The 45636-nt window shown below is 39.9% G+C and carries 37 protein-coding genes, 9 tRNA genes, 3 rRNA genes and 1 pseudogene (1 of these 50 running past the window's edge); 4 read left to right on the forward strand and 46 right to left on the reverse strand.

Annotation, left to right across the window (positions count from 1 at the left end):
- From AC6I2O_RS09275 to AC6I2O_RS09315, 9 genes are all read right to left on the reverse strand, one after another.
- Positions 1-141, reverse strand: partial view of a hypothetical protein gene (locus tag AC6I2O_RS09275; protein WP_497742448.1) — the 5' portion only. 273 nt of this gene lie to the left of the window's left edge; the window shows 141 of its 414 coding nt (coding positions 1-141); it begins with the start codon at positions 139-141; its stop codon lies off the left edge, out of view.
- A 190-nt stretch (positions 142-331) separates the two neighbouring features.
- A complete protein-coding gene (locus AC6I2O_RS09280) occupies positions 332-496 on the reverse strand; it encodes a hypothetical protein (protein WP_497742449.1) in 165 nt (54 codons plus the stop codon).
- Between the two features lie 374 nt (positions 497-870).
- A complete protein-coding gene (locus AC6I2O_RS09285) occupies positions 871-1122 on the reverse strand; it encodes a hypothetical protein (protein ID WP_497742450.1) in 252 nt (83 codons plus the stop codon).
- A gap of 61 nt (positions 1123-1183) precedes the next feature.
- Entirely contained in the window at positions 1184-1396 is a 213-nt protein-coding gene (locus AC6I2O_RS09290) for a hypothetical protein (RefSeq protein WP_497742451.1), read from the reverse strand.
- The gene (locus AC6I2O_RS09295; RefSeq protein ID WP_497742453.1) at positions 1393-1539 is read right to left on the reverse strand and encodes a hypothetical protein; all 147 of its coding nucleotides are present in this window, start codon (positions 1537-1539) and stop codon (positions 1393-1395) included. Before AC6I2O_RS09295 ends, AC6I2O_RS09290 begins: the two co-directional genes overlap by 4 nt.
- A gap of 226 nt (positions 1540-1765) precedes the next feature.
- Positions 1766-2959 carry an AAA family ATPase gene (locus AC6I2O_RS09300; RefSeq protein WP_497742454.1) on the reverse strand — a complete coding sequence of 398 codons (1194 nt, stop codon included), beginning with the start codon at positions 2957-2959 and terminating at the stop codon, positions 1766-1768.
- The gene (locus AC6I2O_RS09305; RefSeq protein ID WP_497742456.1) at positions 2890-3195 is read right to left on the reverse strand and encodes a hypothetical protein; all 306 of its coding nucleotides are present in this window, start codon (positions 3193-3195) and stop codon (positions 2890-2892) included. The genes AC6I2O_RS09300 and AC6I2O_RS09305 overlap by 70 nt, the downstream gene beginning before the upstream one ends.
- A complete protein-coding gene (locus AC6I2O_RS09310) occupies positions 3192-3410 on the reverse strand; it encodes a helix-turn-helix domain-containing protein (RefSeq protein ID WP_497742457.1) in 219 nt (72 codons plus the stop codon). Before AC6I2O_RS09310 ends, AC6I2O_RS09305 begins: the two co-directional genes overlap by 4 nt.
- Before the next feature lie 21 nt (positions 3411-3431).
- Positions 3432-3623 carry a helix-turn-helix transcriptional regulator gene (locus AC6I2O_RS09315; protein ID WP_497742458.1) on the reverse strand — a complete coding sequence of 64 codons (192 nt, stop codon included), beginning with the start codon at positions 3621-3623 and terminating at the stop codon, positions 3432-3434.
- 152 nt (positions 3624-3775) lie between these two features.
- On the opposite strand from AC6I2O_RS09315, the gene AC6I2O_RS09320 reads away from it, so the two are divergent.
- Together AC6I2O_RS09320 and AC6I2O_RS09325 are read left to right on the forward strand one after the other, a co-directional pair.
- Positions 3776-4156 (forward strand): helix-turn-helix transcriptional regulator, encoded by a 381-nt coding sequence (locus tag AC6I2O_RS09320; RefSeq protein WP_497742459.1) that lies wholly within the window; start codon positions 3776-3778, stop codon positions 4154-4156.
- 890 nt (positions 4157-5046) lie between these two features.
- Complete coding sequence (locus AC6I2O_RS09325; protein WP_497742460.1) at positions 5047-6267, forward strand: tyrosine-type recombinase/integrase; 1221 nt, start codon at positions 5047-5049, stop codon at positions 6265-6267.
- A 100-nt stretch (positions 6268-6367) separates the two neighbouring features.
- Here the strand turns inward: AC6I2O_RS09325 and AC6I2O_RS09330 are convergent.
- The 16 genes from AC6I2O_RS09330 to AC6I2O_RS09405 form a co-directional block, all read right to left on the reverse strand.
- A tRNA-Lys gene (locus tag AC6I2O_RS09330) sits at positions 6368-6440 on the reverse strand.
- Positions 6441-6461: 21 nt separating this feature from the next.
- Positions 6462-6534 (reverse strand) — tRNA-Phe (locus AC6I2O_RS09335).
- Positions 6535-6562: 28 nt separating this feature from the next.
- Positions 6563-6636: transfer RNA gene (locus tag AC6I2O_RS09340), tRNA-Met, on the reverse strand.
- Between the two features lie 35 nt (positions 6637-6671).
- Positions 6672-6753 (reverse strand) — tRNA-Tyr (locus tag AC6I2O_RS09345).
- Between the two features lie 12 nt (positions 6754-6765).
- A tRNA-Thr gene (locus tag AC6I2O_RS09350) sits at positions 6766-6838 on the reverse strand.
- Positions 6839-6875: 37 nt separating this feature from the next.
- Positions 6876-6948: transfer RNA gene (locus tag AC6I2O_RS09355), tRNA-Val, on the reverse strand.
- 15 nt (positions 6949-6963) lie between these two features.
- Positions 6964-7037 (reverse strand) — tRNA-Asp (locus AC6I2O_RS09360).
- A gap of 140 nt (positions 7038-7177) precedes the next feature.
- Positions 7178-10051: ribosomal RNA gene (locus AC6I2O_RS09365) — 23S ribosomal RNA — on the reverse strand.
- A 491-nt stretch (positions 10052-10542) separates the two neighbouring features.
- Positions 10543-10660, reverse strand: a 5S ribosomal RNA gene (gene rrf, locus AC6I2O_RS09370).
- A gap of 165 nt (positions 10661-10825) precedes the next feature.
- A 16S ribosomal RNA gene (locus AC6I2O_RS09375) occupies positions 10826-12356 on the reverse strand.
- Together the 16S, 23S and 5S rRNA genes with 8 tRNA genes alongside form the textbook arrangement of a ribosomal RNA operon.
- 304 nt (positions 12357-12660) lie before the next feature.
- Positions 12661-12748, reverse strand: a tRNA-Ser gene (locus AC6I2O_RS09380).
- Between the two features lie 285 nt (positions 12749-13033).
- Positions 13034-14374: a sensor histidine kinase gene (locus AC6I2O_RS09385; RefSeq protein WP_120393708.1), complete on the reverse strand. Its 1341-nt coding sequence runs from the start codon at positions 14372-14374 to the stop codon at positions 13034-13036.
- Positions 14375-14383: 9 nt separating this feature from the next.
- Entirely contained in the window at positions 14384-15106 is a 723-nt protein-coding gene (locus tag AC6I2O_RS09390; RefSeq protein WP_497742461.1) for a LytR/AlgR family response regulator transcription factor, read from the reverse strand.
- Between the two features lie 99 nt (positions 15107-15205).
- Positions 15206-15985, reverse strand: a complete 780-nt coding sequence (locus tag AC6I2O_RS09395) for a sugar-binding protein (RefSeq protein ID WP_497742462.1) — start codon at positions 15983-15985, stop codon at positions 15206-15208.
- A 119-nt stretch (positions 15986-16104) separates the two neighbouring features.
- Positions 16105-18606 carry a glycoside hydrolase family 3 N-terminal domain-containing protein gene (locus AC6I2O_RS09400; protein WP_497742464.1) on the reverse strand — a complete coding sequence of 834 codons (2502 nt, stop codon included), beginning with the start codon at positions 18604-18606 and terminating at the stop codon, positions 16105-16107.
- A gap of 296 nt (positions 18607-18902) precedes the next feature.
- The gene (locus AC6I2O_RS09405) at positions 18903-20015 is read right to left on the reverse strand and encodes an ABC transporter ATP-binding protein (RefSeq protein ID WP_120393713.1); all 1113 of its coding nucleotides are present in this window, start codon (positions 20013-20015) and stop codon (positions 18903-18905) included.
- A gap of 370 nt (positions 20016-20385) precedes the next feature.
- Here AC6I2O_RS09405 and AC6I2O_RS09410 point away from each other — a divergent pair, with 370 nt between their 5' ends.
- Positions 20386-21333, forward strand: a complete 948-nt coding sequence (locus tag AC6I2O_RS09410) for a 3'-5' exonuclease (protein ID WP_120393714.1) — start codon at positions 20386-20388, stop codon at positions 21331-21333.
- A 100-nt stretch (positions 21334-21433) separates the two neighbouring features.
- Here the strand turns inward: AC6I2O_RS09410 and AC6I2O_RS09415 are convergent, their stop codons facing one another.
- The 13 genes from AC6I2O_RS09415 to AC6I2O_RS09475 all read right to left on the reverse strand — a co-directional run bounded on the left by AC6I2O_RS09415 (position 21434) and on the right by AC6I2O_RS09475 (position 36243).
- Positions 21434-22171 (reverse strand): tyrosine-type recombinase/integrase, encoded by a 738-nt coding sequence (locus tag AC6I2O_RS09415; RefSeq protein ID WP_497742465.1) that lies wholly within the window; start codon positions 22169-22171, stop codon positions 21434-21436.
- 31 nt (positions 22172-22202) lie between these two features.
- Entirely contained in the window at positions 22203-23945 is a 1743-nt protein-coding gene (locus tag AC6I2O_RS09420; protein WP_497742466.1) for a D-alanyl-D-alanine carboxypeptidase family protein, read from the reverse strand.
- A 337-nt stretch (positions 23946-24282) separates the two neighbouring features.
- On the reverse strand, positions 24283-25395 hold the full coding sequence (locus tag AC6I2O_RS09425; protein WP_497742468.1) for a nucleoside hydrolase: 1113 nt from the start codon (positions 25393-25395) through the stop codon (positions 24283-24285).
- Between the two features lie 380 nt (positions 25396-25775).
- Positions 25776-27038: a trigger factor gene (locus tag AC6I2O_RS09430; protein ID WP_497742469.1), complete on the reverse strand. Its 1263-nt coding sequence runs from the start codon at positions 27036-27038 to the stop codon at positions 25776-25778.
- A 542-nt stretch (positions 27039-27580) separates the two neighbouring features.
- Positions 27581-29221: a hypothetical protein gene (locus AC6I2O_RS09435; protein ID WP_497742470.1), complete on the reverse strand. Its 1641-nt coding sequence runs from the start codon at positions 29219-29221 to the stop codon at positions 27581-27583.
- A gap of 373 nt (positions 29222-29594) precedes the next feature.
- Entirely contained in the window at positions 29595-30449 is an 855-nt protein-coding gene (locus AC6I2O_RS09440; protein ID WP_497742471.1) for a tyrosine-type recombinase/integrase, read from the reverse strand.
- A gap of 156 nt (positions 30450-30605) precedes the next feature.
- Positions 30606-30677: transfer RNA gene (locus AC6I2O_RS09445), tRNA-Arg, on the reverse strand.
- Between the two features lie 126 nt (positions 30678-30803).
- Positions 30804-31676 carry a DUF3881 family protein gene (locus tag AC6I2O_RS09450; protein ID WP_120393664.1) on the reverse strand — a complete coding sequence of 291 codons (873 nt, stop codon included), beginning with the start codon at positions 31674-31676 and terminating at the stop codon, positions 30804-30806.
- Positions 31677-31693: 17 nt separating this feature from the next.
- Complete coding sequence (serS, locus tag AC6I2O_RS09455) at positions 31694-32980, reverse strand: serine--tRNA ligase (protein WP_120393663.1); 1287 nt, start codon at positions 32978-32980, stop codon at positions 31694-31696.
- Positions 32981-33140: 160 nt separating this feature from the next.
- The gene (locus tag AC6I2O_RS09460; RefSeq protein WP_120393662.1) at positions 33141-33659 is read right to left on the reverse strand and encodes a DUF4446 family protein; all 519 of its coding nucleotides are present in this window, start codon (positions 33657-33659) and stop codon (positions 33141-33143) included.
- Between the two features lie 74 nt (positions 33660-33733).
- Positions 33734-34654 carry a ParB/RepB/Spo0J family partition protein gene (locus AC6I2O_RS09465; protein WP_497742472.1) on the reverse strand — a complete coding sequence of 307 codons (921 nt, stop codon included), beginning with the start codon at positions 34652-34654 and terminating at the stop codon, positions 33734-33736.
- A complete protein-coding gene (locus AC6I2O_RS09470) occupies positions 34645-35421 on the reverse strand; it encodes a ParA family protein (RefSeq protein WP_497742473.1) in 777 nt (258 codons plus the stop codon). Before AC6I2O_RS09470 ends, AC6I2O_RS09465 begins: the two co-directional genes overlap by 10 nt.
- Before the next feature lie 180 nt (positions 35422-35601).
- Positions 35602-36243, reverse strand: a complete 642-nt coding sequence (locus AC6I2O_RS09475) for a hypothetical protein (RefSeq protein ID WP_497742474.1) — start codon at positions 36241-36243, stop codon at positions 35602-35604.
- A gap of 645 nt (positions 36244-36888) precedes the next feature.
- On the opposite strand from AC6I2O_RS09475, the gene AC6I2O_RS09480 reads away from it, so the two are divergent.
- On the forward strand, positions 36889-37827 hold the full coding sequence (locus AC6I2O_RS09480; protein WP_497742475.1) for an alpha/beta fold hydrolase: 939 nt from the start codon (positions 36889-36891) through the stop codon (positions 37825-37827).
- Positions 37828-37936: 109 nt separating this feature from the next.
- Here the strand turns inward: AC6I2O_RS09480 and rsmG are convergent, their stop codons facing one another.
- From rsmG to rpmH, 8 genes and pseudogenes are all read right to left on the reverse strand, one after another.
- Positions 37937-38668 (reverse strand): 16S rRNA (guanine(527)-N(7))-methyltransferase RsmG, encoded by a 732-nt coding sequence (gene rsmG, locus AC6I2O_RS09485; RefSeq protein ID WP_120393675.1) that lies wholly within the window; start codon positions 38666-38668, stop codon positions 37937-37939.
- 96 nt (positions 38669-38764) lie between these two features.
- Positions 38765-40683: pseudogene (mnmG, locus tag AC6I2O_RS09490) on the reverse strand (tRNA uridine-5-carboxymethylaminomethyl(34) synthesis enzyme MnmG).
- Positions 40649-42031, reverse strand: coding sequence for a tRNA uridine-5-carboxymethylaminomethyl(34) synthesis GTPase MnmE (gene mnmE / locus AC6I2O_RS09495; RefSeq protein WP_497742504.1), 1383 nt, complete (start codon positions 42029-42031; stop codon positions 40649-40651). Before mnmE ends, mnmG begins: the two are co-directional and overlap by 35 nt.
- Positions 42032-42274: 243 nt before the next feature.
- Entirely contained in the window at positions 42275-43237 is a 963-nt protein-coding gene (gene jag, locus AC6I2O_RS09500) for an RNA-binding cell elongation regulator Jag/EloR (protein WP_497742476.1), read from the reverse strand.
- Between the two features lie 14 nt (positions 43238-43251).
- Positions 43252-44514 carry a YidC/Oxa1 family membrane protein insertase gene (locus tag AC6I2O_RS09505; protein WP_497742477.1) on the reverse strand — a complete coding sequence of 421 codons (1263 nt, stop codon included), beginning with the start codon at positions 44512-44514 and terminating at the stop codon, positions 43252-43254.
- A 15-nt stretch (positions 44515-44529) separates the two neighbouring features.
- A complete protein-coding gene (gene yidD / locus AC6I2O_RS09510) occupies positions 44530-44739 on the reverse strand; it encodes a membrane protein insertion efficiency factor YidD (RefSeq protein WP_120393653.1) in 210 nt (69 codons plus the stop codon).
- A 13-nt stretch (positions 44740-44752) separates the two neighbouring features.
- Entirely contained in the window at positions 44753-45121 is a 369-nt protein-coding gene (gene rnpA / locus AC6I2O_RS09515; RefSeq protein WP_120393674.1) for a ribonuclease P protein component, read from the reverse strand.
- Positions 45122-45174: 53 nt separating this feature from the next.
- Positions 45175-45309, reverse strand: coding sequence for a 50S ribosomal protein L34 (gene rpmH, locus AC6I2O_RS09520; protein ID WP_120393652.1), 135 nt, complete (start codon positions 45307-45309; stop codon positions 45175-45177).
- Between the last annotated feature and the right edge of the window lie 327 nt (positions 45310-45636).

The following is a 45636-nucleotide window of genomic DNA, read 5'->3' on the forward strand; positions in this document are numbered from 1 at the left end:
TACCCGTGCAAGGCGCTCCTGCACAATGCGGTTCACTTCTTCCTGCGTAAATGTTTTTTCCTGCTGCTGGTTCCCGTTTCCGGTATCTGCTGCTGTATTGTTTCCCTGATTCTGGTTTCCCACAGTATTTGTATTTTCCATATTCGTTTCCCTTTCTCCCGCTTTACGCCCGGTCGGCTACTTATATAGACGGAACAAAACAAAAAGCGCAGGAATAGCTAAAGTCGCGTTTTACGACCTTTACTATTCCCACGCTTTACAGCTTCCGACTGATGCCGGGGTACTCTGTTTGTTCTGCTCTTATTATAGCAAAGAAGCTGATATACTGCAATTACTTTTTCGGTGGCGAAACCATAGAAACAATCATTTTCGCGATCTCCCTGATCTGTTTCTTTTTCCGTCTGGCCTTCCCGCTCTTTATACCGCCCCTCCGGCCTATTTCCCGTCTTTCTTCATGGCTTCTTTGTGACATTGGTATCAAATTATGATCGTTCATTCTCTTGCTTCCTCCCGTTGTTCGCTCACGCTTCACTTACTGTTCATCTGCTTTTTCTCTTACATCACTCTTTCACATTGATATACGCCCGCTTAAAACGCCCGTCCTGCCGCTTTGCCACCTTATACGTAATCCCCAGCGGCATCAGCTGCTTCAATATGCGCTGAAGCTCATGGTTCTGTTCATATGATACTTTGATCTTTACCGCGATATCATCACCTCCTTTTGTGCTGCCGTCCGGTTTCGGTGTTGGCGCACCTACCGGAAGGGCAGCTATTTATGTGTTTCCATTTTGGCAACACCTTTAAATGGGAACAGTTTGCCCCTGTATCGCCGGGGCCTGCGGCTCAGACTTTCATCTATGTAAGGCCGTTTTATCCTGCTGCCTCTCTGTTCTTTGCTCTGCACGAATCAATAACCAGCAGAACCTTCTCTATAAAACATGTATCCTTTAATACCTGCCTGGATTCCTCCATCGTCTCAGTTCTCCACTCCGCATACTCTGTATCATCAAAATCAGATACGATTATAACGATTTTTGCTATATCCGGAATACAGGAAACAAATAAATCTTTTTCCGTCATTTTTTCCTTCCCTTCTGCCGGGAACCATGATAAAATTTTCATGTGCATACATGGCTCCGGCTATGCTTGGCCCTATAGGTATTGGCGTACCTATGGGGCGTTTTTAGTAGTCAGATGATATAATATCCCCGGCAATGCAAAAGCTTCCTGTAGGGGATATGCAGCCAGAAAGGCACGCCGCGTCCTGCTGGATGTGTTCCAATGCTTCAGCAATCCGGTCAAACCGTGCAACCTGCATCAGACCAAGTGCTGCACGATCATTCACATGTACTGACTGTGTTTCAAAAAACTCTTTTAAAAGATCATCACGTGTCATTTTCTCTTTCCGCCTTTCTTCGTCTTCATAAACTGGAACATTTTCGCCTGTATCTTTGCCCGCTCCTGCGGCAGCTCAATGCACCCAAGTTCTGTAATTGTCCTGAATCCCTTATTGCTCCCTTTTTTTGTTTTATTGCTCATGCTGTCCTCCTCTCCGTAGAACCCTCTATACCTCATGACCCAACTGGCACAACCCGCATAAATAAAGGCTTTGTACAGTGCGGTCAAAGTGACCGGACTTATACAACCACATGACTAAACTGCACAAAAAACTATCAGTGCGATCACAGTTAGGTCAGTTTGACCGGACTGTAGAAGTGCCTTAAAATAAGTATTTTTTACAGTTGGGTCAGTTAGTGCGGGGTGGTTACGGTGCTTCTTCTTTTTCTTCAATTTCATTGTCATCATTTTCATGACCTGGTAGATACCACATTGACTGTGCTGGATATCCATACCGTTTGATTATAATTCCAAGCTCTTCCCTTGCTCTCCTCAATGTTTTATCAGGAATTTTCACAGCTTCCGCCAGTTTGTATATCTCTTTCGCTGGCCGTTTCCCTTCCGGCATCTGCTGAATAATGAAATCCTTTGCAGTTTCCAGCGCCGGTGCTGATCTGCTGCGCCCTTTATTCCTGATCGCTGTATAATCGTCCATCGTGAGCGCATTCTCTCCGCAGTAGACTATTCCGCCTTTCGCCGGGTCGATCTGAAACAAAACTGTTTTGCCGCGCTTTGCAAGGCTCGACTTCTCATGTGACATAAATTTTATCTCTTCATCGCCTTCATTGTTCGGAACATTCCCGATCGCCATATAGCTGCGGCTGATACCAACAATATCCGTTGACCCGAGGATCCTTGTAATTGCATCGCCTTTCTGATTCTTATTGAAATGACAGATCAGGACAACAGCCACATCATATTTTTCGGCCAACTCTGCTATATAGTTCAACTTTTCGCGTGTCTGGTTCGGTGCATTCATGTCAACTTTTCCAATGTACGACTGGAACGGGTCGAAAATCATGAGGGCCGGCCGTTTCTCCTGCATAAATTTCTCAATCTCCGGGCTGTCATACGTAAGGGATGCCTTGCCAGTTTCAACAGAAAATACTTTTTTCATATCCGCGCCACATATCCGCATACGTGCTTTTATCGTATCTCCAAGGCCGTCCTCCGTTGTCAGGTAGATTACGTTTTCCGGTGGCACTGGCTCAAAAGGTATGTTATTCATTGAAATACCAAAAAACGGGCGCCCAGTAGACACACACGCAGCGATAAAACAAAGCATGTACGTTTTGCCGGAACCGGGATATGCAGCGCACAAAGTAATCTTCCCGCGTGGGATGTATGGCTGATATAACCAGTTTGTGCTTGTCTCTTCCACGTCCTCCAAGCATACAAGGTCTATCTTATGGACTGGCGTTATTGTTCCATCTGGTTTTGCAGTTACGCGTTTGCCTGGCCTGTCCTCTTCCAGTTCTGCAAGCTGACGGTCTATTTCAGCAATTTCTGCTTCAATAACTGCCTTTTCTTCTGAAGAAAGTCCTTTTTCTTCTCTTTCCACTCTTCCTTTTCACCTTCTTTCCGTATGTATTTTGCTAGTTCCTTTTGCCCTGGGCGGAAATATTCGCAGTATTCCAGGTCAAACTGTTCGTATTCTGCTGCCACTAGGTTTGCTCTCAAGAAGCGGAAAACGTTCGTGTAATTCAGTGCATCATTGACGCGCTGGAACAGTTCCGGCGTCCATCTGTACGCCCTGATCTCCTGCAATATGCCCGCCAGCTCATCCTGTAATGTCATGATGCGCCTGCTGCCTGTTCGCCTTCATTCAAGAACGCGACCAACTTTTCCATGTTGATAAGAACCTTGCGCCCTGCATGAATGTGCACAATCTTACCTTGTAGGCACAGCTTGCGGATATATTCATAGCTTAAGCCTGTCTGACTGCTGGCCTCTTTAATTGTTATCATTGTTGGAATTGTCATTTGCTCCCCCTTTCTCTTTTCTTCACTCATGCCATTGCCCCGGCAATATTGTTATTCTACGAGTTTCTTTAAGTCTACGTTGAGCGCAGCAGCAATCTTCTGCCCGATTTCATCAGAACAGGACTTTCCGCTACGTATGTAGTTGATCGTTGCCCTTGATACACCAGACAGCTCTGCAAGCCGTTTCTGTGTCATATCCTGCCGGGTAAGCTCTGCGACAAACTTTATTCTGTCGATTCTCATTGTTTCGCCTCCTCCTAAATTCAATTAAATTGTATTTCTTCTTTATTTTACATCAATTATTTTGAATTGTCAATTGTAAATTAAATTATATTGAATTTTTTATTTACATTTGTTCAATAATATTGTATTCTAAATTTGAAGGAGGGTTTAATATGCCAGAAAAAAATGTAAATGAAATATTTATTGATAATTTGAAAAAATTATTAGAAGAGAAACATGTAACCGCTCAAGAATTTGCAAAGGCTATTAATGTTAGTCCTTCCACGGTTTCTATGTGGCTTACAAGCAAAAGTCTTCCACGTATGGACTTATTAGATAAGATCGCAGATTATTTTAATATAGATGTTGCCGATCTGTATCTTGCTCCGTCCGAACGAAATGATCTTATTAAAAAAGTGCGTGCTGCAATGGGACTTCCTCCCACTACCTACGCTGTTCATTTTGATGGAGATGAATATACTGAAGCAGAGTTGGAGGAAATAAGGAAATTTGCAGAATTTGTGAAGAGTAAAAGAAAAGAAGAAACAGACTAATCCAAACTAATGCAACACTTTTCAACTCCGAACAGAAGTCATAGAGGACGTGGGTAATATGTACTTTCGCTCATTTTTGAGCAAAAGGGGGTAACAAAATGCGACACCCTTTGCTCATTTCAAATGATGAAAGTCTAACTTGACGCTGATCCGGCAATATCGCCGAGTCGCACCATGACAATATAATATGCTTACCCGGGGAGTCGAAGGGGTGATTATGTCAGCTGCCGGATGCTATAGAAGGGAGCTGGTGCCAATGGTTACATATTCGGATCTGATCCAGTTTGTGATTATGCTTTGCGCTGTAATAACTCTTGTTATTTATTGCACACGTAAAAAATAGCGCCCTCGGTCTGGTAAACTAAGGCGCTATTTTTTAGAACTTTAATTTTACCGGCAGCTAGGTGTACTCTAGCTTTCGGCTCTCTTGTTAAGCATATTATATGACGAAACTGCAAAAAAGTCAACGATATACGAAGATAGAGGAAATTACAAAACAATATAATATGCTTACCCGGGCAGCCGGGAGGGCGTGCATGCCATCCGACCTGAGTCTTGACAGGAGGATGATGCTTGTGAGTACATACGAAGAATTTATGGTTATCTTGACCGTTGGTCTGTTGATCGTTTCAATTCTGAATTTAAAAAACAAGTAAGCCGCCCTGATCTTTGGCGAGTCCAGGCGGCTTACTTATTGTAACTGTTAATTGATTTCGCCGGGTCGGATAGGCTTCATCTATCTTCCGGCTGTCTTGTTAAGCATATTATAAGACAATTCAAGAAGAAAGTCAACGATATACGAAAATACACGAATATAATGAATTAAGCTATGACATAGTTATTTTCTTCATTCATGCCATTGCCCCGGCAAGATAGGAGGAAAAAACAATATGGCAAGTATAAGAAAAAGAGGAAATACATATCAGATCACTGTCAGTAATGGCCGTGATCCGCTTGGAAGAAAGCTTGTAGAGACTGCAACGTTTGTTCCTGATCAGAACAGAACTGAAAAACAGAACCAGAAGGCCCTTGAGAAATTCATCTTTGAATTTGAGGAAAAAGTGCGATCTGGAAAATATCTTGACGGGGAAAAGGTTTCATTCCAGCAATTTGCTGACACATGGATCGCAGACTACGCCATGCAGCAGCTGGAGCTCACCACCGTCGATATTTACAAGCTGCTTCTGAAAGTACACATACTGCCAGAGATTGGAAATATCAAGCTGGCACGTATCCAGCCGGTACATCTGAATAAGCTGTATAACGCCATGCTGCAAAGCAGGAAGGACGGGAAGCCGGGAGGATATTCACCAACCACAATCAAACGCGTCCATGCCCTGATCAGCAGCATATTAAGCACAGCAGTAAAATGGAATATACTTCTTGAGAACCCCTGTGACCGCGTCAGGCCGCCAAAACAGGAACGCAATATGTCAGACGTGAAGTTCTTTACCCTTGAGCAGTGCAACGCGTTCCTTGAGGCAATAGACACACAGCTCGCCGATGGAAAGATATTACTGCAACATAAAGTATTTTTTCACCTGGCATTGTTCTGCGGACTCAGACGCGGCGAACTGATCGCGCTGGAATGGTCTGACTTCGATTTCAATAACAATACTGTCAGCATCACCAAAAGTACGGGAATCGTAGACGGGAACCCGATCACAAAGCCCCCAAAGAACAAAACCTCTGTCCGAACCGTTACCATGCCCCAGAGCGTGACTGTTCTCCTGCGGCAATACAAGGCAGAGCAGCAGCGCATCCGGTTAAGTCTTGGCACCTACTGGAAAGGGTCAAATTACGTATTCGTACAGACAGACGGTAAACAAATGTACCCTTCAACGCCTTACCACGTATTTAAGGATGTACTGCACAGATACAACCAGAATCTACCGGATGGATCAGAAGCACTCCCGGACATTCCATTGCATGGACTCCGCCACACATCGGCCACGCTGCTGATCAGCCAGAATATTGACGTCCGTACTGTGTCCGGTAGGCTAGGGCACGCACAGACAAGCACCACTATGAACATATATGCGCACAGCCTCCAGAAGATGGATGAAAAAGCAGCAGATACACTTGACAATATACTTACAAAGAAAGCATAAGTCTTTGGTAGTCAAATGGTAGTCAACCACGAAAAAAGCACCCCGTTATGAGGTGCTTTACTTTTGCGAAAACCCTTTATTTATACGGCTTTGCGAGTCATGAGACATCGGGGATTCGAACCCCGGACAACTTGATTAAAAGTCAAGTGCTCTACCGACTGAGCTAATATCCCATCTGTTTATTATAAACAGAATGCCCAGAACCGGAATCGAACCAGTGACACGAGGATTTTCAGTCCTCTGCTCTACCAACTGAGCTATCTGGGCATATTATCTTACAGTAAAAAATACTGAGTTGCGGGAGTAGGATTTGAACCTACGACCTTCGGGTTATGAGCCCGACGAGCTTCCAGACTGCTCCATCCCGCGATATTTAATTGTTTTCACTATAGGAATCTAGTGAGTGGATGGGGAAGGATTCGAACCTTCGAAGTCGTCGACAACAGATTTACAGTCTGCCCCCTTTGGCCGCTCGGGAACCCATCCATATAATTTATAAGCCGATGATCGGACTCGAACCGATAACCTGCTGATTACAAATCAGCTGCTCTGCCAATTGAGCCACATCGGCATTTTGTTTTGCCAACCATTCGGCAAATGATTGAAACTGGGGCCTATAGGGCTCGAACCTATGACCCTCTGCTTGTAAGGCAGATGCTCTCCCAGCTGAGCTAAGACCCCATATTCTTCAATCAACGACCCAGAAGAGACTCGAACTCTCGACCTCCGCCGTGACAGGGCGGCGCTCTAACCAACTGAGCCACTGGGCCACAAAAGTATATCTTTCAACATACCTTCAAAACCACATACAGGATACTATATCTTTCCGTTTTTTGCAAGTCCTTTTTTCTCTTTTCTTTCTAACCCTTCCGTTTTCGCTTCGAAAGTCTTCTTCTTCCTTTCTCCACGCTTGGATAAGCTTGCGACCTATTAGTAGCAGTCAGCTCCATGCATTACTGCACTTCCACCTCTGCCCTATCTACCTCGTGTTCTTCAAGGGGTCTTGGGATATCTCATCTTGAGGGGGGCTTCACGCTTAGATGCCTTCAGCGTTTATCCCTTCCCGACTTGGCTACCCGGCCATGCCTTTGGTAAAACAACCGGTACACCAGAGGTCAGTCCACCCCGGTCCTCTCGTACTAAGGGCAGCTCCTCTCAAATATCCTACGCCCGCGCCGGATAGGGACCGAACTGTCTCACGACGTTCTGAACCCAGCTCGCGTACCGCTTTAATGGGCGAACAGCCCAACCCTTGGGACCTACTACAGCCCCAGGATGCGATGAGCCGACATCGAGGTGCCAAACCACTCCGTCGATGTGAACTCTTGGGAGTGATAAGCCTGTTATCCCCAGGGTAGCTTTTATCCGTTGAGCGATGGCATTCCCACTTAATACCACCGGATCACTAAGCCCTACTTTCGTACCTGCTCCACCCGTCGGTGTCGCAGTCAAGCTCCCTTCTGCCTTTGCACTCTTCGAATGGTTTCCAACCATTCTGAGGGAACCTTTGGGCGCCTCCGATACCCTTTCGGAGGCGACCGCCCCAGTCAAACTCCCCGCCAGACATTGTCCCCCAACCGGTTCACGGTTGCAGGTTAGAAACCCAATAACGCAAGGGTGGTATCCCAACAGCGGCTCCATGGAAACTGGCGTTCCCACTTCTTCGCCTCCCACCTATCCTGTACATGCATTACCGGATCCCAGTGTCAAGCTGGAGTAAAGCTCCATGGGGTCTTTCCGTCCTGGCGCAGGTAACCAGCATCTTCACTGGTACTTCAATTTCACCGGATGCATTGTCGAGACAGCGCCCAAATCATTACGCCTTTCGTGCGGGTCGGAACTTACCCGACAAGGAATTTCGCTACCTTAGGACCGTTATAGTTACGGCCGCCGTTTACTGGGGCTTAAATTCAAACCTTCGCGTTGCCGCTAAGCTCTCCTCTTAACCTTCCAGCACCGGGCAGGCGTCAGCCCATATACTTCACCTTTCGGTTTTGCATAGACCTGTGTTTTTGCTAAACAGTTGCTTGGGCCAATTCTCTGCGGCCTGGTCTCCCAGGCACCCCTTCTCCCGAAGTTACGGGGTCATTTTGCCGAGTTCCTTAACAATGCTTCTTCCGTCGGCCTTAGGATTCTCTCCTCATCCACCTGTGTCGGTTTATGGTACGGGTACGATATAAGCAATAGCGGCTTTTCTTGGCACATGGCTCACATGCTTCCCTACTTGTATTCGGTCCGCCTCACGTCTTTGCCTTATGCGGGGGTTTTTCCTCCCGCACAGCTCCTTCGCTTGCACGCAGCTTTCCATTCTGCGCCCATGCTCTCCACATGCGTCCCCACAGTTCTGTTATACCGTAGTACAGGAATCTCAACCTGTTGTCCATCGACTACGCCTTTCGGCCTCGCCTTAGGTCCCGACTTACCCAGAGCAGATCAGCTTTACTCTGGAAACCTTGGATATTCGGCCGGAAGGATTCTCACCTTCCTCTCGCTACTCATTCCGGCATTCTCTCTTCCATACGCTCCACAGCTCCTTTCGGTACTGCTTCTTCGTGTATGCAATGCTCCTCTACCAATCCTTGCGGATTCCTCAGCTTCGGTGTCGTGTTTTAGCCCCGGACATTTTCGGCGCAGGACCTCTCGACCAGTGAGCTATTACGCACTCTTTGAATGTATGGCTGCTTCTGAGCCAACATCCTGGTTGTCTTCGAAATCCCACATCCTTTTCCACTTAACACGCACTTTGGGACCTTAGCTGGAGGTCTGGGCTCTTTCCCTTTTGACTACCCAACTTATCTCGTGTAGTCTGACTCCCGTACATCATCTATATGGCATTCGGAGTTTGATATTCTTCGGTAAGCTTTGACGCCCCCTAGGAAATTCAGTGCTCTACCTCCACTAGACTAATACGAGGCTAGCCCTAAAGCTATTTCGAGGAGAACCAGCTATCTCCGGGTTCGATTGGAATTTCTCCCCTACCCACACCTCATCGCCACCCTTTTCAACGGATGTGCGTTCGGTCCTCCACTACCTCTTACGGCAGCTTCAACCTGGACATGGGTAGATCACCCGGTTTCGGGTCTGCATCCACTGACTTTACGCCCTATTAAGACTTGGTTTCCCTCCGGCTCCTCACTTTCCGTGATTAACCTCGCCAGTGATCGCAACTCGCCGGACCGTTCTACAAAAAGTACGCGGTCCTACCTTAACGTAGTTCCACAGCTTGTAAACACAGGGTTTCAGGTTCTCTTTCACTCCCCTCCCGGGGTTCTTTTCACCTTTCCTTCACAGTACTATGCGCTATCGGTCACTAAGTAGTATTTAGCCTTACGGGGTGGTCCCCGCTTGTTCCCACAAGGTTCCACGTGTCTCGTGGTACTCTGGATCCCGCCATGCTTCCTTTCGTTTCGGGTACGGGTCTTTCACCCTCTTTGGATGGCTTTCCCAAAACCATTCCCCTACAATCAGAAGATCAATTATGCGGTCCGAACCCCAGGGTGCACGCACCCTGGTTTGGGCTCTTCCGGTTTCGCTCGCCGCTACTCCCGGAATCGATGTTTCTTTCTCTTCCTCCGGCTACTTAGATGTTTCAGTTCACCGGGTTCCCCTCCATACGTTATGGATTGGCGTATGGATACTGGAGCTTTCCTCCAGTGGGTTTCCCCATTCAGATATCTCCGGATCTATGGATATTTGCTCCTCCCCGAAGCTTTTCGCAGCTTATCACGTCTTTCATCGGCTCTTAGTGCCAAGGCATCCACCCTGCGCTCTTATTCGCTTAACCTGTAAATCGCGGAGAAAACACAGTTCTCGAGGTGTTTTCGTCGCTTTCTACTTTCTCACATATATAGCGTTATATGTGTGGTTGGGTTGTTTTTCTGAGTTTTCTCTCCGCAGCCTTCCCCTTTCGGTTCCTGCTGCTTTACTTGCTTGTTTCTAAGCTCAGGTTTCCCTGAACTTATCCTCGGATGTCTTGTGATGAATTCTTTCTTGTTCCATCCATTTATGATCTATAAATGTTTGTTCAATCAGATTCATCGGATATTTTTTCTGTATGCGGTTTTCAAGGTACGTTTCTGACTGAATGTTTTATCAGCCATTTAAAACCAAAACTATTTTTGATTTTAAATCACTGGTAAAACCAGTTATCGAAACAGCACTTCCCTGCTGATTGGGTTAGCATATCGCTTTTCACAGACGTGGTATTCATCCCACTGTCATTGGATACGCCGGTATATATATCAAACAGGATTCCTCCCGTTTTTTCTTTTTTTAATCTGGCAGCCACCTACTCTCCCACACCGTCTCCAGTGCAGTACCATCGGCCGCTTAGGTCTTAACCATCGTGTTCGGGATGGGTACGGGTGTTTCCCCTAAGCGCATCGCCACCAGAAGCATTGAGCACTTATTGAGTGCAAGTTTTGCGCCGCACGAATTTAGTGCGAAAGCTGTTCGTTGCAACTTGGCGAGGTCTTTTCGAGCCTAGTACAATCGAACTCCCTTGTCTCCCTTAATAACTCAACAGTGATACAACCTTTACTTCTCGATTCTTCCTTAGAAAGGAGGTGATCCAGCCGCACCTTCCGATACGGCTACCTTGTTACGACTTCACCCCAGTTACCAGTCCCGCCTTCGGCAGCTCCCTCCTTGCGGTTGGGTCACTGACTTCGGGCGTTACCGACTCCCATGGTGTGACGGGCGGTGTGTACAAGACCCGGGAACGTATTCACCGCGACATTCTGATTCGCGATTACTAGCGATTCCAGCTTCGTGCAGTCGAGTTGCAGACTGCAGTCCGAACTGGGACGTTATTTTTGGGATTTGCTCCCCCTCGCAGGCTCGCTTCCCTTTGTTTACGCCATTGTAGCACGTGTGTAGCCCAAATCATAAGGGGCATGATGATTTGACGTCATCCCCACCTTCCTCCAGGTTATCCCTGGCAGTCTCTCCAGAGTGCCCACCTTAAATGCTGGCTACTGAAGATAAGGGTTGCGCTCGTTGCGGGACTTAACCCAACATCTCACGACACGAGCTGACGACAACCATGCACCACCTGTCTCCTCTGTCCCGAAGGAAGGACGACGTTACTCGTCTGTCAGAGGGATGTCAAGACTTGGTAAGGTTCTTCGCGTTGCTTCGAATTAAACCACATGCTCCACCGCTTGTGCGGGTCCCCGTCAATTCCTTTGAGTTTCATTCTTGCGAACGTACTCCCCAGGTGGAATACTTATTGCGTTTGCTGCGGCACCGAAGAGCTTTGCTCCCCAACACCTAGTATTCATCGTTTACCGCGTGGACTACCAGGGTATCTAATCCTGTTTGCTCCCCACGCTTTCGAGCCTCAACGTCAGTTACCGTCCAGTAAGCCGCCTTCGCCACTGGTGTTCCTCCTAATATCTACGCATTTCACCGCTACACTAGGAATTCCGCTTACCTCTCCGGCACTCAAGATTTACAGTTTCCAATGCAGTCCAGGGGTTGAGCCCCCGCCTTTCACATCAGACTTGCACATCCGTCTACGCTCCCTTTACACCCAGTAATTCCGGATAACGCTTGCTCCATACGTATTACCGCGGCTGCTGGCACGTATTTAGCCGGAGCTTCTTAGTCAGGTACCGTCATTTTCTTCCCTGCTGATAGAGCTTTACATACCGAAATACTTCTTCGCTCACGCGGCGTCGCTGCATCAGGCTTGCGCCCATTGTGCAATATTCCCCACTGCTGCCTCCCGTAGGAGTTTGGGCCGTGTCTCAGTCCCAATGTGGCCGGTCACCCTCTCAGGTCGGCTATGGATCGTCGGCTTGGTGAGCCGTTACCTCACCAACTACCTAATCCAACGCGGGCCCATCTTACACCACCGGAGTTTTTCACACAGAAACATGCGTTCCCGTGCGCTTATGCGGTATTAGCAGTCATTTCTAACTGTTGTCCCCCTGTGTAAGGCAGGTTGCCCACGCGTTACTCACCCGTCCGCCACTCAGTCATTTTAAAATCCACCCGAAAGTCTCATTTAAAATACTTCGTTCGACTTGCATGTGTTAAGCACGCCGCCAGCGTTCATCCTGAGCCAGGATCAAACTCTCTAATAAAGTGTTGTTCAATCCGGTCAGATAACGTCTTGGCTATCTTTCCTTTTACTGTTTTTAAAGGTCAGTTCCTTAGAAAAAAATCTCTTAGAATCTTTTCAAGGTTGTCTCACTGTTCAGTTATCAAGGTGCTTCTTGATCGTTTTTCCTGATGATTTATCAGTTTTTCAATCTGTGACTTTTCGTCTTTTCTGTTGTCTCTCTACCGGAGCAACTCTGATATCATATCATGTCTTTTTCGGTTTGTCAACAACTTTTTTTAACTTTTTTTGACCTTTTTTAACTTTTTATTCTCTTCAGAATAAAACGGAGAAAGAGGGATTTGAACCCTCGCGCCGCGTTAACGACCTACACCCTTAGCAGGGGCGCCTCTTCAGCCTCTTGAGTATTTCTCCATAATTAATTTAAGTCAGCACTCATAGCGCATTTATTATTATATCTATGAAGTATTGTTTTGTCAATAATTATTTATATATTTCTTGTTTTATTTTCCTGTTTTTTCATGTACTCTATATATTGTGCAAGCTCAATTCAAACGATACTAAACCTATTCCCTCTTCGTCTATATCAACTTTTAATTTTACGTTCTAAGCCCTTATAAGACAAAATTATCTCTTTGATTTCTATTCTATTTCCGTCTCAGAATAAAGGGATCTAAGATTATTTAATTTAAAATAGCTTTAAATATTAACAGATTTATCTGCTTCATTTCCATCATTTAAAAGCAATATTCTGCTCTCAAACCAATTTTCTCCTCCATTTAGTTTCATCACTCCCTGATACTGTTCTACAATATTTTGAATAATCTTCATTCCATATCCATGGAAATCTCCATCTTCTTTATCGGTCAGCAAATCTGGATTGTTTTGCAGAATATTTGCATATGTACTGTTACGGATAATAATTTTTATATAACCTCTCCGATTTTCAAGTTCCAGTTTTACCCATTTTTCCTGCGCTTTTTCAGCTGCTTCAATTGCATTGTCACACAGATTCATTAAAATTACGCCCAGATCATACGATGAAATTTCTTTTAAACTGCATGTGCCTATCCAAATATCAAATGCAATATTACTTTTTATTGCTTTTGTTCTTTTTATATTCAGTATTACATTTAAAATATGGTCTTCCATATATGTTTTGCCATAATCCAACTTTTGCTGGATCTTATGGAGCTCGCTCAAATAGTTTTGTAAAGAAGTGTAATCCTTCTCCTGTATAAGCGCATCAATACAAAAAAGATGCGCTTTATAATCATGTTTAAATTCTTTTAAAGAGTGATCCACGTCAAGAATCTGACCGACATACTCTTTTTGCATATCAATAAAATTTCTTTGCAGCACGGCAATGTTGGTCTTTTCAATATTATCTTCCATCAAATTTAACGCATAGTAAAGAAGCAGCGGAACAGCAACACAAAAGGCATCCAGCGCAATTTCTATATTAAATGCCTGATGTTTTCTGTCAAAACAAAAAATCATCCATATTTCCAGTACAGAAATAATACCAAGAAAATACCAGGATTTTCCCTGCAGATATTCACTCGCTTTCACCCTGTGCTGAAGCAACATTTTCAGAGCTATTAAAAGACATATCTTCATAAAAAGTCTTCGAAAAATATAAACGAGCAACAGTTCCGTATAACACGCTTCTCTTATCCCGATATACGCATGGCAAAGTGTTACAGATAAATTTTCAAGAGCAAATAAAACCGCAGAAAATAAAATAATCAGGACAAATTTTATTTTCAAATCTCCTTTGCAAAATACAATAGTATAAATAAAAGGCACAAGGACGACACTTCCCATCCAAGCATATATATTATTATCTGTCACCGCATCACAAACAATAGCTGATAATAACATCACTGCCGTACCCGGAAGCCAAAGTCTTTCAAAATCATACCTTTTAGGGCTGAACATAGAGTGAATAAAATACATGAATAAAAAACTTTCCAGAAACTGCCCCAGTATATTTATAAGAATAAAACCGATATCCTGATGTCTTAATAATTCACTCATAAATACCTCTCATTCCAGAAGATATCTTGAAAGTTCCCGTTTCAGCTCAGTCGCTTTTCCTCTGCCGAGCGGAAGTTCTTTTCTGTTCACCAAAATTACCCTATCGCATCGTACCGCATATACTTTCCTCATATTAACCAGAAAAGACTTATGACATCGCCGAAAATTAATCTGTTCTAATTTCTTTTGCTGTTCTTTCAAAGAACTCCTGATTAATCTTTCTCCATTTTCCGTAAACACCTGAACATATTTATCTTTTGCTTCCAGATATAGTACTTTATTTACGTCTGTTACAAATTCATATCCCGTCTCATCCGTTATAATAATCCGCCTGTACTTTTCTCTTTCTCTGATCACTTCTTTTATTTCACGCACCACTTTGCAAAGATCACTTTCTAAAAACATTTTCCTTACAAATGAAAAAGGATGAACGCGAAAACTTTCAAATACGAACTCCTCTCTGCCGGAAACAAAAATCAATAATGCTTCCGGACTTTTTTTCTTTATTTCCTCCGCTAAGTCAATCCCGTTTCTTTCCGGCATATCAATATCCAAAAAAAACACGGTAATTTCCTGCTTGTCCATGATTTCAAATATCTGAAAAGCAGATGTACAGGAAAAAAAAACTGTTTCTATATTTGCATTATGGAAAAAATGCTTTAATTCTTTTACTACTCTCTGTACCGCAGTTATCTCATCGTCACAGACAATAATCCGTACTGTTGTTTCCATAATATTACCCTCGTAACATTTGCCATACTATTTACAGTATTTAATTATATCACAAACAGTGCAACAAATAAAACCTGCTGCACTGTTTCAGAATATGTTTTACTCAAAACGCAAGCGTCCCCACAGACTCGGATTCTTATCAATTTCTCTTGTCCCACACCAACTCATCTGTACGCTGCCCTGTGTATTCGGGAATGGATAATCATTATCTGTGATACAAATATCAAAATTTACTGTGTCACCAGCAATAGGCAAGTATGTTTCCATATACTCATTAGAAAAGTTTGACCATGGAATTGCCAGTTCCAGAAGAAATCCATCTCCTGTCATAGTATAGCCTTTTTCATATCCCTCTAAAACCTGGAGACTGTCTTCCATTCCCTGAGAGGTAAATCGCCCCAGCTTTGACCGGTCAATCATTGAACGATCAAATGCTGTATACCAATTTTGATTGTCCATCATCAGGTAAACTAAAAAATCATTTGTATCATATTCTGTCCGGTTCGGATCTGCATCCGGATTTGTTGAAATATAAACTTTAAAGTTATCCTCCATATTATGCTCAAGCAGACCTACAGCGCCAAAGGGAGATGCCTCTTTTACCTCTGCTGCCAGATATAGTTTTTCTTCATCCCACATGACATAAATGCTGCAACTGACATCATTCTCTCCCATCCAGAAATCCTCACCACGAATGATCTGGGACGCATCTTCAATTTTAATTGGTGAAGACAGATTCCAGTCATCCAATGTTCCATCTATACTGACCGGATTCTCTGCCCGGTATGCTGTTGCCATTTTCTCTTCTGCAAATGCACTGACAGAAACTATGCCCAAACATGTTATCAAAAGTCCTGCCCCTATAATTGCTTTTTTCATAATTCTCATTCCTTTTCTATTTTTTATTTATATAAGAAATTAAAAAGTATCGTTTGTACAATTTCATGATATAAAAACAGACGCTGCTGTTCCAGCAGCGCCCATAAAACAAGAAAGAATTATTCAACAATAATTGTTTCGCTCATATCGCCGACTGTAATCGTATGCTCGCCTGCTTCTAACGTTAGTGCAACCGTAATCACACGGAATTGATCCTGATCAAGAGCTACAAACTTCTCAGCCGCAATCTTATCGCCGTCCATCACCTGAACAGTCACATGACCGTCTCCTCCATTGTTCTGTGCCACAAAACAGATTTCAAATGGAACACCGGCTTTCTGATTTGCAATAGCTGCCGCTTTTCCTAAATTGATTCCCCTTTTCGACGTAGCCTCAACATCTATTACTGTCTGCGGTACTGTCAGTAAACTGAGTTCGATTGCTGCAGGATTATGGTAGCTCATTCCATAATTCGTTGTCCAAAGAACGTCTCCAAGATTATTCGGCATGTCTATTGTCGGATTTTTCTTTGCCATCATTGCCATATACAGACGTGTTTGAGCATCTACTCCAATATCATTCTGCAGTTCTCCCCAGGACAACGTATAAGCATCTGCATCATATGCTGTCTCATATACAGTGCTTCCCATAGGTTCCTTTTCTCCAAACAACATGGATGCTGTCACTTCCGGCGCTGCATAACGGTAAAAACTTCCTACAGATGAACCATGGTCCGGTGTATTACTGTAAGTCTGCATCAGAATTGCATCAGAATTTTCTACCTCTTCCAGCCCTGGCTCCGTATCAACAGTACCCTCAAATACAAGAACAATCGGTTTGCCTGCTGCCTGTGCGTCCTCTACCATATAGTAATAATTATCATCAATGATTGTTACATGGAATACACATACATCTGCTTCTTCCATTGTTGCAACAACGGTACCATAAAGACCGAGCGCCTGCATATCACTTTCTTTTATCTCTTCTGTTGTTCCATCCACATATACTTTTGTATCATTTGCGAGCGGAAGAATATTATTTTCATTTTTCAGCAAAATAGTGGATTCTACCATCAGCTGTTCTTCCATTTCCGTAATTTCACTGCGGCGTGCAAGATTAATATCATTATTATTCAATACTGCAAACGGCTCTTTCTGATATTCCTCAGAACCGATCAGAGCAACTGCCTCTTCCCAGTCGGAATATGGATCTTCAAAAATTCCAAGTTCGAATTTATTTCTCAGTACACGTGCGACATGCTCATTCAAATCTTCTTGCGTAACAAGGCCTTCCTTTACAGCTTCAGTAATTACATCTGGGAAAGCACGCCACTTAATATCTTCTGAATATTTGCTGAGATCATCTCCGAGAACCGGTCCAACGCAGCTGAACATATCAACTCCTGCATTCAGAATCATTGCGTAACGCTCTTCTACTGATAAGGTAGAAATATCCACACCGTCAGATGTAACACCTGTCATTTCCATAAGCTTGTTAATATCCAGCGGCCAGTCCAGGCAGACAACTCCGTTGTATCCGAGATCCTTACGGAGGATATCATATGTATCTTTGTCCATATACCCCTGTACGCCCGGTGTGATGCCTTCATTGTTGTTTGTCATAATATAATGTGTACCAGCATCTACGACTGCCTTCCATCCTACCATCCAGCTGTCAAGCAGATTGGCCGGAGATTTCGCATTTACATAAGCGTTGCGGCCTCCACGGGCGATAAAATGCTTGGAATGCGCACTCCATCCGTTATCCTGATAAGCTTTTGTTTCGATTGCAGACATTTTTGCAATATAATTTGGATTATCACCATAAAAACTTCCGATTTCATTTCCATATCCATGGAAAACCTGATGATAGCCAAGTGCCGCTGATTCCTTTGAATACTCGGAAACCAGATTGTAAAGAAGCTCCTCATTATGCGCAATGCCAAACGCATAATGCGGCATATCAATCATGCCGCCCCATGTATTGTAAGAACGGTCACCAGAAAATACAGCCGGAATACCAAGGCGTGATTCCTCTGCAATACCCTGGATTGAATTAAACAGGCCAAGCTGATCCTTCGGATTTCCTGTCAAGGCTCCGATAAAAGTTGTTACTTTCGCTTCCTGGATCTGATAAGCCATAGGAACTACCTTTGTTCCGCTGACTTCAACAACCGTATCTGTTGAATACAGGCAGGTTTCAGGGTCATCTACATATGGGATTCCATGAACAGACACATTGGATCGTTCTTCCACATCATTCGCCAGATCTGTAACGGTACTGCCATTGCTTCCAAAAATACAGGAAAATACCAGCGTTCCCGCTTTTTCCTCATCCGTCATTTGTGAGATAAGATCCTGAACACGCGTTTCCAGATCAAGTCTCCAGTCCTCATAAATATCTAATTCTCCATCCTTATCCAAATCCCGAAAATACAGATTATCTGTCTTCAGAAAACCTTCTTTCCTCTTGTTACTCAAACGAATCTGCTCTCCGTTTGCTTCTACATAATAAAAATCAGATGCACTGTACTGAATATCAGATTCTTCTCCTGCAAATACCGGAACAGCAAATGCATTTATTGCCATAGCTGTTGAGAGTAATACAGCAAGTTTTTTCATAGCATTGACCCCTTTCCACAAAAAATGATAGTTTTGTAAATAACTTTTGATTTTTTTCGGAAATTTTGCGCAAATATTTCTAAATCAGGTTATTCTTTTATACATAATTATAGTAACATTCACCAATATTCTTCTGCAAGTGCTATGTCGGCAAGTGCATTTTTTCGTCGTGAACTACAAATTTTATAAATTCTCATTCCTCAATAATGAATCAGTGCCATAAAAAAAATGCAAAAAAGCACTGCTCCACAAAATAATAACCTTTTCGTGGAGCAGCGCATTTGCTTTTCGCTGTACTAGTTTGTAATTGTCAGCTCTGTCTCTTTATCAAATACATGAATCTTATCAACATCAAGTGCAAATTTCACAACATCGCCTGTTCTTGCAGCTGTGCGCGGATTTACTCTTGCGGTGAAATTGCTGCCGGATACCGTGAAATACAGATATACTTCGGCACCAAGAAGCTCATATACCTCAATCTTTGCTTCCAATGTTGAATCACCAGCTTTTGCAAGTGCATCTTCATCATCGTGCAGATCCTCCGGACGGATACCCATGATAACATTTTTCCCGTTGTATCCTCCGTCAATCAGTTTTTTCGCCTTTGTCTGCGGAAGTTTAATCTTTGTGTTTTCCACTTTCAGATACGCGTCGCTGCCCTGAACCTCAACAACAGCATCTACCATATTCATCTGCGGGGAACCGATAAATCCTGCCACAAAAAGATTGCCCGGTGCATTGTAAAGGTTCTGAGGTGTATCTACCTGCTGAACAACACCATCTTTCATAACAACAATTCTCGTACCAAGCGTCATAGCCTCTGTCTGGTCATGTGTTACGTAAATAATCGTAGCTCCAAGTCTCTGATGCAGCTTAGAAATCTCCGTTCTCATCTGTACACGAAGTTTTGCATCCAAATTGGACAGTGGTTCGTCCATCAGGAATACCTTCGGCTCACGCACGATAGCACGGCCCATGGCAACACGCTGTCTCTGTCCGCCGGAAAGAGCCTTCGGCTTACGATCAAGCAACTTCTCAAGATCAAGAATCTTTGCTGCTTCTCTTACCATTTTATCAATCTGATCCTTCGGAACTTTTCTCAGCTTAAGGCTGAATGCCATATTATCGTATACAGTCATATGCGGATACAGTGCGTAGCTCTGGAATACCATCGCAATATCTCTGTCTTTCGGCTCTACATCGTTTACTACTCTGTCGCCGATCTTCAGTGTACCATTTGTAATTTCTTCCAGACCTGCAATCATACGAAGTGTTGTAGATTTTCCACATCCGGACGGTCCTACAAAAATAATAAATTCTTTATCTGCGATTTCAAGATTGAAATCCTTTACTGCTTCAAAGCCGTTTGGGTATGTCTTATTAATATGAGACAGTGATAAACTTGCCATGATAAAATCCTCCTGACTGTAATTTCTGATTGTAATTCTTACTTTGAAATGCAATACTGCTATTGTCGTTTCTGAAATGTTTCGCTAGAACTACTCCATTCAAGTGATGACATGAGTATAGCTGAATTTTTCTTTTCCGGCTATACCACAACTGTACAAACTTTTTTTAAATTCCTTGGCAGTTCTGTGTATGAAAGTAAACCAAATATTCAATTCCTGTCACAATGACGAAAATTTCAGTTTTTCCTGTACATCTTGACGAAGGCTTGTTTTTTATTCGATCATTCGGTATACTATACTCTGCCTCTGATGATACTGAATATGATACGCAAACAAAACATCTCAGGTAAAAAGAAAGGAGGAATCTGACATGAATTATATTGTCCTGGATCTGGAATGGAATCAGTGTCCTACTGGGAAATCAAATGAAATAACAAATCTTCCTTTTGAAATTATAGAAATTGGCGCTGTAAAATTAAACGATGCTTTACAGGAAACTGATCAGTTCCGTGAAATTGTAAAACCACAGGTATACAAAAAATTACATTTCCGTACAAAAGAGATTGTCTCTTTGCGCTCTATTGATTTTGAATCAGCCAGATATTTTCCGGAAATTATCACAGACTTTCTTGCCTGGTGCGGAGATCAGCCTGCCTTTTGTACCTGGGGCCCTGCTGATTTAATGGAATTGCAGAGAAATTTGGCTTATCATAAGATTCCTTCGCCGTTTCCTTTTCCTTTTCTTTATTACGATATACAGAAAATATTCAGTATCGTTTATGAAGACCGGAAAACAAGACGCTCACTGGAATACGCCATTGACTTTTTGAAGTTTCCAAAAGACATTGCTTTTCACAGTGCCCTGAGTGATGCCCTTTATACGTCGCTCATTATGCAGCATCTTACTCCTAAACAGATTGCAGAGAACTCTTCGGTCGATTATTATCGTACTCCAGCAAGACGGCGTCAGGAAATCCATCTTACCTACAGTACGTATGTGAAATATGTGTCGAAACCTTTTGAATCGAAATCTCAGGCCATGAAGGATCGTATTGTATCGGCTACCACCTGCTATCTTTGCCAGAAAAATGTTCCAAAAAAAATGCGATGGTTTCCGATCGGCAGTAATAATTACTGTGCTCTGGCCTTTTGTCCGGTTCACGGATATCTGAAAAGCAAAATCCGGATGCGTCAAAATAAAGATGAAAAATATTACGCGATCAAAACAACAAAATTAATTTCTGAGGAAGATGCTTTTGCCATTCGGGAAAAGAGAAAAATCCAGAAAGTAAAGAAAAAACTTCATAAGCAAATTTAACTTGTTATCTTTCCATCTGTTGTAGTTCGTTGCATAATAAAAACAGATCAGAAAAACAGCACCCACACTTTTCGTTTTGTTTTTCTGATCTGTTATTTTTTTATTTTGTTCGTTTAAAATTTGCTACGAGCTCTTCCATTTCCTTTAACAGACACTCCACCTTACCAAAGTAAGCGTCGTTATTCAGCGGATTATCCATCTCATTACTGATATCATCCAGAACTTTTTTCAGCTCTTCAATTCGCTTTTTGCCATTTCCGTTTTTGTAAAGGATATAACGGCTCCGCTCATTCTCCTCCGGTGTCATTTTGCGGAGATAAACCTCCACATTTGGCTTCTCACCAATATAACGGTACGTGATGGAAGGAGAAGCATGATTAAGAAGATTCTGCAAATAATAAATATCTCCTGTGGACTTGTAGTAGCGCCATGCAAAGGTCTTTCTCATCGTCTGCGCGCCGATCGAAGTAAGCCCCATGCTCTTTCCCGCACTTTTTAACGCGCGGTATGCCTGTTCTCGTGAGAGTGCTGCCGGTGAACTGGCATGTCCAAGAATCAAATATGCATCCGGATCTTTGCCTTCTGTATATTGATTGATAATTTCCTTTAAATCAGCGGGAATCAGAAATGTTCTCTTGATATTTTTTGTCCCGATATTTGCTTCAATGCTGTCTTTTCCCCTGATATCTTTATTTTTAAATTTCAAAATCTCCTGAAGCTGAAGACCGGTCCCCACTCCGATTTCAAACATAATATAATATTTGTCATCCATCTCCCGCAGCTTCGCTTTGAACTTTTCTAATGTTTCATCGTCTTTGATTGGCGCAACCCAGTTCATACTTTATCCGTCCCTTCCTTAACTATTTATACTATCCCTTATCTTTTTCTGCCAGTCTTTCCTGGCGTTCCCTTTCAAGCTCATCCAAAAGACGTTCCGTCTCATGAGCTTTTTCGTCCATAATACGGGCCTCCTCGGCAGCCCTTTCTGCCTCAGCCCTGGCAAGTTCCTCCTGCTCCCTGTGCAGGCGTTCCTGCTCCATAACCGCACGAAGCTCAGCTTCAATTTCCGCAGTCGTCATTCGTTCGATTTCCTCTTCGCGTTTTCTCCTTTCTTCCTCTTCCTGTCTTCTGCGCCTTTTTATTCTGGATTCTGAGGTACTACGGAATATCAGTAAAACAATAAATAAAATCAACAGCAGTAGTATAACAATCCCACTGATTACTACTGTCATTGTATTTTTTTCCGTGTACTCTTTAAACATGCGGTAGCCTGTCTGGAAAAATCCCGCAGCCTGGTTCAATACCTCATTCAGGCTCTCTACCTGTATATTTGCTCCTGATGCTTCTTCTATCGTCTCCTCGACTAGATCCGTTTTCTTTTGAAGAAGCGTCTGCGCAGGAACAAAAGCAGTATTGAAGCTGCCCTGAAAACTTCCTACTGAAACACCGTTATATTTATAAGAAAGAGTTTTCTGATTACCATTTTCTGCCATAACCTCATATGTTACATCTGATTCAGCTGCCGTATTCGGAAGCGTAATGCTTCCACTGCAACCGGATACAGGAACCTGTTTTCCGGCAGATAATTGGAATTTCGAAGCCTCCCCAAGATATCCAAGACCCATTATATCATAAAAAGTACGCTTGGAAGCCTCTGCTTCGAACTTCTTTGTATTAAAATTTTCAAGTCCGTATTCAAGGATTTGTGCGGATTCATTGTAAGCCTTTCCTGCTCCGTTAACACGAAATACAACCGAAACAAGGCTTTTCCCATCCTTTTCCGCAAAAGTAACTAACGTATTCAGACATTGTGAGGTAAAACCTGTTTTACCTCCGGTACAATAGTCCCGATAATATTCTTCATCCCTCAGCATCATTTTCTGATGATTCAAAAATGAACGCTCTTCTTCTACAAGATTTGTCTTCGGAATGGTATGTTCCGTTGTGGTGGCAATCTCTTTAAATACAGGATTCTGATATGCTGCTTGTGCAATCAATGCCATGTCATGCGCGCAGGTATAATGATCCTCCTGATACAATCCATGTGGATTTGCAAAATGTGTGTTCACACATCCGATCTCTTCTGCTCTGGCATTCATCATATCAGCAAAACCGCTGATACTTCCTCCCATATACTCTGCAACGCCATTTGAAATATCATTAGCTGAAGCTAGCATGATCCCATATGCAGCATCCCGCAGCTTCATCTTTTCTCCAGGCTGAATACCCAGATGGGAACTTCCCTCCTCCAGGTCATAAACAATCTCAGAAAATGTAATCTCATCATCCAAATCACAATTTTCAACCAGTAACAGCGTTGTCATAATCTTTGTAACGCTGGCCGGATACATTGTCGCCGTTGCATTTTTACTGTACAAAAAAGTGCCTGTATCCATATCCATCACCACTGCTGACGCCGACTCTATAGACGGACCCTGGGGCCAGAGCGGAATTTTGTTGGACTCTATCTCGTAGTAATAGGAATCTGGAATAGGTTCCTCGGTTTCCTGCTCTTCCTCTCCGTCTTCTGCTCTCACCAAACCATAAGGCACTGACAAAATGGTCAGACAGAGAACTAAAAATCCTGCAATCAAGGCTTTCCAGTTTTTCATTCCAATTCTCCTCATATTCTGTTTTGCGCTATTTTGCCGCACTGTCAAATTTTTCAAAATCTGGCAAACTGCATGAAATAACATAGCACTATTAGTATAGGGGAAAGCGAAAAAAATTGCAAGCCATGCTGTGCAACTAATAACGATTTTTTTCCACTTTTACTGTATTATTCCATATATTGGAAATCATATTTTGCAGAAAAAGACTGTTATCTATTTCACACAAATAACAGCCCTTTCTGTCTCCCTACATATGATTATCCCTGAAAATTTTTATTCTATACCAATCAGAATTTACCTTTTGCTGCTGATCAGCAGATCTTCCTTTTCAATCTTCTTATTCTTGAGGCGCCATCGTAAAATATTCTACATACAGATCCATAAAATGTTCCACATCCATATCAAGAAGAACTTCTACTTTCTTTGCAAGCGGATTGATCACAAAATCATCCGGTCTGCGCGGATTTACCCGGTATCCAATCGAACGACCGTAATTCATCCCCATCGTTGTATCAATGTCCAGAGATCGTTCCTCAGAACCAGTTACAAAGGATGGGTCCAGAAGATAAAGTACTGTTACCTCATCCCAGAGTGTATTGGTATAATCTGGATTTCCTTCGTGATTCGGTCCGGAAATTTCCATAAACAACTTCGTTGCATACGTTTCCGGAGCAGCTTTTATCTTTTCATACGTATCATACGTAATACGAGCCTTCGCACAGATATCCTTCGGTACAATTACCTGACGGGCAAAATCGCTGTTCAGGCAAATCTTAATTGCTTCCGGATCTGCCCACCAGTTAAATTCCGCAGCCGCTGTTGTATTTCCTGGAACATCAATCGCACCACCCATATAAACAACCTGTTTTACAAGAGGAACGATTTCCGGATAACGTTTTACTGCCATCGCAAGATTTGTTCCAGCTCCAACACAGATGATCGTCACTTCTCCGGGATACTGCTTTACCTGTTCTGCAATAAAATCTACTGCATGTCCCTCCTGAGGCTCTATTGTCGGATAACCAATCACAGGCTCCTCCGGAAGATTCAGATAAGAATCCGGACGCGGCCCCCCCATATATCCGATATTTCCGCCCACAATGCCTGTCAGCATACCATTTTCAAGATAAGGCGTATGATCTCCCATCAATGGCTCTCCCATACCCATATAAACCGGAATATCCGTACGTCCTGCAAGTTCCAGATGGCGAAGCGTATAAGCTGTACTTGCTTCCACCCAGTTATTGCCAATTACCGTTGTAATGCCCAGTAGATCAATCTTTCCGGAATTGAGCATCATAAACAGAGCTTTTGTGTCATCTCCGAATACTCCATTATCAGTATCAAAAATAACTTTCATTTTTTCAGAATTCTCCTCACTTGCCACTGCGGAAGCTCCACAGATCAACAGTAACGCCACTGTTAACAACATCATTATTTTTTTCTTCATTTTGAAACCCTCCTTTTCTTTCCTTTTCTCTTTTAAAAACGAAACGTTTTTTAATTTTTGACAAAATCTTATCATTAATATAGAATTTAAAATTTTCGGATAATTTTTTATATTTTTCTGAATAACGTTTCATTTATATTTAAATTATATATAATATTTTTCATATTACCGTGATAACTGTCACTTTTTGGTAATTATTTACATAATTACAGAAAAAATATTCTTTTTAATCTTCTGATATGCAAAAATGGGCTGCTACAACATGCAGCATTCCTACAACCTATGATTTTGATGACTCTTACATCTATGTCATAGATTGTATGGATTCGCCGCTTTGCAACAACCCATTTTGTTCATTCAATTTAATAAGATTTTTTTAATTACTCCTGTACTGTTACATTTTCTGTCAGTGCTTCCAGTGCCTTTGCCTGAATCATATTCAGATAAGCGCTCTCTTTGATCGGATCTCCACCACTTTCGTACATTGCTTCAAAAGACTCATATCCATAATTCTGAGCCATAAGTTCATAATCCGCATCAGTAATTTCTATTTTTTCTGTTTCCAGAATCGCATTAAAATACAGTTCCAGATCCATATTCTCTTCTGCCATATCTACAAGCTCTTTCTGGAATTCTTCTTCTGTTATGCCGATAGCTTTCTCAAGAAACTCAGGTAATTCCATACCGTATCTTTCAGCGCTTGCTTCGTAATAATCTTGAATAAACGCTTCGGTATATTCCTTCAGCCCTTCCGGATAACCATTGATTTCTGAGGCTTCTTTTAACATAGAAAAAGCTTTATCATGCAAAGCTGATGTTTTCTGTTGTTCCAGATCTCCATCCATATAACTGCGCACATATTCTGTGTATGACGCAAGATCACTGAAATCACCATTTGTTACTGTACTTACAAGTTCATCTGTTATCTCCGGTACTCTTTTTACGGAATTCACAGTTACCGTAAATACAACCTCCTGGCCTGCCAGATCTTCATTTTTATATCCCTCCGGGAATGTCAGATTCAGATCCACCGTATCCCCTATCTTTACACCAACAAGTCCTTCTTCAAATCCTTCAATAAACATCCCGGAACCGATTGTCAGATCATGGCCTTCTGCTGTTCCGCCGTCGAACGCTTCTCCGTCTTTTTTTCCAACATAATCAATGTTAGCAGTATCGCCTTCCTCAACTGTTCCTTCTGTCAATTCCTCTGCTACGCCATCCACAGAAGCAGCTATACTTTTTAAACTGCTTTCCACATATTCGTTAATTTCTTCATCCGTATATACATCAGGCAATCCCAAATCCTTCTGGTTAATTACCAGATCTTTATAATCACCAAGTGTTACAAAATCAAGAGCCTTGTACGTCGGCCGCTCCATTGCTTCCTCCGTTTCCTCCTCTTTTGTCTCTGTTTCTGTTTCATCGGCTGCTTCTTCTGTCTCTGCTTCTGAAGCTTTCTCTGTCGTTGTTTCCGTTTCCTTTGCCTCTGTTTCCGCTTCTGCTACCTCGGTGTTTTTCTCTTCCGTTTCCTCTTTACTCTCCGTTTTTGCAGAAGCTGCTGTTGCTGCCATTCCGTGAACAGATGCTGCTGTAAGACAAAGGCTGCAAGCCAGCACTGCCATCAAATACTTTCTTTTCATGTTGTTTCTCCTTCCATTTTATAATTGTGGTTGGGCAATTACAAAATTTTTCCAAAGTCAAAACCAATATAAAATGAATAAAAAAGTTACCTCTTAACTTTAGCTTCTTATTTCTATTTATTTTATCTGGGTTCGTCCATCTTCACACAGTTTCGCAATCACCAAAATACTTTTCCTTTTATACCAGGAATCTATGTATCCAGAAACAGTATACTCGCAGGATGTTAAAATTCTGTGTTCATAATCACATAAATAGAAATAAATTTTTTTAATTATGTCCAATGTCTCCTCCCTTGTTCCTGTCCAGATAGAGTGCATTCTGCCCTCATAGAGTAAAAGGGAAAACCTACAAAGAAGGAATGGAGTATAAACACAGCACCAGCTGGAAAATAAAATTACAGATAACCCCGACAATTCGCTCTTTGGTCAATTTTAAACATTTCTATTAAAAATGGAGCCATTGCTCCATAGATGGTAACTCATCTATTTTACAACGACTCCTCCAAAAAATTTATATAAGATAAGCTTTTTTATTACTCTGTCTATTTTGAAGCTTTTTTCTTACTTCTTTCCCCTGCCAGTACGCCAATAAATACGATTGCTGCCAGCATGAGGAAAACCCAAAGTGCAATGTTTGTACTATCGCCTGTCTTCGGAGCCACTGTATTTGAATTTCCGATATCTGAATTACCCGGCTTGTCAGGTGTTTCTGGTTTTTCAGGCGTTTTCGGCTCGTCAGATGTTTCCAGCTTGTCAGATGTTTCTGGCTCATCGGATATTTCTGGTTTATCAGATGTTTCTGGCTTATCAGATATTTCTGGCTTATCAGATGTTTCTGGCTCGTCAGATGTTTCTGGCTCGTCAGATGTTTCTGGCTTATCAGATGTTTCTGGCTCGTCAGGTGTTTCTGGTTTATTCGTATCTTCCGAATCTGTCGGTTTATCCAGGTCATCAGGATATTTTTTCTTCTCATACACAACATGAATGCCATAATCTTCTGTTATATTCTCAAACGTATAGCTGTCCGGATACTGCGTGATGTCTACAGGCTCACCGTTTACCATCACACTTACTAATACATATCCTTCGTTCGGCTGATATTTGATCGTCTTGCTATCACCCTCATTTGCGGTTGCATCCGGATCAATCGTTCCGCCTTCTACGGATGTAGTTATAATATAATTAGCTTTTTTGAACACAACATGGATTGAATAGTTACCAAATATAGGCCCTTCGCCATAGCTGGATGTATACCCGTACTCTTTTATCTCGTTTTTGTCATACACACGCTCGACCCATTCCCAAGCGCTCAAACGTGATTCATAGCCTACTGTCAAACTTTCTATGACGTATCCTGGGTTTGGCTGATAGTGAACCTCCCATGGTAACCCAATAATTATAGATTCGCTTGGGTCAATGGTTCCGTTTTCTACTGATGTAGTTACTGAATACATTATTCCAAATGCAACTGAGATAAAATGATTCCCATCTATATTCTCAAATGTATAGCTATCCGGATATTCCTTAATATCTAGATCTTTGCCATCCACTATCACCCGGAATAAGGCGCATCCTTTATCCGGCGCATAGTGTATGGTTACAGTATCTCCCTCATTTACGGTTATACTCGGGTCGATGGTTCCCCCATCGGTTCCGGCTGTAGTATATATTGTATACTGTTTTTTATACACAACATGGATGTCATGATCTTCTTCTATATCCTCAAACATATAGCTATCAGGATACTTCGTGATATCTACATCTATGCCATCCACCGTCACACTTACTAAGACATAATTTTCTCCCGAATCTTTGTCCGGTTGGTAATTGATTGTCTTGCTATCACCCTTATTTACGGTTATACTCGGATCGATGGTTCCACCTTCTACAGATGTAGTTATCATAAACGACGCGCTGTCTGTTTCAGTAACAATATCAAGCAGAGGGTTTTCCATTATATCCTCAAATGTATCATCGTCTGGATTCCCCTCTATATCTTCCGGCTCCCCGTCTACCATCCCATTTGTTAAGACGGGGTCTTCGTTCAGCGTGTTTTCTGACTGCATTTCTGGAACCGTTTCAACTGCAAAAGCATTTACGGAGACATTACTTATCACGATGCTGCAGATAACAAACGAAACCAAAAATCGTTTGATCAAATTTGTTTTTGTTCTTTTTTCCACCTTTCTTCTTCCTTTCTATATGTTTAAAATTTGCCTTTTCGGCATCTATGTAATACAACATAATTATAGTTATGTTGTATTACATAGATCGGCTTATTTTTTATTAGTTTTTTAACGAAAAACGAACTTAAAATCATATAAATCCAAAAATTTCTGTACAAATCATGCCATTTATGATAATGTTAAAACATGGTAAATTTAAGTGTAATAGATCAATTTTTGGGATATTCTGAAGTTAATGCAAGGGATTGTGTACATGCCTGAGTTTCCTAATAAAAATGTACAAAATATATTTAGAATGGAATTTCAGATTCATAACGATAGAAACTATTTCAAATTCAGATATTACATAAAACAAACAACATAACTATAATTATGTAAGCAACGAAAGATGATCTAACCTCTTTTTATATTCTTTTGCACTTGTCGTCGTATAGATTCTTGTTGTTTCCACACAGGTATGTCCCAATATATCAGCAAGCCCTATGATATCTTTATATTTTTGATAGTATACGCTCGCAAACAAATAGCGTAAATTGTGCGGATAAATTTTTTTTTCTAAAACTTTTGCTTTGATTCCCATTTTTTTCATTTCTCTCCATACGTTACTTCGATTGACTGGCTTTCCTGACGCCGTTATAAATATTTTACCTTTCCCAATTTCAGCCTTATTCGCATAGTAGAGTAATTTCTTTTTTAATCTGTCAGGTATCAGGATCATTCTGACTTTTCCCTTATTACTGATCTGAATCTTTCCCTGTCTTACAGCGCTGACTGTAAAATATTTTAGTTCGCTGATTCGTATACCGGTAGAACCGATTGTTTCCATAATCAAAGCCAGTCGTTTCTCCCCTGTTTCATAAGCCTGTTTTACCAGATCCTTGTATTCTTTTTCGGAAAGCTCCTTCTCTTCCTCTCTAAATCCTGAATTCTGGACCTTGATTCGTTTTACTTTATAGTGGCTTAATCCTGAGAACTGTAAGAATTGGTTTAGGGCTGCCAACATTGAATTTACACTTGTTACTTTGTATTCCTGCCTTATTTTTATTTTGTAGTCCAGGACCTTTTCCCTTGTAATACATTTTGTTTCATCCAGAAAAGTGTAAAATCCTTTTATATCTCGTACATATTTTTCAATTGTCGCCGCACTCCTTTCTTCTTCAAAAAGATATTTTTTAAACATTTCGATGCTTTGTACTGATATTTTATTTTCTTTTTCCTTCTCCATTTTCATTCTCCTGTTCGTATATCGTCTTTATCTTTCATTTACTATTTTGCTGATTTGCATGTAGCAAATCAAATTTCTTACATTTGTGCTTACCTTTAACCCTTCACACACATAAAAAACAGCACTTTTCATCCCTGAAAAATGCTGTTTTTTATACGTTCCCTGCGAGAATCGAACTCACAACTAGCGCTTAGGAGGCGCTTATTATATCCATTTAACTAAGGGAACTTATCTATTATATTGTTAAAATATATCTTGCAAACCTTATAGCTTTTAAAAGTATAGTATACTGAAAGATGCTTTTCTTCGCACGGTACAGTATACTATATTTTTTCTGAAATTACAAGCAGGCGTTTATTCAAAATTTATGATTCCCTGCAGCCATATGGTCCCTTTGAAACGACGTCCAACCTCTACATCGCCCGTCAGATCCGCTTCATTGATACAGATATCAAAATTCATATCATTACATTCTACATTTAACTGATAGATATATTCTTTTGTAACAGAATTTCTCACCTTCATATAGGAATTAATATTTCCCATGATTTGGTATTTATCACATTCTATTCCATATGGCATAAAAAAGGTATCTACGATAGTATAAATGTCCTCTTCATATACCCTTCGCGAGAGCATAGAATACAAATCCATATCCTCAATGGTAAGACTCTCCATTGCCTCAGGATCGCCGTTTTTGGCAGCGCTCAGCAGCTGATTGCGCTTTGCCGAAATTTTCTTCTGTGAATCTATCTGATCGCTGTTTTTGCAGACCGGAAGCAGGACCATTCCGCTTGTCGAAAGCCCTGACAAAGTCGTTGCTGTCTTTCTGGTGAACAGTTCATTCAAAAGCTGCTCACGACAATAAACGGCTGCATTCTGAAGATAAAAGATCAGAGAAACGCCAATACGTCCATCGTCACAGACACCAGAATATGCGTTTCCGCTGACTTTTTTTTCTACCGTCACATCTTCCTTTGTTGTAATACCATTTCCCTTAAAATAAGGAAAATAATATTGTCTGTGGAAACCATCCTGATCGAGGTTTCCACAAAGTTTTATACCCATATCCGGGGCAAATTCTTTCTCCATCTCCAGAAAAACGCTCTGTTCCTCTTTTATCGTTTCCCGGCGATCAAAATTCTGATAAATTTCATCCAGAAGATTTTCTGCCTCGGCTTCTTTTTTTAAATTGCTAAAGCCTATTGCTCTTAAATAAGAATGCATGTTTTTCTCCAGATTTACTATTTGACAGTAATCAACTCCATGCCACCCATATATGGACGCAATGCTTCCGGAATGCGCACAGTTCCATCTGCATTCAGATTATTCTCCAGAAATGCAATCAGCATTCTCGGCGGAGCTACTACTGTATTATTTAAAGTATGTGCGAGATACTTTTTGCCATCTTTACCATTTACACGAATTTTAAGTCTTCTTGCCTGTGCGTCGCCAAGATTGGAGCAGCTTCCTACCTCAAAATACTTTTTCTGTCTCGGTGACCACGCTTCTACATCTACAGATTTTACTTTCAGATCAGCCAAATCGCCGGAACAGCATTCCAAAGTACGAACCGGTATATCAAGTGTGCGGAAGAAATCAACCGTATTCTGCCACAGCTTGTCAAACCACATCATACTGTCTTCCGGTTTGCAGACAACGATCATTTCCTGCTTTTCAAACTGATGAATCCGATAAACACCACGTTCTTCAATGCCGTGCGCTCCCTTTTCTTTGCGGAAACAAGGAGAGTAGCTGGTCAGTGTGTATGGAAGATTTTCTTCCGGAAGAATCTGATCAATAAATTTTCCGATCATAGAATGCTCACTTGTTCCGATCAGATAAAGATCTTCTCCTTCAATCTTATACATCATAGCATCCATCTCAGCAAAGCTCATAACTCCTGTCACAACATTGCTGCGAATCATATAAGGAGGAATGCAGTACGTAAATCCTCTTCCAATCATAAAATCTCTTGCATAAGAAAGAATTGCCGAGTGAAGTCTCGCCACATCACCCATCAGATAATAAAATCCGTTTCCTGCCACTCTTCCTGCAGCTTCCATATCAATACCATTAAATTTTTCCATGATTTCTGTATGGTATGGAATTTCAAAATCAGGTACCAGAGGTTCTCCGAATTTCTGTACCTCCACATTTTCACTGTCATCCTTTCCGATCGGAACAGATGGATCAATGATATTCGGAATCACCATCATATTCTTCAGAAGCTTCTCTTCCACTTCTTTCTCACGCTTATCAAGCTCAGCAGTCCGTGCAGCATTCTCTGTTACCTGTTTTTTTACCTCTTCAGCTTCTTCCTTTTTTCCCTGAGCCATCAACGCGCCAATCTGCTTGGATATTTTATTACGGTTTGCGCGAAGTGCCTCAACTTCCTTTTTAATATCTCTATTTTCCTGATCAAGCGCTAAAACTTCATCTACAAGAGCCAGTTTTTCATCCTGGAATTTATTCTTAATATTCTGTTTTACTATTTCTGGATTTTCTCTTACGAATTTAATATCTAACATGTTCTGCCTCCATTAACATTTTATCTTTCAGAAGCCTCTCATAGCTTCCATACAATCGTTTCAAAATCAAAAATACTCAAAGAATCTAATATTGCAAACTTCCAGGCAATTTATGCCACTGTTCTTAATCATATAACATTTATTTTTACAAGTAAAGGGGCTAACTTGGCATATCGTTAAAATAATTAACAGCCTGACGCAGCGCCTCCTTTTCCTCCTGTCCTAAAACGACGTAAGACTCACCCTTTACTATTTCTTTAATATAGGTATAACAACCTTCCCGCCCATGAATTGCATTCAGTACAAATCCTGAATCACTCTCATCCAGCATAGCAAGAGCAAAACTCAGCCTTCCTCCGACATCTGGAAATGCATCATATTTTACGATCCCTATTTTGTTGGCTGTACGGCTTTGCACATCTTTGATTCTGCGAATTTCATTTGCATGAATCTTGTTCAGCTCCACAATTTTATCTACTTCAATAAACTTTTGTGCAAAAGCTTTTTCCAGTGATGTTGCATCTCTTCCCTTCATAAAAATGCGATATCGTTTCATAAAACGTGTCATCTTCATGGATACCCTTACCATGTAAAGAAGCACAAATATCATAATTCCCATCATAATAATTACTATGATGCCCGGGTCAATCCCCAATGAATTTAAAATATTACTCTGCATTTATCTTCCCCTTTTATACAAATTGCATTTGTTTTAGTAAATATAATAAGTGATATTTCGAATCTATGACTTTTTCATGATTGATCACTGTGAATCGACTGAAAAAGATAGAGCAATCGTTCCAATTCTTCATTTGAATAATAATCAATTACTATTTTTCCCTGATTGTTCGCTTTGTGATTAATGGAAACCTTTGTTCCAAGCAAGGCCTTCATCTTTTCAGCAAAATCCTCATAAACAAATTCATTTTTGTTTTCTTTCTTATCCGTTTTTGCTTCCTTTGTCATGGATTTCATCAACTTTTCCACATCGCGCACATTGAGTTTTTCGTCAAATACGCGCTGCGCCAGTCGATATTGCAGTTCTTTATCCTCAACAGCCAACAAAGAACGGGCATGACCTGTCGAAATCATATCATCGATCAGCATTTGCTGTACACGTTCATCCAGCTTCAAAAGTCGCATTGAATTTGTAACAGCTGTTCGGCTTTTTGAAACACGCTCTGCCACTTCATCTTGTTTTAGATGAAATTCTGTAAGAAGCCGTTTAAAGGCAATTGCTTCTTCAATTGGATTTAAATTTTCTCTTTGTATATTTTCGATCAAAGAAATTTCTACAATCTGCTGTTCCGTAAAATCTTTAATAATAACAGGAACCTCTTTTACACCAGCTAATTTTGCTGCTCTCCATCTTCTCTCGCCAGCTATTATTTCATAATAGCCATCTCGCTTCTGAACAATCAAAGGCTGTAGGACACCAAACTGTTTTATTGAATCTGCCAGTTCAATGAGAGCATCTTCATCAAATTTTTTTCTTGGCTGTTCCCTGTTTGGTTCAATCTCTGTTATTTTTAATTTAATTTCTTCTTTTTTAATTACTGTCTTTACAACAGTTTCCTTTTCTTTTACAGTTTTCGTTTCCACTTTATTGTTTGTCTGTTTATTAGGAATTAGAGAATCCAATCCTTTCCCTAATCCTGTTTTTTTTACTGCCATTCTTCATCTCCCCTATGTATTACTTCTTCTGCCAAAAGGCGATATGCTTCTGCTCCTGCAGATTTGCTGTCATATGCAGTAATAGGCATTCCATAGCTCGGCGCTTCTGCCAAACGAACATTTCTCGGTATAATACTTTTATATATAGTTTGTTCCAGATTGCTCTTTACATTTTCAACTACCTGTAAAGAAAGATTCGTTCTGGCATCATACATTGTAAAGACTACACCTTCTATTTCAAGATCCGGGTTCAATCGGTCTTTCACTAAATCAATTGTGTGAATCAACTGACTTAATCCTTCTAATGCATAATACTCACATTGTATTGGCACCAGTACTGTATTCCCCGCACACATTGAATTGATCGTAAGCATATTTAACGAAGGTGGACAATCAATAAGAATAAAATTATACTTATCTTTTACTAGTTTCAAAGCATTTTTTAAAAGATTTTCTTTATCTTCTACTCCTATCAGCTCAATCTCTGCTCCTGCAAGATTAACATTAGAAGGAATAATAGATAAATTTTCATATATATTTTCTTTTATACATTGACCTATTTCTGCCTCACTGAGTAAAAGCTCATATACTGTATTTTCTTCTGTATCCTTATCAACGCCAAGCCCACTCGTTGTATTTCCCTGAGGATCCATATCAATAACAAGAACTTTTTGTCCACTTTCAGCAAGGGAGGCAGATAAATTAATCGTAGTTGTTGTTTTTCCAACTCCACCTTTCTGGTTGGCAACTACTATTATTCTCCCCATAATAATTATTTCTCCCTTCATTATTAGCTTTTATAAGTATATCACTAATTTAATTATTATTCTATAAAAAATGTTTCACGTGAAACATTCCTCTCTTTTACACAAAAATAATATCATAATTATGAAAGGATATTAAAATATGACGAACCTCATTTATAAATTCTTTTAAAGATACTCAAGTCACTCATTTTGTTTTTTTATTATTTCACTATATCTCTTTATTTCCTGTTTCATACTGTTAAGTTCTTTTTTACATCTATTTTTATTTCCATTTAAAAGAGCTAAACATAGTTCCGTTTTTGCATATAATTCAGATAAGAATTGTTGTAATACTTGATCGGATATTTCATAATCCAACTCACGGTTTAAATCTATTAGACTGTTTTCCTGCTTATTATTAACAGAGTTATTATTAGTTTCTTTTTCTTCCTCTTTGCTCTCATCCTCTATAATAAAATTTTTTGGACTAAAAAATTCATTCTGATCATTCGCATCTTCCTTTTCAGAATTTTCTAATTCTGCAAACATTTTTTCATATTCTGCCTTTTTTTGTAAATGAGTTTCTATTAAATCACGAACATATTCAATCTGCTGTTTAATTTGAGAAACAGAACTTATTGCTTTTTCTATTTTTTGACCAATCTCAGTATCTCTATTTCTCGGAGAAAAAATATTCGTATGGGTATTATTTTCCCTTTGTAATGACTCAGACCATTCTTCTGCGCTTGAAAGTTCGTTTAATAAATCTTTCATCTGTTTTTTTAATTTATCTAAAGTTTGATCATTTTCATCTGCTAATTTGTTAATATACTTTTTTATCATAAATAAATTCACACCTACTTAATTGATTAATTTTTTTAGGTATTTTATAAGACTCTAACTATAATCTCTTATGCTAATTCCATATAAAAAATCCTGGCATACATTTTTTTGTTATTTATATCATACATGAAAAAGAGTTAAAATAAAAGGGAAATTATTGGAGATTAAAATGTTTCACGTGAAACATTTGAGATTGAATATTTTACAATTCTATCTTATATTTTATTTTTAGGATTCAATTATTTCATTATTTGCAATCAATATTTATGTTGCTATTTTAGCCTTTTTATTCCATATATACTTGTCAATAAAAGGTATTGTGATATAATTAATATTATTATTTGTTACGTAATTTTTTTTATTTCCGTTTTGATAATATAATAACTAATTATTTCAAATACTATTAGTATTTAAGATTTTTCAAGACTATTTAACGAAATATGAGCCAATATATTCTTTTATTAATTTCAAAATTTATGTGAGACTATATTCTCAATAAGATTGTATAAATTTCTAAAAGTAGACACAGGGCATCATATAAAATAATCAACTTTTTTTCTTTTATTATTTACATGATGCTATATTTAGCCTACTATATTACAATACTTACCTTTGCATTAATTTTAAATCCAAAAGGAGACTCTTATGAAAAAATCAAAATCTTTTTTTAAAACTTGTATTACTGCACTTGGTTTAATGCATTGTATGAATGAATATATTAATTCTACATTTATTTCCCACTCGATCCACAAATCCGGGGGTAAATTTTATCATTGGAAACATGGAGATATCTATTACACTGTCTCTGATCATGATTCATTGAAAAGTCCAATTCTTTTGATTCATGATTTAACTGTATTTTCTTCTGAATATGAGTGGCATTCAATTATAAAAGAATTATCAAAATCGTATACTGTTTTTACACTTGATCTCATTGGCTGCGGAAGATCAGATAAACCGCAACTTACTTACACAAATTACTTTTATGTGCAAATGATAAACGATTTTATTACTGATGTCATTGGTCTTCCAACAAAAGTTGTTGCAACGGGATTATCCTCTTCTTTTGTTTTAATGGCCAATTTTATGAACAAAAATCTATTTTCTGAAATCGTTATAGTTAATCCAAAATCACTTACTTTATTGAAAAAGGCACCTGATACTTCTTCAAAAGTACTGAAAAAATTATTGAACCTTCCTATTGTCGGAAAAACTGTATATTATATGGCTGTTAATAAGCAAAACACAGAATACTATTTGACAGAAAAATGCTTTTGCAATCCATTTCATTTAACACAATCCATAACAAAAGCATATTATGATGCTGCTCATACTTGCAGCGGGAAAGGTAAAATGCTGCTTGCCAGTGTAGATGGATTTTATATTAACATCGACATTACCAAAGCTTTAAAACATGCAGGTAAAAATATAACTTTGATTTTGGGAGATCACAATGAAAATATAACGGATATTGAAAATTCCTATACCAGATTAAATCCGGAAATATCAACAAAGATTATAAAAAATACAAAGCTTCTTCCACAATTAGAAGATCCTGATACATTCTTAATGTTCATAAAATAAAAAAGCTATTACATTCATATAAAAACATATCAAATGAAAAATTTCCTTTAGATTTTTTTCTATCTGATATGTTTTTATTTTTCATGCAATAGCTCTGTTCATGATTCTTCTATCCTAAAGGCTCTTTTGATGGCATCCCGGCTTTTCTTGGATATTTTAAGGGTGTCCCTCGTTCTTTTTTTATAACAATCAAAGCACGACCAATCTCACTATCAGGAAGTAAAAAAGTTTTCTTTTCCTTTAGTTTTCCACCAAGCAGATAAAATGCTTTTTTTGCTCCTTCAATTTCAATATCGATATTTATCGATTTATAAGATATAAAACAACCATCTTTTTTTACAAAAGGAAGACAATATTCTGATAAAGAAGAAAGATTTGCTACTGCTCTGGAAACACACAAATCAAACTGTTCTCTGTATTCTCTTTTTCTTGCTGCATCCTCTGCTCTTGCATGAATTGCTGTTATATTTTCAAATCGAAGTTTATCGATTAATTCATTTAAAAATAAAATTCTCTTATTTAAGGAATCAAGCAGCACAACTTTTAAATGAGGAAATACAATTTTTAACGGAATTCCAGGAAAGCCTGCCCCTGTTCCTACGTCTATGAGTGTATTTACTTTTTCCAGATCAATAACTTTTATAAGTGATACACTGTCAACAAAATGCTTTAATACGACTTCCTCATATTCTGTTATCGCAGTCAGGTTCATAACTTCATTTTTTTCAATTAAATATTCATAATAAATTAGAAACTGTTCCATTTGTTGCTCGTTTAATTTTAAGCCTATTTTTTCAAAGCTTTCTTTTAAAACTAACTGATATTCTTCCACTTTTTTCATAAAAAAGCCTTCCAATCCTTTCAATTCCCCTACTGCCATCTCTCAATCAAAACTCAAATCATGAAAACCTGCCTCTTCATGCAAAACAGGACCTCTTTATAAATGAAGATTTTTTTCCAGATAAATCAACAAGACGGAAATATCTGCGGGCGAAACTCCGGCAATACGCGATGCCTGGCCGATCGAGGCTGGCTGGTACTGTTTTAATTTCTGCCGCGCTTCAATCCGAAGGCTTGGTACCTCATCGTAGTTCATATTTTCCGGTATTTTCTTCTGTTCCAGCTTTTGAAACTGTTTCACCTGATTTAACTGGCGTTGCAGATATCCTTCGTATTTTATATAAATATTCACCTGTTCTCCTATATCACAGGGAAGATCCGGTCTTTCCGGGTCCAAATCAGAAAGCATCTCATAGTTTAATTCCGGGCGCCTTATCAATTCTGCCAAAGTAACAGAGGATTTTAATTCTGTACTTCCACAAACTTTCAAATATTCCTGAATTTCTTTTCCTGCCCCAATATGTACTTTCCTGACTCGTTCTATTTCTTTTTTTATTGCTTCCTTTTTCTGAAGCAGTTTTTCATATCTATTATTATCAATAAGTCCTACTTCATATCCTTTTTCTGTAAGACGAATATCTGCGTTATCCTGTCGCAATAATAGTCGATATTCTGCCCGAGAAGTCATCATTCGATAAGGTTCCCGATTTTCTTTTGTTACCAGATCATCAATTAACACGCCAATATAAGCTTCTGAACGATCCAGAATCAACGGAAGCTTCCCTTTTATTTTCTGTACTGCATTAATTCCTGCAATCAATCCCTGTGCCGCTGCTTCTTCATATCCTGAGCTACCGTTAAACTGACCGGCACTGAATAATCCCTGAATATTTTTAAATTCCAGCGATAACTTTAATTGTCTTGCATCAATACAGTCATATTCAATTGCATATGCGTTGCGAACGATTTCAGCATGTTCCAGTCCCTTGACACTTCGATACATGTCAATCTGGACATCCTCTGGCAGGGAACTTGACATTCCTCCAATATACATTTCATTCGTATGTATTCCTTCTGGTTCGATAAATACCTGATGCCTGTTTTTATCCGCAAATTTTACAACTTTATCTTCAATTGAAGGACAATATCTCGGGCCAGTGCCCTCGATCATGCCAGAATAAAGCGGCGAACGATCCAGATTCTGTCTGATAATCTCATGTGTTTTTTCATTTGTATAAGTAAGCCAGCACGATATCTGCTCTTTCTGAACAGATGCCGGCTCTGTAGTAAAAGAAAAAGGAACAATTGTTTCATCGCCTTTTTGCTCTTCCATTTTTGAAAAATCTACGGATTTTCTGGAAATACGGGCCGGGGTACCTGTCTTAAAACGATATAACTCCACTCCGTTTTTTTTGAGCGAATCGGTAAGATAATTTGCCGCCTGCAATCCATTTGGTCCCGTATAAGAACTGATATCTCCGTAAATACATCTTGCTTTCAGATATGTCCCTGTACAAAGCACAGCAGCCTTACAGTGATAAACGGCACCTGAATATGTTTTTACTCCTGTCAGTATTCCTTCTGAAACAAGAAGCTCTGTCACTTCCATCTGTTTTATAATCAGATTTTCCGTCTGCTCCAGAACCTGTCTCATACTTCTTGAATAGTCGGATTTATCCGCCTGTGCGCGAAGTGAATGGACGGCAGGTCCTTTTGATTTGTTCAGCATTTTAGACTGTATAAACGTTTTGTCAATATTTTTTCCCATCTCTCCGCCGAGAGCATCTATCTCGCGTACAAGATGTCCTTTTGAGCTTCCTCCAATATTGGGATTGCATGGCATCAAAGCAATACTGTCAACACTTACGGTAAACATCACTGTTTTCATTCCGAGCCGCGCGGCTGCAAGAGCCGCTTCACATCCGGCATGTCCTGCTCCTATTACTGCAACATCAATAAATTCTTCTACTCTGCCCATACTTTATTTCCCCATACAAAACTTTCCGAATATTTCATTTATCAGGTCTTCACTTGCTGTTTCGCCTGTAATCTCTCCAAGCGCTTCACACGCACTCATCAGGTCAATCGTAAAAAAATCCTCCGGCATGCCAAACGAAATGCTTTCCTGTACTTTTTTCAAGCTTTCCTCTGCGCGAATCAGCGACGCTTTCTGCCTGGCATTCGTAATATAAATCTCATGATTAAAAGAAATATTTCCTGTATAAAACATTTCTTTAATCTTCTTTTCCAAAAGATCAATTCCTTTATTTTCTTTTACAGAAATACTGATAATGGGATACTCTTTTCCGATAAAATCTTGAATCTTTTCTTCCGTAGTTTCCTGTACAAGATCTGATTTATTTAACAAAATAACTGCCTTTTTGTCTGACAAATAATTGAGAATTTCTCTGTCATTTTCATCCGGCTGTGTGGAAGAATCTACTACATAAAGAATTAAATCAGCGTTCGCCGCCTTTTCTTTTGCTCTCTCCACACCAATTTTTTCTACCATATCCTCTGATTGACGAATCCCAGCCGTATCTATAAGTTTTAACGTAATGCCCTCGAAATGAATGGTCTCTTCAAGCGTATCTCTTGTCGTTCCTGCTATATTTGTGACAATTGCTCTTTCCTCACCAATCAAAGCATTCATAAGAGAGGATTTTCCTGCATTTGGTTTACCCAGTATGACCGTTTGTACTCCCTCTTTGATGAGCCGTCCATTATCCGCGGATACAATAAGATCTTTCAATTCTTTCAACATATTCCCTGTCTTTTCCGCCAGTCCTTCCGGATAACCTTCTAAACTGATATGCTCCGGATCATCTAACGCCGATTCAATAAAAGCGATCTCATAAAGTATATCTTCTCTTAACCTTTTTATTTTCTGAAAAACAGAACCCTTTAACTGGCTTAAAGAACTCTGAAGGGCATATTCATTTTCAGACTGAATAATATCCATAACCGCTTCTGCCTGGGATAGATCAAGCCTTCCATTCAAAAAAGCACGTTTTGTAAATTCTCCGGGTTCAGCAGGTCTTGCTCCATGCTTAATGACAGCATCCAGCACCTTTTTCATCGCATACACACCGCCATGACAGTTAATTTCCACCGTATCTTCCGCAGTAAAACTTCTAGGGGCACGCATCAGAACAACAAGAACTTCATCCACCGGATCATCTCCATCATATATATATCCATAATGAACTGTATGAGAATCCTGATCTGCGATTCTCTTTCTGTTCTTTTTGGAACGATAAACGCGATCCACAACAGAAATTGCTTCACTTCCACTTACACGTATAATTCCGATTCCTGAACCACCTGCCGCAGTAGAAATTGCTGCAATCGTATCTCCCTTCATCTTTCTGCCCCCATCTCCTGTTTTATGCCAACCTATCATATCACATTTAACATACTTTTTCATCAGATTATCCAATTATTTTTTATTTAAGAATCTTATCACTACGCTTATACAATTAACTTTTTTTAAGCGTCTAAAAAATAAGACCCCGTATCTTGCAAGAAAAAGAAGGAGTGAATACTTTCTGAAACTCCTTTTTTTCTGTAGGATACGAGGTCATCCTCTTACCACACTATAACTAATCTACTGTTTCTTCCTTAATGTAACTACCACTTTTCTGCACGGCTCATCCCCTTCACTATGTGTTGTGACATAAGGATCATTCTGAAGTGCAGAATGAATAATTCTTCTCTCATAAGGATTCATCGGCTCAAGAAATACTGGGCGTCTTGTTTTCTTTACTTTAAAAGCAATATTCTTTGCAAGATTTTCCAGAGTTGCTTTTCTTCTCTCTCTGTAATCTTCTGTATCAAGCTTTACTCTTACGTAGGAAGCTTTTCCTTTGTTTACAACAAGGCTTGTCAGATACTGAAGTGAATCAAGCGTCTGTCCTCTCTTTCCAATCAGAAGACCCATATCCTCGCCGGAGAGATCAACGGACAGAGTATCATCTTCATATACAGACTTCACTTCCACATCCATTTCCATTGTACGTAGAACATCTTTCAGGAACGTTTCAGCTCTGCGAATTGCTTCCTCCGGATTTGCCGGTATTCTTGGCTGCTTTGGAGTACTCTCTTCTTTTGCCGTCTCTTCCTTTATTTCTTTGGTGATTTCTTTTGCTTCAGGTTTTTTCTCTCTTCTCTTTTCCTGCTTTTCTTCTCTCTTGAATTCCTTTTTTACTTCTTTGTGGAACTCTTTGTTTTCCTTCTTTTCCTCTTTCTTTTCTTCTTTTTCTTCCTTTTTCTCTTTACTTATTTCTCTGCTAAATTCTTTATTCGTTTCCTTTTTGATCTCTTTTTTTGCCTCTTTTTTAATCTCTTTTTTTGTTGCTTCCTTGTTCCCGAATACCTCTTTTAACAGATCATCGTCCGTATATTTCTTTTTTGCTTCGATTACAGCTTTTTTTCCGCCAATTCCAAAGAACCCTGCTGATCCTTTTTCAATTACGGTATATTCAATATTATCTTTACTTGTTCCAAGCAAAATGGAAGCCTCTGTCAGCGCGTCTTCCACTGTTTTTGCTGTTACTTTTATAGAATCCATAATCGGCCTCCCTCTTATTTCTTTCCGTTTCTCTCATTAAACTGTTTTACCATTTGTGCCTTTGATGCAAGACTTCCAGGCTTTGCAGTCGTTGTATTTTTATAATAATCCGTTGATTTTTTTATCTTTTCATCCCGTTCTTCCTGAGATATTTCTTCATGTTCAATATTTTTCGTATTGATCTTTGCAGTATTTGATATCTTCTGGGGCGGCAACCCCTTTTTCTCTCTCTTTTTATTCGCTTTTTCCAGATTCTTTTTCAAAATTTCGTCCAGATCAAGCTTATCAATTTTTTTATTGATAAAGAACTGTTGAATACCTCTTACTACTGCACCGGCAATCCAGTAAATACCCATACCGACAGGAAGCGTCAGACAGAATACTGCGGACATCAGCGGCATTACTGTATTCATGGTTTTCATGGTATTTGCCATGGTATCCGCCTGTCCATTCGTATTAGCATTTGAATTTGGATTCATTGCAGTCATCAGCTTTGTATTTAACCACTGAGATAATGCGGAAAGAATCGGAATCAAGGCTGCTCCTATCGCAAGAAGAATTGCTCCCGTGGAAATTGCACGCATAAAAATCTGCATAGGTGCATCTGCAATATTTAGTCCAAGAAAATAATTCATCTTATCGACATGTGTCTGTGTATCTGTTACTGTTTTTGCAATATCCGGAAATTTATCAGCAAGCGCTGTCCAGTTATCCGGTTTGAATTTATACATGACATCAATCAGTGTGTTTTCTGTCATCTCTTTGAATGTAACAGAATTAGCCTTTGCCATCTCTGCCATAAATTCTTCCACACCAGACATTGTCATCAGCTTCTGTGCCAGAGGAAGAAATGCATTCTTTACAGAGGTAACATAAGCTGGAATATTCCAGATCACGCGATAAAGTGCAAACAGAATCGGCATCTGTATGATAAGCTGCAAACAGCTTCCCATCGGATTTACACCATATTTTGCATAGACAGCCTGTGTCTCTTCATTCATTTTCATCATGGCTGCCTGATCCTGATTTTTACCTTTATATTTTTTCTGAATTGCCTGTAATTCAGGATTCATTCTTGCAGACAGTCTTGAAAACTTTTGCTGCTGAATCGTAAGCGGCATCAGGATCATGTAAATGACTATCGTAAATAAGATAATACAAAGACCGATATTTGCGATACCGATCTTTTCCTGAAGCAAGAATATCGCATTCATAATATAACCAAGCAGACTGGCCACAGGTCCTATAATGAATGTTGTACTTTTTGTCAATAACATTCTTTAAATTCCTCCTCATGGAACGGGATCATATCCGCCTTTTGAAAAAGGATTACACCGTAGGATTCTCCATACAGCCAAAATACCTCCTCTGAGAGCTCCGTATTTCTGAATCGCTTCCAGACCATACTGGGAACAAGTCGGAATATAAGGACATCTTGTTCTTTTCATCGGCGAAAGATACTTCTGATAAAATTTGATCAGATAAATCAATAATTTTTTCATTTTTTACTTCTTCTTAAACCTTTTTTTCCGCTTCTTTTTCCTGTTCTGCATGCAAAATACCATGCAGACGTCCAAGATGAAGCAGTGCGCTCTCGATATCAAAGAAATTTTTTTCTTTAGCGCTGGGCCTTGCAATAATCACAAGATCAAGGCCATCAACAAATTTTTCTTCATTTAAACGATAGCTCTCACGAATCAGCCTTGTAATTCGATGTCTTACTACACTGTTGCCAACCTTTTTACTGACTGATATACCAATACGGTTTCTCTGCGTATCCTGCTTTAACATATACATGACCAGATATCTGTTTGCATAAGATTTTCCTTTTCGGTAAACACGCTGAAAATCACCGTATTTTTTTAAGGATTCTGAAAATACCATATTTCGTTCCTTTAAAAATTTTCTGATAAAAGAAAAGGCCACAAATCTGCGGCCTATGCTGACAATACTTTTCTTCCTTTTGCTCTTCTTGCAGCTAAGACTTTTCTTCCGCCTGCTGTACTCATTCTCGCTCTGAATCCATGAACTTTTGATCTGGATCTCTTTTTCGGCTGAAATGTCATTTTCATAAACGGGCACCTCCTTTTTTCTAACCAAATCTATGGTAATAATGGTATTGATTGGTCATGTATATTTTAAGAAAACATCGCTTCAATTATATTCAATAATATAAGGGAAGTCAAGCATTTTATAAGGCTTTCACGGTTTATAAAAAATATGTGGATAACCTTCTTTCACTTCATACACATAGATAAAATATCCTTATTTCTTGCCTTTTTTCTTTTGTTCAAGAACTTTTTCACACACTATTGAAAAGTTATCCACAACTTATCAACAAATTGTGGATAAACTTACGTAAACTATTTTTCTTTCTTTAATGGTAACAAAAAGGTAAT

It is taken from the genome of Blautia sp. St.27G3 (assembly GCF_059728505.1).

Coding starts and splice junctions, on each gene's coding strand:
- AC6I2O_RS09280 (WP_497742449.1), bottom strand. CDS start 496: ATGAACGATCATAATTTGATACCAATGTCACAAAGAAGCCATGAAGAA.
- AC6I2O_RS09285 (WP_497742450.1), bottom strand. CDS start 1,122: ATGAAAATTTTATCATGGTTCCCGGCAGAAGGGAAGGAAAAAATGACG.
- AC6I2O_RS09290 (WP_497742451.1), bottom strand. CDS start 1,396: ATGACACGTGATGATCTTTTAAAAGAGTTTTTTGAAACACAGTCAGTA.
- AC6I2O_RS09295 (WP_497742453.1), bottom strand. CDS start 1,539: ATGAGCAATAAAACAAAAAAAGGGAGCAATAAGGGATTCAGGACAATT.
- AC6I2O_RS09305 (WP_497742456.1), bottom strand. CDS start 3,195: ATGACATTACAGGATGAGCTGGCGGGCATATTGCAGGAGATCAGGGCG.
- AC6I2O_RS09310 (WP_497742457.1), bottom strand. CDS start 3,410: ATGAGTGAAGAAAAGAGAAAGGGGGAGCAAATGACAATTCCAACAATG.
- AC6I2O_RS09315 (WP_497742458.1), bottom strand. CDS start 3,623: ATGAGAATCGACAGAATAAAGTTTGTCGCAGAGCTTACCCGGCAGGAT.
- AC6I2O_RS09320 (WP_497742459.1), top strand. CDS start 3,776: ATGCCAGAAAAAAATGTAAATGAAATATTTATTGATAATTTGAAAAAA.
- AC6I2O_RS09325 (WP_497742460.1), top strand. CDS start 5,047: ATGGCAAGTATAAGAAAAAGAGGAAATACATATCAGATCACTGTCAGT.
- AC6I2O_RS09385 (WP_120393708.1), bottom strand. CDS start 14,374: ATGAGTGAATTATTAAGACATCAGGATATCGGTTTTATTCTTATAAAT.
- AC6I2O_RS09390 (WP_497742461.1), bottom strand. CDS start 15,106: ATGGAAACAACAGTACGGATTATTGTCTGTGACGATGAGATAACTGCG.
- AC6I2O_RS09395 (WP_497742462.1), bottom strand. CDS start 15,985: ATGAAAAAAGCAATTATAGGGGCAGGACTTTTGATAACATGTTTGGGC.
- AC6I2O_RS09400 (WP_497742464.1), bottom strand. CDS start 18,606: ATGAAAAAACTTGCTGTATTACTCTCAACAGCTATGGCAATAAATGCA.
- AC6I2O_RS09405 (WP_120393713.1), bottom strand. CDS start 20,015: ATGGCAAGTTTATCACTGTCTCATATTAATAAGACATACCCAAACGGC.
- AC6I2O_RS09410 (WP_120393714.1), top strand. CDS start 20,386: ATGAATTATATTGTCCTGGATCTGGAATGGAATCAGTGTCCTACTGGG.
- AC6I2O_RS09415 (WP_497742465.1), bottom strand. CDS start 22,171: ATGAACTGGGTTGCGCCAATCAAAGACGATGAAACATTAGAAAAGTTC.
- AC6I2O_RS09420 (WP_497742466.1), bottom strand. CDS start 23,945: ATGAAAAACTGGAAAGCCTTGATTGCAGGATTTTTAGTTCTCTGTCTG.
- AC6I2O_RS09425 (WP_497742468.1), bottom strand. CDS start 25,395: ATGAAGAAAAAAATAATGATGTTGTTAACAGTGGCGTTACTGTTGATC.
- AC6I2O_RS09430 (WP_497742469.1), bottom strand. CDS start 27,038: ATGAAAAGAAAGTATTTGATGGCAGTGCTGGCTTGCAGCCTTTGTCTT.
- AC6I2O_RS09440 (WP_497742471.1), bottom strand. CDS start 30,449: ATGGAGAAGGAAAAAGAAAATAAAATATCAGTACAAAGCATCGAAATG.
- AC6I2O_RS09450 (WP_120393664.1), bottom strand. CDS start 31,676: ATGCATTCTTATTTAAGAGCAATAGGCTTTAGCAATTTAAAAAAAGAA.
- serS (WP_120393663.1), bottom strand. CDS start 32,980: ATGTTAGATATTAAATTCGTAAGAGAAAATCCAGAAATAGTAAAACAG.
- AC6I2O_RS09460 (WP_120393662.1), bottom strand. CDS start 33,659: ATGCAGAGTAATATTTTAAATTCATTGGGGATTGACCCGGGCATCATA.
- AC6I2O_RS09465 (WP_497742472.1), bottom strand. CDS start 34,654: ATGGCAGTAAAAAAAACAGGATTAGGGAAAGGATTGGATTCTCTAATT.
- AC6I2O_RS09470 (WP_497742473.1), bottom strand. CDS start 35,421: ATGGGGAGAATAATAGTAGTTGCCAACCAGAAAGGTGGAGTTGGAAAA.
- AC6I2O_RS09475 (WP_497742474.1), bottom strand. CDS start 36,243: ATGATAAAAAAGTATATTAACAAATTAGCAGATGAAAATGATCAAACT.
- AC6I2O_RS09480 (WP_497742475.1), top strand. CDS start 36,889: ATGAAAAAATCAAAATCTTTTTTTAAAACTTGTATTACTGCACTTGGT.
- rsmG (WP_120393675.1), bottom strand. CDS start 38,668: ATGAAAAAAGTGGAAGAATATCAGTTAGTTTTAAAAGAAAGCTTTGAA.
- mnmE (WP_497742504.1), bottom strand. CDS start 42,031: ATGAAGGGAGATACGATTGCAGCAATTTCTACTGCGGCAGGTGGTTCA.
- jag (WP_497742476.1), bottom strand. CDS start 43,237: ATGGATTCTATAAAAGTAACAGCAAAAACAGTGGAAGACGCGCTGACA.
- AC6I2O_RS09505 (WP_497742477.1), bottom strand. CDS start 44,514: ATGTTATTGACAAAAAGTACAACATTCATTATAGGACCTGTGGCCAGT.
- yidD (WP_120393653.1), bottom strand. CDS start 44,739: ATGAAAAAATTATTGATTTATCTGATCAAATTTTATCAGAAGTATCTT.
- rnpA (WP_120393674.1), bottom strand. CDS start 45,121: ATGGTATTTTCAGAATCCTTAAAAAAATACGGTGATTTTCAGCGTGTT.
- rpmH (WP_120393652.1), bottom strand. CDS start 45,309: ATGAAAATGACATTTCAGCCGAAAAAGAGATCCAGATCAAAAGTTCAT.